Genomic DNA, 56,061 nt, shown 5'->3' with positions numbered 1-56,061 from the left:
AAAGCCTTCCTCTACCAGAGCGGGTTCGGCGTCCTGAAGAACAGACCGAACACCAAGGCGACGCTCGATTTCGTCAACTTCGCGATCAGCCCGGACATGAACTCGCTCTACGCCAAGGTGGCTGGCGAGGCGCCGTTGAACAGCAAGGCAGTCACGCCCGACAACCTCAAGCATCTCGCCTTCACGTCGGACGAGTTTTCGAGCTTCGTCTATGTGCCGGACTACAATGTCGTCCTCGAACAGCAGGATGCCTGGTCCAAGCGCTGGGAGCAAGATATCGCCCCGTTGCTCTAAGACACCTCGCGGCAGGTTGTTGTAGGCGCGGGCTTCGACAACCTCCCTTTCTCATGGCCGCAAGGGCGAGGAAAAGGCTGTTTCATCATGACCAAGGTAAGGCGGCAACCCGTTGCCATTTCAATTCCGGATCGCGGCGATGCGGCCCTGACGCTCGGGCCAGCCCTGCTGGTGTTCGCATTCGGTTTTCTGTCACCGCTCATCAATCTGGCAATCGAAAGCTTGAAGGAGTTTACGCCGGGGCGCGTCGGCTCCGTGGAAAATGCCGCGGCAACGGTTCAGAACTATTACGAGCTTGCAAACCAGGCGTTTGCAAGCGTTCTGCTGACGACCTTCTGGATCGGTGGAGTTGCCGCGATCATCGGCCAGCTTGTGGCATTCCCGCTGGCCTATTTCATCGTGCGGCGCATTTCGCCGCGGATGCGCACGCTCACCCTCGGCTTTTTGATTACGCTCGTTCTTTCCAGCGTCCTGATCAAGACGTACGCGATCGAACTGACCTTCGGGTCGGTCGGCATCCTCCGACCCTTCCTCTTGACACTGGGCCTTTCGCCCAACAGCCGCGAATATATCAATATCGTCGTTATTGCGGGTCTGGTTCACTCGATCATACCGGTCGCAACGCTGACGTTGATCGGCGCGATGCAATCGATCGATCCGCGTCTGCTCGATGCAGCCCAGTCGCTCGGCGCACCGGGATGGAAAGCCCATCTGTCGATCACGCTTCCCCTGAGCGTCCCGGCGCTGGTCTCGAGCACGCTTGTCTCGCTGACTTTCGCGATCAGCGCCTTCGTCATTCCCATGGTGCTCGGGAGGGGCCGGGTGCTTTTCATGTCGAACGTCATCTACACCCGGTTCAGCGATATCGCCAACTATCCGAGCGGCGCGGCGATCTCGCTCGTCATGCTTGCCGTGGCGTTGGCGGTCGTCGCTGTCATCACGTTTGCGCAGGCGCGGAGGGTTTCCCGATGAGCATGCAGTCTCTTGCAGCGAGAACCGGAGACCGGATCGCCGGTTCCCTTGCCTACGGTGTCATCGGCCTTGGATTGGCGTTCCTCGCCATCCCGTTGGTGATAACATGCGTCATGGCTTTCGACGCCAGGACCTATCTTGGCCCGATGCCGCCACCTGCCTTGTCGTTTCATTGGTTCGAACGGCTCGTCTCCCAGGCGGATATCCTTGCCAGCCTGCGCACCAGCTTCATCTTGGCGGTACTCACGACGGTTCTGTCCGTCACGATCGGAACTGCGGCGGCTGTCGGTCTTGCCCGGGGTAATTTTCCGGGAAAGGCAGCGCTGACTTCGGCCTTCCTCTCGCCACTCATCGTCCCGCCCGTCGTGATTGGATTCGGCCTGCTGCTTTTCCTTTCCAAGGCCGGTATCACAAATGGTATGGCGCGCCTGCTCCTCGGCCACGTGATCGTGACGTTGCCCTATTGCATAAGGACCAGTCTCGCCAGCCTTCTCGGCAGCGACCAACGATTGACGGAAGCCGCAATGGTTCTCGGCGCCACCGAGCGCCAGGCCTTCTGGACCATTACCCTGCCGCTGATGCGGACGGGGGTCGTCACCGGCGCGATCTTCGCCTTCGCAATTTCGATGGATGACGTATCGATCAGTCTCTTCCTGAGCGATCCGTCCGCAACGACCTTGCCTGTTACGCTGGTCAGCAACATGCGCGCGGCTTTCGATCTGACGATCGCTGCGGCGGCCGTGGTCCTGATTGCCGTCACCGCGTTGCTGATCGTTGTGCTGGACCGCGTCGTCGGCTTCGACACCGTCGTCGGTCAGGGTTTGTTTCGTTCATGAGGACAATAGGATGAATTCTGCCGTGGAATTTCAAGGGGTCAGCAAGCGCTTCGGCGGAACTGTCGCCCTTGGCAATATCTCCTTTTCGGTGAACCCAGGTGAAACAATCGCGCTGCTTGGGCCGAGCGGCTGCGGCAAGACCACTATTCTTCGGCTCATTGCCGGATTCGAGCGGCCCGACAAAGGCTCGATCTTGATCGACGGCGAGCCGATGGCCGGATTGAAACCCTATGAGCGCAATGTCGGGCTGCTGTTCCAGCACTACGCTCTTTTCCCGCATATGACCGTCGAACAGAACATCGGCTACGGACTTCGCCATCGCAACCATCCGCCGGGGCAAATACCACGCCGCATTGCCGAGATGCTTGAACTCGTCCGGCTCGTCGGTTTCGGACAGCGGCGGCCGCACCAGTTGAGCGGCGGTCAGCAGCAGCGTGTTGCGCTTGCGCGGGCGCTCGCCACTCATCCAAGCCTCGTTCTTCTGGATGAGCCGCTGTCGGCCCTCGACGCCAAACTTCGCCATGAGCTGCGCACTGAATTGAAGGATGTGCTTGCCGCGGTCGGCTCGACCGCCATCGTGGTAACCCACTACCAGGAGGAGGCGATGAGCCTGGGAGAGCGGATATTCGTGATGAACCGTGGCACAATCATGCAATCCGGCAAGCCGGATGACGTGTATTGGCGTCCAGACTCGCGTTTCGTCGCGGATTTCATGGGTCGGACGAATTGGATTCATGGCTCGATCTCTGCCACGGGCGGAACGGCCGGCAAATTTCGCTCCGAATCCGGCTGGGAGTTCCCGGTCGCGTCCACGGGAAGTCTTTCAGGTGCCGCCGAGATTTGCGTGAGGCCGGAAAGCATCGAGATATCGTCCGGTGTTCCGGCTGCCGGAGCCATGCCCGGGCGCGTTGCCGACGTCGTGACACTCGGTGCCTTCAGGCATGTCGTTCTGGACCTCGCCACTGGCGACCGCATAGTCTCGGCTTGCCCGAACCGTCCAGACATAGCCTTCGCTCGCGGACAGGAGATCAGCGTTTCCTTTCCCCCCGAGGCATGCGTTCTTTTTGCGCGATAAGCTGGCATTGATGGAGCGCAGCTTCGCACTGCGCCCGGGCTAAGGGTCGGCAGTTGCCGGAAGGACATGGTTCGTCCAATATCCACTTACGGGCAGAGAGGCCCTCGGCTCTCGAGCGCCACAAAGTATGGAATGCGGCTTCTGATGCTTGATCTTGATTCCTATCTGCTTCGTGCATTTCTGACCGTCGCGGAAATCGGAACCGTCAATGGAGCAGCCGTCAAGCTGAACAGAACGCAGGCGGCCGTGAGCATGCAGATCCGCAAGCTGGAGGAGCTTGTCGGCGTTACGCTGTTTTCGCGTTCGTCAAAGGGCCTCGAACTCACGAGCCATGGGCAGATCATGCTGGCCTATGCCCGCGAAATGGTCGCCCTCAGCGACGAGGTCGGGAAAAGACTGACAGGCAAGATGATCGAGGACCGCATTCGCCTCGGCGTCGTCGAGGACTTCGCAGCCGGCCACCTGATCGACATTCTTAGTGCCTTCAGAGCCCAGAACCCGAAGGTCGAGATCGACATCATCGTCGAGCCGAATCGTCGCCTCGCCAGCCTGTTTGAAGACAGGAAGCTCGATCTCGTGGTTTGCGACATCACCTGCCTCGCGCGAAAACCGACCCTGATCTGGACCGAATATCTGATGTGGACGGTCAGATCCGACTTTGTGGCGGATACGGAAAAGCCGCTTCCCATCATCATGTTCGAGGAGGAGTGTCCCTGGACGCTTCCGACGATTGCGGCCCTGTCCCAGCGGAACATCAAGTGGAAGACGGCGTGCGTTGCATCGACGCTGGTGGCCATGGCGACCGCGGTTCGCGTCGGTATCGGCATCGCGCCAATGATGCTCAACACGAAACCGGAGGGCTGCCGGACGCTTGACCGATCGGCGGACCTGCCCGGTCCGGTGCGCATCGAGATCGGTCTGTATGCTCAGTCCGAGACGGCCGAAGGCGCGCGCTATCTTGTGGACTTCATTTCGCGGCATACGGCCATATTGTCCAGCTAGAGCATGATGCCGAAAAGTGTGATCGGTTTTCGGACGATATCCTGCTCCAACTCCTTCTGGGAGCGTTCAGCTTCCATTATATCGGGTCAATTTAATTCCTCCTACCGGAACGGCGAGCGAAGCCCCACAGTGATCCATGAAGGGTCGACGGCCCAATCTCAAGCATACATGGAAGCCTGCGAATGATGGGGCAAGCCAAAGTTGACGAAACTCTCCTCGCAGATGCCGCCTATCTGCCCGGCCAGGTCGCAAACCTGACGAGGGGAGCAAGCGTCACAGCGCAGACCAACGAAATACTGGAGCGCATCGATGACATGCTGCTGCGCGAAGGCACCGACAAGTCAGAGATCATTCTCGTCAACATCTGGCTCAGGGACCTTGCCTCATTCGAGGAAATGAACAGAGCTTGGGATGCTTGGATGCCGGATAGCGGAACGCCACGGCGGGCGACGTTCGAGGACAAGAATCTGCCGCCGATGTGCGCCATCCGTATTGACGTAGCCGCGTCGCGAAAGAGTAGGGCCGGGCAAATTTGAGCCACCTGCGCTCGTCATCTTCATACTCTTGTCAGCGAAGCCGAGCGGAATCCCGCACTTTTGGCATCATGCGCTAAGGTCGGATGACACAGACATTGGCCTCGTAGGCGCAGGGATCGTCCTGCACCGCGATATCGATGACTTTCGCCTTCGGTGCCAGTTGCTCAGGCCGTGCTGTGGGATAGAAGCCATAGCCGTCGCCGCCGACATAGGTTCCGCCATCAACCTGATAGACGTAAGAAGAGCCGGCATAGGTGCCGCCGCCGTCACCCTGCGCCTGCGGCACGACGACGATCAGATTGCTGCGGGCGAAGCGATTGGTCGCCGGCGATGAAAACTGTTTCAGGAACGGCATCCGTTCTTTGCGGTTCCGATATCGATAGGCGTTATCGAAACGGATGCCGCGATCGCGCCAGCCGATACGTTCGCCGAGGAGTAATCCACCGTGGAAATCGTGACGGTGGCCGCGAAAGCGATGATCGTCGCGGCGGTCACCGGCTTCGGCGGGAAGTGCAGCAAGCGCGGACAGGGCAAGCAGGGCGACTGCGGACAGACTGCGAAACATGGGTGGCCGGCCTCCGGAATTCCGATCCCTAACAAATCGTTAACGCCAGATTGCGCCAAAAGCCGGAGCTTGTCCATTCAGGTCGGACAACCGGCACAAAATTTGAGCGGAAAAGACCAGTTTCTTTAGCCTGCAAACTTCCCGGTAACGCGAATCGATTAAATTAAAAGCAGACAGCGATTGTGCTTGTCGTCGGCGTTCCCGGTGATTAAACGTCGCAATTGATGCAACGCACACAGAGAATTTTGTCATTCGTGTGGTTGACTGAGCATGCTCCGAAATCCGGGAGCGCAGAGAAGCCGCCGCGAGGTTCTGATGGCGAATGTGACAAATAACCGGCCCCTATCGCCGCATCTGCAGATTTACAAACCTATCCCCACCATGGTCATGTCCATCGTTCACCGTATCACCGGTAGCGCGCTCTACGTCGGCACGCTGCTCGTCGCCTGGTGGCTGATAGCGGCGGCAAGCGGCCAGGGCTCCTACGACTGGGCCAACTGGGTGCTCGGCAGCCTTCTCGGCAAGCTCGTGCTTCTCGGCTACACCTGGGCGCTGCTGCACCACATGCTCGGCGGCTTCCGCCATCTCATGTGGGATCTCGGCTACGGCCTCGAGAAAGAATTCTCGACCAAGCTCGCCATCGCCAACATCATCGGGTCGCTCTGTCTGACCGTGCTGGTCTGGGTGATCGGCTTCCTCATTCGCTTCTGAAGGTCCTCTCATGGATATGCGCACCCCCCTCGGCAAGGTTCGCGGGCTCGGCTCCGCCAAGGACGGCACGGGCCATTTCTGGCGTCAGCGGCTGACCGCAGTCTCCAATATTCCGTTGATCCTCTTCTTCGTCATCTTCATGATCGCCTATGCCGGCGCGCCCTATGCGGATGTGGTTCGCGCGCTGTCGAACCCGTTTGTCGCGGTCGTCATGGGCCTGATGGTAATATCTGGCGTCATCCATATGAAGCTCGGCATGCAGGTCATCATCGAGGACTACGTGCATGGCGAGTTCGGCAAGATCGCTCTGCTGATGCTGAACACGTTCTTTGCGATCGTGATCGCCGGCCTCTGTCTCTTCGCCATTCTGAAAATCGCATTCGTAGGATAAGCTGACATGGCACCGACTTCACCCGCCCAGAACGGCAAGGCCTACAAGTATGTCGATCACTCCTACGACGTGATCGTCGTCGGCGCCGGCGGCGCCGGGCTGCGTGCCACGCTCGGCATGGCAGAGCAGGGTTTCCGCACGGCCTGCATCACCAAGGTATTCCCGACCCGCTCGCATACGGTCGCGGCCCAGGGCGGCATCGCCGCTTCGCTGCGCAACATGACGCCGGATAGCTGGCAGTGGCACCTCTACGATACAGTCAAGGGTTCCGATTGGCTCGGCGACGTCGACGCCATGCAGTATCTCACCATGGAAGCGCCGAAGGCGGTCTATGAGCTCGAGCATTACGGCGTGCCGTTCTCGCGCAACGAGGAAGGCAAGATCTATCAGCGCCCGTTCGGCGGCCATATGCAGAATTACGGCGAAGGCCCGCCGGTCCAGCGCACCTGCGCCGTTGCCGACCGCACCGGCCACGCCATCCTGCATACGCTCTACGGCCAGTCGCTGCGCAACAATGCCGAATTCTTCATCGAGTATTTCGCGCTAGACCTGATCATGTCGGAAGACGGCAGCCGCTGCACCGGCGTCGTCGCCTGGTGCCTCGACGACGGCACGATCCATCGCTTCGCCGCCAAGATGGTGGTGCTGGCGACCGGCGGCTACGGCCGCGCCTATTTCTCGGCAACATCGGCCCATACCTGCACCGGCGACGGCGGCGGCATGGTGGCGCGTGCCGGCCTGCCGCTGCAGGACATGGAATTCGTTCAGTTCCACCCGACCGGCATCTACGGTTCGGGCTGTCTGATCACCGAAGGCGCGCGCGGCGAAGGCGGTTACCTCGTCAACTCCGAGGGCGAGCGCTTCATGGAGCGGTACGCGCCTTCGGCCAAGGACCTTGCCTCGCGCGACGTCGTTTCGCGCTGCATGACGCTTGAGATCCGCGAGGGCCGCGGTGTCGGCAAGGCGAAGGACCACATCTTCCTGCATCTCGACCATCTCGATCCGGCCGTTCTTCATGAACGCCTGCCGGGGATTTCCGAGAGCGCCAAGATCTTCGCCGGCGTCGACGTCACGCACGAGCCGATCCCGGTTCTGCCGACCGTTCACTACAATATGGGCGGCATTCCCACGAATTATTGGGGCGAAGTGCTGAACGCCGACGGCGCCAATCCTGAACGGATCATCCCCGGCCTGATGGCTGTGGGTGAAGCCGGCTGCGCCTCGGTGCACGGCGCCAACCGCCTCGGCTCCAACTCGCTGATCGACCTGGTGGTCTTCGGCCGCGCCGCGGCGATCCGCGCCGGCGAGGTGATCGACCGCGCGGCGCCGATCCCGCATCTCAATGTCGCCGCCTGCGACAAGATCATGGACCGTTTCGACGGTCTGCGCCACGCCAGCGGCGGCACGCCGACGGCAGAACTGCGCGAGAAGATGCAGCGTGCCATGCAGGAAGACGCCGCCGTCTTCCGCACGCAGGAATCGCTGGAATCCGGTTGCCGGCGTATCTCGGCAATCTGGGGCGAGATGAAGGACATCAAGGTCACGGACCGCTCGATGATCTGGAACTCCGACCTCGTGGAGACGCTTGAGCTGCAGAACCTGATGGCCAACGCCATCACGACGATCTACGGCGCTGAGGCCCGCAAGGAGAGCCGCGGTTCGCATGCCCGCGAGGACTATGCCGAGGGTGCATTCGCCGGCCGCGACGACGTCAACTGGCGCAAACACACGCTCGCCTGGGTGAACGAGGCAGGCGACGTCAAACTCGATTACCGGCCGGTCCACACCGAGCTGATCGCGGAAGGCATCGATCCGCATAAGATCGAGCCGAAGGCTCGCGTGTACTGATCTCAAGAGGAACCGGACATGGTTGAACTCGCTCTCCCCAAGAATTCTCAGATGCGCGAAGGCAAGGTCTGGCCGAAGCCGGCGGGTGCCAAGAACACCCGCGAATTCCGCGTCTACCGCTGGAGCCCGGACGATGGTCAGAACCCGTCGATCGATACCTTCTACATCGATGTCGACGATTGCGGGCCGATGGTGCTCGACGGTCTGCTCTACATCAAGAACAAGATCGACCCGACGCTGACGCTGCGCCGCTCCTGTCGCGAGGGCATTTGCGGCTCCTGCGCGATGAATATCGATGGCACGAACACGCTCGCCTGCACCAAGGGCCTCGACGATATCAAGGGTGCGGTGAAGATCTATCCGCTGCCGCATCTGCCCGTCGTCAAGGATCTGGTTCCGGACCTCACCAACTTCTATGCCCAGCATCGTTCGATCGAGCCATGGCTGAAGACGGTGTCGCCGGCGCCGGCCAAGGAGTGGAAGCAGAGCCACGAGGACCGGCAGAAGCTCGACGGCCTTTATGAATGCATCCTCTGCGCCTGCTGCTCGACCTCCTGTCCGAGCTACTGGTGGAACGGCGACCGCTATCTCGGTCCGGCCGTTCTGCTGCAGGCCTATCGCTGGCTGATCGATTCCAGAGACGAGGCGACCGGCGAGCGCCTCGACAATCTGGAGGATCCGTTCCGTCTCTATCGCTGCCACACGATCATGAACTGTGCGCAGACTTGTCCAAAGGGTCTTAACCCGGCCAAGGCAATCGCCGAAATCAAGAAGATGATGGTCGAGCGCCGGGTTTGATCAGCATGCATACCGATGGCGGAATCGACGGCTTCGATCCCGAAGCCGTCACAGAGATCAGGTCGCGGCTTGCCTCGGTGCGCGAACAGGGCATCCGCATCGGTTTTGCGATCGAAAGTGGCAGCCGCGCCTGGGGCTTTCCATCTCCCGACAGCGATTATGATTGTCGCTTTGTCTACATCCGTCCCGTCGAACATCATCTTGCTCTTGTTTCGGCGCGCGATGTCATCGAGTTCCCGATCATTGGCGATATCGATACAGGCGGCTGGGATCTCAGAAAGGCGTTGCGGCTCGCGCTCAAGGGAAACGCCGTGGTGGTTGAATGGCTGAAATCGCCGATCGCCTACGAAGAGGAAGCTGGTTTTCGCTCCCGTCTCGGCGCGTTTCTTGATCACGTCATGGTGCCGGAGAAGGTCGCTGCGCATTATGTCGGACTTATGCGGCGGCATTTTCAAAGCCATGGCGAAGACGTGATCAAGCTGAAGACGCTGCTCTATGCCCTGCGTCCGGCTATCGCGCTCGAATGGATGCGGCAGCGTTCATATCGCGTGCTGCCGCCGATGAATATGCTGGAATGCCTTGAGACGATCTCCATCGCGCCGGAACTTCGGGCGGCGATACTCGATCTCGTGCATGTCAAGAAGCAGACGCGCGAAATGGGTGTGGGCCTGCCACCGGCACTGGTGCAAGTGTTCCTGCAGGGTGCACTGGAGCGCTATTCCGAGACATTGCGCGAGTTCGACAGGGATCCTGACAGAGATGAACGCGGGCAACACCTTGCTGACAAATTCTATGTGCAGGAAGTTTTGCAGCGGGACAGTTGAACTGTATCGTTTTTCGGTTAGGTGTTGTCGCGGGCAATTTATGCCGCCCGACTTGATTAACCAAAGCGAATTACGATAATCGGACTTGTCTCACGCCCGTTTCTCTGCGGCGATGGCCGAATTCAGGAGTATGATGATGCAGTTGCGATATGCGATGACAGGTCTGGTGGTGGCTCTCGCGCTAGCCGGTTGTGATCGGACGGCATATAATTACAACTCCAGCTCAAACTCGGTGCCGACGCCGTTGACGGCGCAACCGGTGCCCTCCGTACAGGGCGGGCAGCTTCCGCCGCCGACCGGCAGCTCGCAGTTTCCGGCCGCACCAGCGTCGGCGTCGCCGATGCCGGGCGCTCAGCCTGGCGCAATGGCGGCGAATGCGCTCGATATCACCAAGGAATCGATGGTTGGAAGCTGGCGTGTCAACGGCAGCTGCGACATGTTCCTGACGCTCACCAATCTCGGCAGCGGTTCGCGCGGCGGCACGCGTGGCTGCGTCGGCGAGCTGACGGCGATGGGCTCCTGGGAGGTCGCCGGCAAGCAGGTGCTGCTCAAGGACCGCTCGGGCAACCAGCTCGGCAGCGTCTACAAGACGGCCGACAACCGCTTCCAGGGACAGACGAGCACGGGCCAGTCGATCAGCCTCAGTCGGTAAACTAACTGGCGTGGTAAACGAACCGGCGGGTCAGCGCCATTGACTGACAGGCGGATATGCGCTCATGCAACCAATGCCGGATTATGCGCTCAGCGTCTGCGAACAGCTTAAAGCGCTGACCGCATCGGGCGCCCTCCAGGTCGATTCTGCCCAATTGGACGTGGCAAAGAGCCTCGACCGGGTGCTCGCCGGGCTGAAGCAGCGGCTGCCGGCGGCAAAATCGAGCGCGCTCGGCTGGCTGTTTGCCGCCAAGAAGAAATCCACAGACGGCATCAAGGGGCTTTATATCCACGGCAGCGTCGGGCGCGGCAAGACCATGCTGATGGACATGTTCTTCGCGATGGCGCCGTGCAGGAAGAAGCGCCGGGCGCATTTCCACGAATTCATGGCGGATGTGCACAACCGCATCGCGGCGCACCGGCTGAAGCTCAAGAACGGCGAGACGAGACAGGCCGACCCGATGCCGCCGGTCGCCGCAGCGCTCTACGACGAGGCAGAACTGCTCTGCTTCGACGAGTTCACGGTCACCGACATCGCCGATGCGATGATCCTGTCGCGGCTGTTCTCCGAGCTTTTCGCGCGCGGATGCGTGTTGGTCGCGACCTCGAACGTCGAACCCGACAATCTCTACACGGATGGTCTCAATCGCAGCCTGTTCCTGCCCTTCGTCGCCCTGCTCAAGCAGCATGTCGATGTCGTCACCCTGGATTCGCCGACCGACTACCGGATGGAGAAGCTGAGCAGCCAGCCGGTCTATCTGGTGCCGATCAACGACCATAACGACATGGCGATGGATGCGTCCTGGACGCAGGCGCTGCATGGGCGCAAGGCGCAGCCGCTGGATATTCCGATGAAGGGGCGCCACATCCATGTGCCGCTCGCCGTCGACCGCATGGCGCGGTTCTCTTTCGCCGATCTCTGCGACAAGCCGCTCGGGGCAGTCGACTTCCTGGCGATCGCCGAGCGTTTCGATACGGTCTTCGTCGATCACATTCCCTTGCTCGGGCCGGAAAAGCGGAACCAGATCAAGCGGTTCATCATTATGGTCGATACGTTCTACGATCATGCCGTGCGGCTTTACATTTCCGCGGCGGCCATGCCGGAGGAACTGCTGCTGCAACGGCGGGGCATCGAGGGTTTCGAATTCGACCGCACGGCTTCGCGCCTGTTCGAGATGCGCAGCGCGGAATATCTTGCGCTGCACCATGAGAGACGCGCCGCAGAATAACGGTTCGGTGACAGAAGATCTTACGTTTACGTAAGGATTTTTGTATCTAAACGATTGAAAACGCTGCATCAAAAATAATGAATTGCCATTTTTAGGCTTTGGGTCTATGCGATTGCGTCATTGGGCGGTGCCTTGGCGTCCGTTCGACGAATTTGATCGCAAAGGAAACAGCGAAATGGCGCGTAACAAGATCGCACTCATTGGTTCTGGCATGATTGGTGGCACGCTGGCACACCTCGCCGGACTGAAGGAACTGGGCGACATCGTTCTCTTCGACATCGCAGACGGCATTCCCCAGGGCAAAGGTCTCGATATTTCCCAGTCGTCGCCGGTCGAAGGCTTCGACGTCAATCTGACGGGTGCCAGCGACTATTCCGCGATCGAGGGCGCTGACGTCTGCATCGTCACGGCAGGTGTGGCCCGCAAGCCCGGCATGAGCCGCGACGATCTTCTCGGCATCAACCTCAAGGTCATGGAGCAGGTCGGCGCCGGCATCAAGAAATATGCCCCGAACGCTTTCGTGATCTGCATCACCAATCCGCTCGACGCCATGGTCTGGGCGCTGCAGAAGTTTTCCGGCCTTCCCGCCAACAAGGTCGTCGGCATGGCCGGCGTTCTCGACTCCTCGCGCTTCCGCCTCTTCCTCGCCAAGGAATTCAACGTATCCGTCCAGGACGTCACGGCTTTCGTTCTCGGCGGCCACGGCGACACGATGGTGCCGCTCGCCCGCTACTCGACGGTTGGCGGCATTCCGCTCACCGACCTCGTCACCATGGGCTGGGTCACCAAGGAACGTCTCGAAGAGATCATCCAGCGCACCCGTGACGGCGGCGCCGAAATCGTCGGCCTGCTGAAGACCGGCTCGGCCTATTATGCGCCGGCCGCCTCGGCGATCGAGATGGCTGAATCCTACCTCAAGGACAAGAAGCGCGTGCTGCCCTGCGCTGCCCACCTCTCCGGTCAGTACGGCGTCAAGGACATGTATGTCGGCGTCCCCACCGTCATCGGCGCCGGCGGCGTCGAGCGCATCATCGAGATCGATCTCAACAAGACCGAGAAGGAAGCCTTCGACAAGTCCGTCGGCGCCGTCGCCGGTCTCTGCGAAGCCTGCATCAACATCGCGCCTGCCCTGAAGTGATTGGCGCTGAAGTAATCGAAATAGGGATACACCCATGAACATTCATGAATATCAGGCCAAGGCTCTGCTGAAGGGCTATGGCGCCCCGGTTGCCGAGGGTGTGGCTATTCTCAAGGTTGAAGAAGCCGAAGCTGCCGCCAAGTCGCTTCCCGGTCCGCTTTACGTGGTCAAGAGCCAGATCCATGCCGGCGGCCGCGGCAAGGGCAAGTTCAAGGAGCTGTCGCCGGAAGCCAAGGGCGGCGTGCGTCTCGCCAAGTCGATCGACGAAGTCGTCGCCCATGCCAAGGAAATGCTGGGCAACACGCTGGTGACTGCCCAGACCGGCGAAGCCGGCAAGCAGGTCAACCGCCTTTACATCGAAGACGGCGCCGACATCGCTCGCGAGCTTTATTGCTCGCTGCTGGTCGACCGCTCGGTCGGTCGCGTGGCTTTCGTGGTCTCCACCGAAGGCGGCATGGATATCGAAGCCGTCGCCCACGATACGCCCGAAAAGATCCAGACGATCGCCATCGATCCGGAAGCCGGCGTGACGGCGGCCGACGTTGCTGCAATCTCCAAGGCTCTCCAGCTCGACGGCGCTGCCGCCGAAGACGCCAAGGCGCTTTTCCCGGCGCTCTACAAGGCCTTTGGCGAGAAGGACATGGCTCTGCTGGAGGTCAATCCGCTGATCGTCATGAAGGATGGCCATCTGCGCGTCCTCGATGCCAAAATGTCTTTCGACGGCAATGCGCTCTTCCGTCACGACGACGTCAAGGCGCTGCGCGACGAGACCGAAGAAGACGCCAAGGAAATCGAGGCCTCGAAGTGGGACCTCGCCTATGTCGCGCTCGACGGCAATATCGGCTGCATGGTCAACGGCGCAGGCCTTGCCATGGCAACGATGGACATCATCAAGCTCTACGGCAAGGAGCCGGCTAACTTCTGCGACGTCGGCGGCGGTGCCGGCAAGGAGAAGGTTGCTGCTGCTTTCAAAATCATTACCGCAGACCCCAAGGTCGAAGGCATTCTCGTCAACATCTTCGGCGGCATCATGAAGTGCGATGTCATTGCCGAGGGCGTGATTGCCGCGGTCAAGGAAGTCGGCCTCAAGGTTCCACTCGTCGTGCGCCTTGAAGGCACCAATGTCGAACTCGGCAAGAAGATCCTGAACGAGTCGGGTCTGGCGATCACGGCGGCTGACGACTTGGACGATGCAGCCAAGAAGATCGTCGCGGCGATCAACGGCTGATCATGACCTTCCAGTCCACGCCCTCCGCTGCTCATTTCCGCCTCAACGCCTTCGCCGGCGTATGGGAAGGGGACGAGCGTGTCGCGGCGTCGGCGTGGACGAGTGAAGGCAAGGCCAGTGCTGACTTTTCCGGTGAGGCGTTGTTCGGAGGGTTCTTTCTCGAGCAGCGCTACCGCCAGACGCGCGATGGTACTGTTTCGTTCGAGGCGCGAAATGTTTTCGGCTTCGATGCTTCGGACCAGACCTATAAACTCTATCAGTTCGACACCGCAGGTTTTGCGCCGCCCGTGCCGGCGTCCGGCGAGTGGAACGGCAATGAGCTTGTGCTGATGAAGACTTCGCCGCGCGGCAGCCAGCGCACCGTATTCACATTTGAAAATGAAGACTGCTACCGGATGGGCGTCAGCTTTTCGCCTGCAGGCAGCGATACTTGGCAGGAGGTCGTCAGCGGCGTCTATCGTCGCGCGTCCTCCACGTCTTCCAACCTCTCCTAAACAAAGGCCTCGCATGTCCATTCTCGTCAACAAAGACACCAAGGTTCTCGTTCAGGGCCTAACCGGCAAGACCGGCACGTTCCACACCGAACAGGCGCTCGCTTATTACGGCACCCAGATGGTCGGCGGTATCCACCCGAAGAAGGGCGGCGAAACCTGGACCGGCGCAAAGGGCGAAAACCTGCCGATCTTCGCAACCGTTGCCGAAGGCAAGGAAAAGACCGGCGCCAACGCGACCGTCATCTATGTTCCGCCGGCAGGAGCCGCCGACGCGATTATCGAGGCGATCGACGCCGAGATCCCGTTCATCACCTGCATCACCGAAGGTATTCCGGTCATGGACATGGTGCGGGTCAAGGCTCGCCTCGACCGCTCCAAGTCGCGCCTGCTCGGCCCCAACTGCCCGGGCATCCTGACGCCGGAAGAATGCAAGATCGGCATCATGCCGGGCTCGATCTTCCGCAAGGGTTCGGTCGGTATCGTTTCCCGCTCGGGCACGCTGACCTATGAAGCCGTGTTCCAGACCTCCAATGAAGGTCTCGGCCAGACGACGGCCGTCGGCATCGGCGGCGACCCGGTCAAGGGCACCGAGTTCATCGACGTCCTGGAAATGTTCCTGGCCGACGAAGCCACCCACTCGATCATCATGATCGGCGAAATCGGCGGTGCGGCTGAAGAAGACGCAGCGCAGTTCCTCAAGGACGAAGCCAAGAAGGGCCGCAAGAAGCCGATGGCTGGCTTTATTGCCGGGCGTACGGCCCCGAAGGGCCGCACCATGGGCCATGCCGGCGCTGTGGTTTCCGGCGGCAAGGGCGATGCGGAATCGAAGATCGCAGCGATGGAATCGGCAGGCATCAAGGTGTCGCCATCCCCGGCCCGCCTAGGCAAGACGCTGGTTGAAGTCCTCAAGGGCTAAGCCACCTATAGACCGGGCGGAGGAACGGCATCTGCGCCTTCCGCCCGGCCTCGACAATACGAAACCAGCAGATGCGCCGCGGACAGGCGGCAATGGAATGCGGCAGCCGGCCATCAAGCCGGCAAATTCATCAAAGTCAGGAGGCGGACGGAAGCGTCCGCATATCACCATGGCACGGCAAGAAGCCAACGAGCAGTTTCAGATCACCTCGTTTCTGGATGGCGCCAACGCTGCCTATATCGAGCAGCTTTATGCGCGATATGAAGAGGACCCGGCATCGGTCGACGATCAGTGGCGGTCCTTCTTCAAGGCGCTGGAGGAGGATCCCAGCGATGTGAAGAGGGCGGCCAAGGGCGCTTCCTGGCGCAAGAAGAACTGGCCGATTCCGGCCGGCGGCGATCTGGTATCGGCTCTCGATGGCGACTGGGGCATCGTCGAGAAGGTGATCGAGACCAAGGTCAAGGCCAAGGCCGAAGCTCAGGGCAAGCCTGCCGATAGCACCGAGGTGCTGCAGGCGACGCGCGATTCCGTGCGCGCGATCATGATGATCCGCGCTTACCGCATGCGTGGCCACCTGCATGCCAAGCTCGACCCGCTCGGCATCGCCGCTCCCGTTGATGACTATCACGAACTTTCGCCGGAGAATTACGGTTTCACGGCCGCCGATTACGATCGCAAGATCTTCATCGACAACGTGCTCGGCTTGGAATACGCGACCATCCGCGAGATGATCGAAATCCTCGAGCGCACCTATTGCTCGACGCTCGGCGTCGAATTCATGCATATCTCCAACCCGGAAGAAAAGGCCTGGATCCAGGAGCGCATCGAAGGACCGGACAAGGGTGTGGCCTTCACGCCGGAAGGCAAAAAGGCGATCCTTGCCAAGCTCGTGGAAGCCGAAGGCTACGAACAGTTCCTCGACGTCAAGTTCAAGGGCACGAAGCGTTTCGGTCTCGACGGCGGCGAATCGCTGATCCCGGCGCTGGAACAGATCCTCAAGCGTGGCGGCCATCTCGGCCTCAAGGAAGCCGTGTTCGGCATGGCCCATCGCGGCCGCCTGAACGTGCTCTCCCAGGTCATGGGCAAGCCGCACCGGGCGATCTTCCACGAGTTCAAGGGCGGCTCGGCCGCTCCCGACGAGGTCGAGGGCTCAGGCGACGTCAAGTACCATCTCGGCGCCTCCTCCGACCGCGAATTCGATGGCAACAAGATCCACGTTTCGCTGACGGCGAACCCGTCGCATCTCGAAATCGTCGATCCCGTCGTCATGGGCAAGGCCCGCGCCAAGCAGGATATGAACGCCACCGTCTGGGACGGCGACATCATCCCGCTTTCCGAGCGCGCCAAGGTGCTGCCGCTGCTGATCCATGGCGACGCGGCCTTTGCCGGCCAGGGTGTCATTGCCGAAATCCTCGGCCTTTCCGGTCTGCGCGGTCACCGCGTCGCCGGCACCATGCATGTGATCATCAATAACCAGATCGGCTTCACCACCAACCCGGCCTTCTCGCGCTCGTCGCCTTATCCGTCCGACGTCGCCAAGATGATCGAGGCGCCGATCCTGCACGTCAACGGCGACGATCCGGAAGCGGTGGTCTATGGGGCCAAGATCGCCACCGAATTCCGCATGAAGTTCCACAAGCCCGTTGTGCTCGACCTGTTCTGCTACCGCCGCTACGGCCACAATGAAGGCGACGAACCGTCCTTCACGCAGCCGAAGATGTACAAGGTGATCCGCGCCCATAAGACCGTGCTGCAGCTCTATGCGGCCCGCCTCGTCGCCGAGGGCCTGCTCACGGACGGCGAAGTCGAGAAGATGAAGGCCGATTGGCGCCTCCATCTCGAACAGGAATTCGAGGCCGGCCAGCAGTACAAGCCGAACAAGGCCGACTGGCTTGATGGTGAGTGGTCGGGCCTGCGCACGGCCGACAATGCCGACGAGCAGCGCCGCGGCAAGACCGCCGTGCCGATGAAGACGCTGAAGGAGATCGGCCGCAAGCTCTCGGAGATCCCGGCGGGCTTCAATGCGCACCGGACGATCCAGCGCTTCATGGAAAACCGCGCCAATATGATCGCCACCGGCGAGGGTATCGACTGGGCGATGGCTGAAGCGCTGTCCTTCGGTGCGCTCTGCGTCGAAGGCAGCAAGATCCGCCTCTCGGGTCAGGATTGTGAGCGCGGCACCTTCTCGCAGCGCCACTCCGTTCTCTACGACCAGGAAACCGAAGAGCGCTACATCCCGCTCGCCAATCTTTCGCCTACGCAGGGGCGCTACGAAGTCATCAATTCGATGCTTTCGGAGGAGGCCGTGCTTGGTTTCGAATACGGCTATTCGCTTGCCCGCCCGAATGCGCTGACGCTCTGGGAAGCGCAGTTCGGGGATTTCGCCAACGGCGCGCAGGTGGTCTTCGACCAGTTCATCTCGTCGGGCGAACGCAAATGGTTGCGCATGTCGGGCCTCGTCTGCCTGCTGCCGCACGGCTATGAGGGCCAGGGTCCTGAACACTCCTCGGCCCGCCTCGAGCGTTTCCTGCAGCTTTGCGCGGAAGACAACATGCAGGTCGCCAACGTCACGACGCCGGCGAACTACTTCCACATTCTGCGCCGGCAGCTGAAGCGCGACTTCCGCAAGCCGCTGATCCTGATGACGCCGAAGTCGCTGCTGCGCCACAAGCGGGCGGTCTCGACGCTTGCCGAAATGGCCGGCGAATCTGCCTTCCATCGCCTGCTCTGGGACGATGCCGAAGTGATCAAGGACGGCCCGATCAAGCTGCAGAAGGACAACAAGATCCGCCGCGTCGTCATGTGCTCCGGCAAGGTCTATTACGATCTTCTCGAAGAGCGTGAAAAGCGCGGCATCGACGACGTCTATCTCTTACGCGTCGAGCAGCTCTATCCGTTCCCAGCAAAGGCGCTGATCAACGAGCTGTCGCGCTTCCGCAATGCCGAGATGGTCTGGTGCCAGGAAGAGCCGAAGAACATGGGCGCATGGTCGTTCATCGACCCCTTCCTCGAATGGGTGCTCGCCCATATCGACGCGAAGTACCAGCGCGTCCGCTATACCGGCCGTCCGGCCGCCGCCTCGCCGGCGACGGGCCTGATGTCCAAGCATCTGTCGCAGCTCGCCGCATTCCTCGAGGATGCATTGGGCGGTTAAAACAAGGGGGGGCGCAATGGCTTATTTCTTTCTGAGATTACAGCCGCCGCGCCCCACTTTCCCGCATGACGGGACCGGGGAGGAAATGGCGGCGATGAAACGCCATGCCGAATACTGGCATCGGAACGCCCTTGCGGGATCGGCAATCGTCGTCGGCCCGGTCTTCGAGGGTGAAGGCGCCTGGGGCATGGCGATCGTCGAAGTCGAGGATCAAGCAGCGGCACAGCTTCTTGCCGACGGCGATCCTATCATCGCTTCCGGTTTCGGTTTCCGCTTCGATATCCTGCCGATGCCCTCGATCATCTCGCGGCCGCCCGCCGTCTGAAACGCATAAACGAAAACACACGAAATCAGGATCTGAACAATGGCCACAGAAATCCGCGTTCCAACTCTCGGTGAATCCGTCAGCGAGGCAACCGTCGGCACCTGGTTCAAGAAGGTCGGCGACGCCATCAAGGTCGACGAGCCGATTCTCGAGCTTGAAACCGACAAGGTGACCATCGAAGTTCCGGCACCGGCCTCCGGCACGCTTTCGGAAATCGTCGTTGCTGCCGGCGAGACCGTCGGCCTCGGCGCGCTGCTCGGCCAGATCGCCGAAGGTGCTGCCGCTGTGGCCGCGCCGGCTGCTGCCGCACCGGCCGCCGCGCCTGCCCGGCCAGCCCCGGCGGCGGCTGCCCAGCCAGCGCCAGTTGCCGCCGCTGCTGCGTCGTCGTCGAGCGCCTCCGTCTCCACCATGCCGCCGGCCCCGGCGGCTTCGAAGATGCTTGCCGAAAACAATCTTTCCGCTGATCAGATCGACGGTAGCGGCAAGCGCGGCCAGGTGCTGAAGGGCGACGTCATCGCCGCCGTCGCCAAGGGCATTTCCGCTCCGGCGGCCGCACCCGCGGCAACGCCTGCCGCCGCGCGCGGCCCGTCGACGGTCGAGGATGCCTCGCGCGAAGAGCGCGTGAAGATGACGCGCCTGCGGCAGACGATCGCCAAGCGCCTCAAGGACGCGCAGAACACCGCCGCCATGCTGACCACCTACAACGAGGTGGACATGAAGGCAGTCATGGATCTGCGCAACAAGTACAAGGACATTTTCGAGAAGAAGCATGGCGTCAAGCTCGGCTTCATGGGCTTCTTCACCAAGGCGGTGACGCATGCATTGAAGGAATTGCCGGCTGTCAACGCCGAAATCGACGGCACCGACGTCATCTACAAGAACTACTGCCATGTCGGCATGGCCGTCGGCACGGACAAAGGTCTCGTCGTTCCTGTCATCCGTGACGCCGACCAGATGTCGATCGCCGAAATCGAGAAGGAGCTCGGCCGTCTTGCCAAGGCGGCCCGTGATGGCTCGCTGTCCATGGCCGACATGCAGGGCGGCACCTTCACCATCACCAATGGCGGCGTCTACGGTTCGCTGATGTCTTCGCCGATCCTCAACGCGCCGCAGTCCGGCATTCTCGGCATGCACAAGATCCAGGAGCGGCCGGTTGCGATCGGCGGCCAGGTGGTCATTCGCCCGATGATGTATCTGGCGCTGTCCTACGATCACCGCATCGTCGACGGCAAGGAAGCGGTCACCTTCCTCGTGCGCGTCAAGGAAAGCCTGGAAGATCCGGAACGTCTGGTTCTCGATCTCTAGAGTATTTCCGTTTTTCTTCCAATCACGGAAATACTCTAACTATTTGTTTTCACGCAATTCCGAACGCAAAACCGCTGCACACTTTTGCTGGAATTGCTCAAGGGGAGCGCTTTCGATGCGGAACCGGATCATGCGAGCGGCGCGCCTTCTTCTTTGCGCTGCCGCCGCGCATGTCCCAGTCTCCGCATCGGCTGCCTTATGCGCTGCATCGGCCGGTCGCGGGCAAGAAAGGCAATGTCACGGCGTTCTGGAGCGGCTGGGGCGACGGTTTTTATCCGGTCTTCTGGGGACTAGACAAGGATGGCCACACGCTGGTGTTGCTGACGGATTTCAGCGTCGGGAATGCCGACGGGCGGAAGGAGCCGAAGCTGTAATGAGCGGAAGGATCGTGATCTCGACGAGACGGAGAGGCGTGGTTGCAATCGCAGCCGTTGCATTTTTCGGCGTTCCGGCGTCCACGTTCGGTGCGGCATGCAAGCAGGAACGGGCGGTCTACCTCGATCGTGACGGTGCCTATGAATTGCGCTTTGCGCCGCTGAATTCTCCATCGGCCGCCGCCAGCAACCAGTTCAAGGTCAGCGCGCTCAAGACATCCGTCGTGATGGACGGTTATGTCATGCCCTCGGAAGATCCGGTGCGCGCCATCGGCATCCTGATGTTCAACTGCCCCGAGGGGGATGCGACCGGCGCCGATCTCGATGCCTGCACGGTGTGGCAGGGCGCCGTCTATGGCATGGATGCCGATGGCGAGATGGACAATCTGCAACCGGATGGTGCTGAGGCAGCCGAGAAGCTCGTGCTTCCCGGCCTTGGTCCCGCCATCCGCGAATCCAGCGCTTGGGGCGAGGGCAAGGCCGTGGTGGCACCCTGGGACGTGCTGACATTTAAGGAGTGTGCGACATGAGCGATGCACCTGTGGTTCTGATTACCGGCGGAAGCCGGGGTATCGGCGCCGCGGCTTCACGGCTCGCCGCGCGCCAGGGCTGGCGTGTCGCGGTGAACTACGCCGCCAACCCTCAAGCCGCGGATGCCGTCGTGGCTGCGATTGTCGAGGATGGCGGCGAGGCCGTGGCGATCCAGGGCGATGTCGGCAAGGCTGCGGATATTGTCTCGATGTTTACGGCGGTCGACCAGCATTTCGGCCGGCTCGACGGGCTCGTCAACAATGCAGGCATCGTCGATTATCCCAAACGCGTCGACGAGATGTCGGTAGAGCGGATCGAGCGCATGCTGCGCGTCAATGTGACCGGGTCGATCCTCTGCGCCGCAGAGGCCATACGTCGCATGTCGAGCCGGCATGGCGGGAAGGGCGGGGCGATCGTCAACATCTCTTCGATGGCGGCGGTCCTCGGTTCGGCGACGCAGTATGTCGATTATGCCGCCTCGAAGGCGGCGATCGATACGTTCACCGTCGGGCTGGCCCGCGAGGTCGCAGCCGAGGGTATCCGGGTGAATGCGATAAGGCCCGGCGTCATCGAAACCGACCTTCATGCCTCCGGCGGCCTGCCGGATCGGCCGCGAGAGCTGGCGCCGTCAATCCCGATGCAGCGCGCGGGCACGCCCGAGGAGGTGGCCGATGCGATCCTCTATCTTCTGTCGCCTTCGGCCTCCTATATCACCGGCGCGATCCTCAATGTGAGCGGCGGCCGCTAGAACGACTGGGAAAACAGCTGCAATATATTCTCGAGTTCCTCGGCCTGATGTCGCACGCGGCCGATTAAACGAAATCCAAAGGGAAAGAAGCAATGTCCTACGATGTGATCATTATCGGAACCGGCCCGGGTGGCTATGTCTGTGCCGTCAAGGCGGCCCAGCTTGGCCTCAAGGTCGCCGTCGTTGAAAAGCGGGCGACCTATGGTGGCACCTGCCTGAACGTCGGCTGCATTCCGTCGAAGGCGCTGCTGCATGCCTCCGAAATGTTCCATCAGGCCGGCCACGGGATGAGCGCACTCGGTATCGACGTCCCGGCGCCGACGCTCAATCTCGGCAATATGATGGCCCACAAGGATGCGACGGTGAAGTCGAATGTCGACGGCGTCGCCTTCCTCTTCAAGAAGAACAAGATCGATGCCTTCCAAGGTGCCGGCAAGATCGTCTCGGCCGGCAAGGTCTCCGTCACCGCCGACGACGGCAAGGTGCAGGAGATCGAAAGCAAGAACATCGTCATCGCCACCGGCTCCGACGTCGCCGGCATTCCCGGCGTGCAGGTCGAGATCGACGAAAAGACCATCATCTCGTCCACCGGCGGCATCGCACTGGAGAAGGTGCCGGAAACGCTGATCGTCGTCGGCGGCGGCGTCATCGGCCTCGAGCTCGGTTCCGTCTGGTCGCGCCTCGGCGCCAAAGTCACCGTCGTCGAATATCTCGACACCATCCTTGGCGGCATGGACGGCGAGGTCTCCAAGCAATTCCAGCGCATGCTGGCCAAGCAGGGCATCGAATTCAATCTCAGCTCCAAGGTTACCGGCGTCGAAAAGGGCGACAAGGGCGCCAAGGTCACTTTCGAGCCCGTCAAGGGCGGCGACAAGGTGACGCTCGACGCCGAGGTCGTGCTGATCGCCACCGGCCGCAACCCCTATACGGCCGGTCTTGGCCTCGAAGAAGCCGGTGTGACGCTCGACAACCGCGGCCGTGTCGAGATCGACGGTCACTTCAAGACCAATGTCGCAGGCATCTATGCGATCGGCGATGTGGTCAAGGGTCCGATGCTGGCGCACAAGGCGGAAGACGAGGGCGTGGCGCTTGCCGAAATCCTCGCCGGACAGCATGGCCATGTGAACTACGAGGTCATTCCGAGCGTCGTCTACACCCAGCCGGAAATCGCTTCCGTCGGCAAGACCGAGGAAGAGCTGAAGGCGGCAGGCGTCGCCTACAAGGTCGGCAAGTTCCCTTTCACGGCGAACGGCCGGGCGCGCGCGATGCTGGCAACGGACGGCTTCGTCAAGATCCTTGCTGACAAGGAAACCGACCGGGTGCTCGGCGGCCATGTCGTCGGCTTCGGCGCCGGCGAGATGATCCACGAGATCGCCGTGCTGATGGAGTTCGGCGGTTCGTCGGAAGATCTGGGCCGTACCTGCCACGCGCATCCGACAATGTCGGAAGCGGTAAAAGAGGCTGCGCTCGCAACCTTCTTCAAGCCGATCCATATGTAATCTTACATATTCGTAACAAAGCATATGGCCGCTTGCCGGAAGGCAGGCGGCTGTTTTAGTTGTTGCGTATCGTTGAGTTCAGCATCCCTTGAAGGTCTAGAAATGCAGCAGCCGTCCATCATGAGTTACAGCCTGAGCCAGCGTTTTCTTCACTGGGCCATAGCGCTGCTGATCTTCTTCAACCTGCTGTTTCCCGATGGCATGAATATCTGGCATCGCCTCATGCGCAGGGGCCAGGTGCCGACGCCCGAGCAGATTTCATCGGCAAATATCCATGCCTATGTCGGCATCGCCGTTCTGGTGCTTGCTGCGCTCAGGCTCGGGTTGCGTTTTACCAAGGGCGTTCCGGATGAGATCGCGCAGGAGCCGGCGATCTTCCGTCTTGCAGCAAGGCTTGCCCATGCCGGCCTTTACATCCTGATCTTCGCGATGCCGCTTTCCGGCATCGCCGCCTACTATTTCGGTATCGATGCCGCCGGTTCGTTCCACGCGGATGTGCTGAAAATCATTCTCTGGGCGCTGATCGCGGCGCATGTCGCCGGCGCCCTCGTCCATCAGTTCTATTGGAAAAGCAATGTTCTGCGCCGCATGACGCTCGGCTGAGCGCCGACGGGCTCAGTTTACCGCGGTCACGGTGAAGCCCTGCTGGCGCAGCAGCTCGATAACGCCTTCCTTGCCGGGCAGGTGCAGGGCGCCGACGGCCATGAAGACGTTGCCGCCGTCGAGAATGGGCGCGGCGCGCTCGGCCATCACCTTGTTGCGGTCGAGGATGACGCGCTGTTCGAAGGCGGCATAATCGCTGTTTTCGCCTTCCTCCTCCGGTGTCACGGTTTTCAGCATCGGCATGGTCATGCCGATATCGCCGGAGAGGTAGAGGTCGGTCATCGTCTCGACGACATCGCTCATCTTGTCGCCGAGTTCCAGCGTCTCGATCAGCGATTTCAGATGGAATTCGACCGGCAGATCGGCCATGGCCTGGATCTGTTCGGCAAGCGTCTCCAGCCCCTTGACCTGCTTGCCCTGAGCAACGGCGTCGGTGGCGATCTTCTGGTCGAGGAACTGCCCGCCTTTCGCCTTACGGGCGATTTCGCAGGCCGGAAGCGCGACGGCGCTGGAAATCATCCAGGGCCGCATCCGGGAAACGGCGCTGATCGGGATGCCGCGCTGTTTGAGGCCGGTCTCGAGGCGCTTGTAGTCCTCGGGGGAGAGCAGCTTATCGATCGTCGTGCCGTCGATGAACATCGTCAGCTCTGGCTTTGCGAGCAGGGCGGCGGTCGCCTTCCGCTCATCGAGGATCTCGTCGGATTCGATGATGATGGTGTCGGCGGCGTCATGGGCTGCCTGGGCGCGCGGCGGCAGGGCAAGCACGCGCGGATCGGTGACATGCATGCTGCCGAGCAGCCACGAGGGTGCAAGTCCCGGCTTCTCGATCTTCCAGAAGATGCCCTTGCCGTTCGGCGTGGCTTCGGCTTCCTTCAGCGCCTCGGCATAGCGGGCAGGGTCGCTCTGCTGCAGTTCGACCATCAGGTTGCGGCCGGTGCAGGCGACATCTTCGGCCGCCGCCGGCCTTGCCGTCAGGAAGGCGGCAAACAGGGCGGCAAGAAGCAGCATGTGAAAGGCCGCAATCAGCCAGAGCAACAGATTGGCCGGCACTGCGAGGTAAGACGTCCGGCGGCCGATTGATGTCGTCATGATGGGTGTTCCGATCACATGCCTTGTGCGTTTCATGCTCTACGCCCGGCTTGCGCATATTCCTTTAAGAGAAGGCCTTAACGAAAGCTTAAAGCGCCTCACATTCAGTTGGATCGATGCCATGCGCTTTAACACTTTCAATCTACGCGTCCTGTTTCTCCGATGCGTTAGGCGCGCGGATGCGCCCGATCATACACCTCGAGCAGCCGCGATGCATCGACGCCGGTATAGACCTGTGTTGTGGAAAGGCTGGCATGGCCGAGCAATTCCTGGATGGTGCGCAGATCACCGCCGCCGGCCAGCAGATGGGTGGCGAAGGAGTGGCGCAATGCATGCGGTGTCGCCGTTTCCGGCAGGCCGAAGGCGCTGCGCATCTTCTGCATGGTCCGCTGGATGATTGCCGCTTGCAGCTTGCCGCCGCGAGCGCCGCGAAACAGCGGCTCGCCGCTTTCGAGATGATATGGGCAGAGCGTGCGGTATTTCTCGACGGCGTCGAAAACCACGGAGAGCAGCGGCACCAGCCGCGTCTTGTTGCCCTTGCCGGTGATGCGCAGGGTCGTCGCGCCCTTCTGCAGGTCGGCGGGCGTAAGATCCAGCGCCTCGGAGATGCGCAGGCCGCAGCCGTAGAGCAGCGTCATGACCGCCGCATCGCGGGCCGCAATCCAGGGTTCGTCATGGAGCTGGGCGTCGTCGCTGACGACGGTGATCGCCTGGGTGTCCGACAGCGGCTTGGGCAGCGATTTCGGTTGTTTCGGCGAGCGCACCGCGGCAGCACCGGCGGCGTTGACCAGGCCTCTCTTTTCGAGATGGCGCAGCAGTGAGCGAAGACCGGCGAGATTGCGGCCAAGCGATCGGGCGCCGGAGCCCTGCTTGCGCCGGGCCGCCAGGAAGGCGCGGAAATCGGCGGGGCGTAACTCCCTGATATCGCCGAGCGTCGCCGGGCCGGCGAGATGGCCGGTCAGAAAGGTCAGAAACTGGCGGGTATCGCGCTCGTAGGCGTCGAGAGTATGCTCGGAAAGACGGCGCTCCCTGGCGAGGTTTTCGAGCCACGCGGCCCGTTCCGCCATCAGGCGCTGATCGGCGATAACAAGCAGTTCGTTCACGTCGCGGGCCTTGATTTTGCCTTCAAGTCCGCCAATTTGGAGCAGGAACAGTTATGGAATTGCTAATGCCGGCCAAGCCTTTGTCATCCTTCGATCATATTGTACTGCGATAGCTTATACCCCATAAACAGGATCTTTCATGGCACGGCGCGATTCCATGACGGCTTTCGGACAGCTCGCGGAAGCGATCGCTCTCGTTTCACAGGGAAAGCCCGGTCATATCGTCGATACGCTGATTGCCGAACGCGGCCAGAGGATCGTGAAAAATCCGCTCTGGCCGGTCATGCGGCCGTTCCTCTACACGCTGCTGCGCTACAACAAGGCGCTCGAATTCGCCAATGCGGTCGCCAAAATGCCGGGCTTCCAGTCGTTTGAATATATGAGCGACATGCTGAAACTCGACATCGGCATCACCAACGGCGAACGCATTCCCGATACCGGCGGCTTCATCCTCGTCAGCAACCATCCGACCGGCATCGCCGACGGCGTTGCCGTGTTCGATCTGTTGAAAGCGCGCCGGCCGGACATGATGTTCTTTGCCAATCGCGATGCCATCCGCGTCAATCCGCGGTTTGCCGAGATGATCATTCCCGTCGAATGGCGGGAGGAGCATAAGAGCAAGCTGAAAGCGCGCGAAACGCTGCAGCTGACCAACCATGCGGTGAAGGAAGGCAAGGCGACAGTGCTCTTTCCCTCAGGACGCATCGCCTATTGGGCGAATGGCCGGCTGAATGAACGTCCGTGGAAGACCTCGGCCGTCGGGCTGGCGCGCAAATACAATCTGCCGATCCTTCCCGTCCATATGACGGCGCGCAATTCGGGGCTGTTCTACTGGCTGGCGAAGTGGTCGACGGAGCTTCGCGACATGACGGTCTTTCACGAACTGCTGAACAAATGCGGCGACCGCTTCGATTTCGTCATCGGCAATCTCATTCCGGCCGAACATCTGGACGGCGACCTCAACGAGGTGACGAAGGCGCTGGAGAAACATACGGTGCACGACATGGCTAGAGATGGTGACGCGAGTTTCGTGCCGGTCGGCCTGCCGGCTGCGGCGCCGCGCCACGAGATTCCGGTTCCTGCAATCTAACCACCGGCATTGCCATGACGATCGATATCCGCAGGCTCCGCGATCGGCTACCGCAGGAGATCGCAGATCTCGAAAGCGAGGCCCGGCGGGAAGGCTATCGCCATGTCGCCCGCCTTATCTACGAATGGTCGATCGGCGATATCAAGTTCGAACATCACGGCGAAAGGCTGCTTGGCGCTTATATCGATGAGGTGCTCGTCGGCATCGGCGGCATGACCGTCGAATCCGCCATGTCAGAGGCGCTGCGGATGCGGCGTTTCTACATTCGTCCTGCAATGCGCAGGCGCGGCATCGGCCGGATGCTTGCCCTAGCTCTGCTCGACCATGCGCGTTCCTGCTGCAGCATCGTCACCGTTCATGCGGGAAACGATGCTGCGGCGAGGTTCTGGGAGGCGCTCGGGTTTCAGCCCCACGGACGAGATGGACATAGCCATCTGCTCGCGCTGCAGCGCCATAGCGATGATCCAGCGGCTTCGAATTTGAGCCGGTGCTTCACGCCCCGATTTCCTTGAGGCGGATGGCCTGGCGCGCCAGCAAGCGCTCGACATCGGCAATATCGAGCGCCGAGAGCTTGGCGCCTGGCTTGCGCAGGGTGGCGGACTTGATCACGCCGCGCTTGGCAAGCACATATTTGCGCGAGGCGAGACCGATGCCCTGCTGCTGTTCGTAGCGGGCGAGCGGCAGATAGGCATCGAAGATCGCATGGGCGCGATCGGGATTTCCGGCGGCATAGGCCTCGACGACGCCAACCATCATCTCCGGATAACAAAAGCCGGTCATGGCGCCATCGGCGCCCCGGCCCATCTCTTCGGGCAGGAAAAGCCCGCCATTGCCGCAGAGGATCGAGATGCGTCGCATGGCGCCCCTGTCGCTGGCGGCGCGAAGTGCCGAGATCTTCGACAGACCCGGCCAATCCTCATGCTTAAGCATGACGCAATTGTGCACCTCGTTGACGATGCGCTCGATGACCTTGGGCGCGATCGTCACATTGGTGGTGAGCGGATAATCCTGCAGCACGAAGGGCGTATCGCCGAGGGCCTCGCCGACCGACTGGTAGAAGGCGAAAGCCTGATCGTCGGTCTTGACGGTCCAGGGCGGCGCGACCATAACGCCGGCCGCACCCTCACCCATGACGGCTTCGGCGAGTTCGCGCATCGGCGCAAGCCCTGGCGCCGAAACGCCGACGATGACGGGGAGGCGGCCGTCGAGTCGCTTCAGCACCCGTTCGACGACTATCCGCGATTCCTCGGCGGTCAGCTTCGGGGCTTCTCCGAGCTGGCCAAGCACCGTCAGGCCGGTGACGTCGGCGCCTTCGTAAAAATCGACCATGCTGTCGATACTGGCGAGATCGAGCGCGCCGTCATCGGTGAAGGGGGTTACGGCGATCACATAGACGCCCTTGGCATCTTCAGTCAGTCTGACCATTGGTGCTCTCCAATTCAGCGGCCGAAGAACAGCGCTTCGGCATTTCGAACAAAAATCTTTTCGGCGATCGTGCGATCGTCGATGGCGGCCAGCATGGTCTCGATCAACTCGGCGTCATCGGGCATGCCGTCCCCATGCGACCGCATAGTCCAATTGCAACCGCGGGGTGATCATGCACAAGGGCTTGACCTACAGAGCTGAGACAAATTCGCTGCATTATAGCCGGGCTCGGATCTTTAAATCGTCGCTATGACGCGGAACCCATCGCTTCGTCTTTACGGTTCCAATTCCATCGATTTGCGGGCATGGTCCCACGCGATGAGCACAGATTCGTCCGATCTCTTTGGCGCGCTTTTCGAGGCACCGCCCGCGAACCGAACGGTTCCGGTGCTGGTGCCGATGCCGGCGCCGAAACCCTATTCCTATTCGGTGCCGGATGGCATGGCGGTCGAGCCCGGCTCGGTCGTGCAGGTACCGCTCGGGCCGCGGCAGGTGATCGGCGTCGTCTGGGACGGCGGCGAGGACGGCGTCGATCCGAAGAAGCTTCGGCCGATCAGCCATGTCTTCGACTGCCCGCCGCTTGCCAGGGAGATGCGGGATTTCATCGATTGGGTGGCGACCTATACGCTCTCGCCGCCCGGCCTCGTCGCCCGCATGGCGCTGCGGGCACCGAACGCCTTCGAACCGGAACCGATGGTAGAAGGATTGAAGCTCGTCGGCGGCGAACCGGAGCGGATGACGCCGGCGCGGGCCCGGGTGCTCGATACGGCCTCCGACGGCTTTTCCTGGACACGCAGCGGCCTTGCCCATGCGGCGGGGGTCTCGACGAGCGTCGTCGACGGGCTGATCACGCTCGGCATCTTCGAGACGATCTTCCTGCCGCCGCCGCCGGTCGTTGCGATGCCGGATCCGGATTTTACCGCCGCACGTCTCGAAGGGCCGCAAAGGCAAGCGGCCGAGGAGATCGTCGCCGACGTCCAAAAGGGCGAATTTTCGGTGTCGCTGATCGACGGGGTGACCGGCTCCGGCAAGACCGAGGTTTATTTCGAGGCGATTGCCGAGACGCTGAAACGCGGCAAGCAGGTGCTGATCCTGCTGCCGGAGATCGCGCTGACGGCCAGTTTCATGGAGCGCTTCCAGAACCGCTTCGGGGCAAAGCCGGCCGAATGGCATTCCGATCTCGCGCCGCGCATGCGCGAGAAAGTCTGGCGCCAGGCGGTGACCGGCGAAGTGCGGGTGGTGGCGGGCGCGCGCTCGGCGCTCTTCCTGCCCTTCGAGGATCTCGGCCTGATCATCGTCGACGAGGAACACGATCCCGCTTACAAGCAGGAGGATCGCGTCTTCTACAATGCTCGCGATATGGCTGTCGTGCGCGGCCGCATCGGCGATTTTCCGGTCATTCTGGTGTCGGCGACGCCGTCGGTCGAAAGCCAGGTCAATGGCCAGAGCGGGCGCTACAGCACCGTCCACCTGCCGACGCGTTTCGGCGATGCGGCAATGCCGGACCTGCATCTCATCGATATGCGCAGACACACGCCGGAGCGGGGCGGCTTCCTGTCGCCAGTGCTGATCCGGGCGATCGGCAAGACGGTGGAAAAGCGCGAACAGGCGCTGCTCTTTCTCAACCGGCGCGGTTATGCGCCGCTGACGCTCTGCCGGGTCTGCGGCCATCGGTTCCAATGCCCGCAATGTTCGAGCTGGCTGGTGGAGCATCGTTTCCGCAAGCAGCTGCAATGCCATCAATGCGGCCATGCCGAGCGCACGCCGGAGGCCTGCCCGGAGTGCGGCACGCTCGACCATCTCGTCGCCTGCGGGCCAGGCGTCGAGCGCATCGCCGAGGAGGTGGAACGGCATTTCCCTGAGGCGCGGACGATCGTTCTCTCCTCCGATATCATGGGCGGGGTGAAGCGGCTGCGGCTGGAGCTGGAAGCGATCGCCAAGGGCGAAGCCGATATCGTCATCGGCACTCAGCTCGTGGCCAAGGGGCATAATTTTCCACTGATGACGCTGGTCGGCATCGTCGATGCCGATCTCGGCCTTGCCAATGGCGACCCGCGCGCGGCCGAACGCACCTTCCAGCTCTTGTCGCAGGTGACGGGCCGGGCCGGGCGCACCGGCCTCAAGAGCCATGGGCTGCTGCAGACCTACCAGCCGCAGCATCCTGTCATGCAGGCAATCGTCTCCGGCGATTCCGACGCCTTCTACGAGCGCGAGATCACCGAACGCGAACGTGCCCTGTTGCCGCCGTTCGGCAGGCTGGCGTCGATCATCGTTTCGGCCGAAACCCGCCACGACGCCGAAAACCATGCGCGTGGCATGCGCAACGCCGCCCCGCAGGTGTCGGGCATCTCGGTGCTCGGCCCGGCCGAAGCGCCGCTCGCGCTGGTGCGCGGCCGCCACCGTTTCCGCCTTCTGGTGCACGGCCGGCGAAACTCCGACATGCAGGGGTTCCTGCGGGCGATGCTGTCGCAATCGCCCAAGGAGCGCGGATCGGTGCAGGTGCAGCTGGATATCGATCCGCAGAGTTTTCTCTGAATCGAATCAGGCCGCCATTCCCTCCGTTTTCGGCGCATGTCATAAAACACCGATTCATCCGGGTGATTTGGGGCTGACGCATGGAGTTTTACTTTCCGACCGAGCTTGGCGAGCAGCTTGCCTTTTGCTCCGCCGCTTTCACGGCCCTCGCCGGCTTCATCATGATGTTCGCGCCGGGCCATACTTTCCGTCTTCTCGGTCTGCAGGCGCAGGAGGGGCGGCCGGAAGGCTTCGGCGAGGGGCGCTCGATGGGTGGTTTCTATCTCGGTTTCGGGCTGTCGGCGATCATGCTCGCCCAGGATTGGATCTACATGGCGCTCGGCGCCTCCTTCGCGATGGCGGCCTTTGCGCGTATCATCTCGATCCTGTCGGATAAGGGGAGTAATCTCGTCAACTATTTACTTCTGGTTGTACAGATCGCCTTGGCCGTGCTACCGCTGCTCTACGTCTTCGGCTTCACCCAGACATAAGTCTGGCTGCCGACAGACGGCTTCTTTTGCCTGCTTCCAGGCCATTGCGCAATTTTGCGGACAGAAATTCATATGAAAGGCGTATTCGGGCGTTACGCGTGTTGCGAGTCCGAACATCCTATGTTAGACGGACCCCGAATTTCGGAAGAAGCAAGAGGCTTCTCTTGTGATTTCTGGGGGAAATCAAAACGAATTCAAGATCATAGGTTCGGCGCCCGCCGAGAGCCGGATTTTGGGTTGAAATCAGGGAAATTTGTGCCAGTGGCAGACACGTCCCAGCTTACTTCTGGTGTTGCAGAACGCTATGCCTCTTCGCTTTTCGAACTGGCGCTCGAGCAGGGCGCCGTCGACAGCGTCACCGCCGATCTTGACCGTTTCCAGGCGATGCTGGATGAGAGCGCCGACCTGAAGCGCTTCGTCGCAAGCCCGGTTTTTTCAGCCGAAGATCAGCTGAAGGCGATCGTCGCCATCAGCGAGAAGGCCGGCATCAGCGGTTTCTTCGCCAATTTCCTGAAGGTCGTGGCGCGCAACCGCCGCCTGTTCGCCCTGCCGGGCATGATCAAGGCCTTCCGCATCATCGCCGCGAACCATCGCGGTGAAATCTCCGCCGAGGTCACCTCGGCACATGCGCTTTCGCAAGCGCAAGAAACCGAATTGAAGGTGGCACTCAAGAGCGTTACCGGCAAAGACGTGACGATTGCCGTCACGGTTGATCCGTCAATTCTTGGTGGTCTGATCGTGAAGGTCGGGTCCCGTCAGATTGATACGTCTCTTCGTACCAAACTCTCTACCCTTAAGCTCGCATTGAAAGAGGTTGGCTGATGGATATCCGCGCCGCGGAAATTTCCGCAATTCTCAAAGACCAGATTAAAAATTTCGGCAAAGAGGCAGAAGTCTCGGAAGTCGGCCAGGTTCTCTCCGTCGGTGACGGTATCGCTCGTGTCTATGGTCTGGACAATGTCCAGGCCGGTGAAATGGTCGAGTTCCCAGGCGGCATCCGCGGCATGGCGCTGAACCTTGAAGCCGACAATGTCGGCGTCGTCATCTTCGGTGCCGACCGCGACATCAAGGAAGGCGACACCGTCAAGCGGACCGGCGCCATCGTCGACGTTCCGGTCGGCCCAGAGCTGCTCGGCCGCGTCGTCGACGCGCTCGGCAATCCGATCGACGGCAAGGGCCCGATCAACGCGACGCGCCGTTCGCGCGTCGACATCAAGGCTCCCGGCATCATTCCGCGCAAATCGGTTCATGAGCCGATGTCGACCGGCCTCAAGGCCATCGATGCGCTGATTCCGATCGGCCGCGGCCAACGCGAGCTGGTTATCGGCGACCGCCAGACCGGCAAGACCGCGATCCTTCTCGATGCCTTCCTCAATCAGAAGGCCATTCACGACAACGGTCCGGAAGGTGAAAAGCTTTACTGCGTCTACGTCGCCGTCGGCCAGAAGCGCTCGACCGTCGCTCAGTTCGTCAAGGTGCTCGAAGAGCGCGGCGCACTGAAATATTCGATCATCGTCGCCGCCACTGCTTCCGATCCGGCGCCGTTGCAGTATCTGGCTCCGTTTGCCGGCTGCGCCATGGGCGAATATTTCCGCGATAACGGAATGCATGCGCTCATCGGTTACGACGACCTGTCCAAGCAGGCGGTGTCCTACCGCCAGATGTCGTTGTTGCTGCGCCGCCCGCCGGGCCGCGAAGCCTATCCGGGCGATGTTTTCTACCTGCACTCGCGCCTGCTCGAGCGTGCTGCGAAGATGAACGACGACCAGGGCGCCGGTTCGCTGACCGCTCTGCCGGTCATCGAAACGCAGGGCAACGACGTGTCGGCCTTCATTCCGACCAATGTGATCTCGATCACTGACGGCCAGATCTTCCTTGAAACCGACCTGTTCTACCAGGGTGTCCGTCCGGCCGTGAACGTCGGCCTGTCGGTTTCCCGCGTCGGCTCGGCGGCGCAGATCAAGGCGATGAAGCAGGTCGCCGGCTCGATCAAGGGCGAACTTGCCCAGTATCGCGAAATGGCCGCCTTCGCCCAGTTCGGTTCGGACCTCGACGCTGCGACGCAGCGCCTGCTGAACCGCGGCGCACGCCTGACCGAACTCCTGAAGCAGCCGCAGTTCTCGCCGCTGAAGACGGAAGAACAGGTCGCCGTGATCTTTGCAGGCGTCAACGGCTATCTCGACAAGCTGCCGGTCGCTTCGGTTGGCAAGTTCGAGCAGGGCTTCCTCTCGTACCTGCGTTCGGAAGGCTCTGCCATCCTCGACGCGATCCGCACGGAAAAGGTAGTCAGCGATGATACCAGGGGCAAGCTCACCGCTGCTCTCGATAGCTTCGCAAAGTCTTTCTCGTAATCGGGCCCTAAGTTAGGACAGATAACGGATGCCTTCACTTAAGGATCTGAAAAACCGGATTGCCTCCGTCAAGGCGACGCAGAAGATCACCAAGGCGATGAAAATGGTCGCCGCGGCGAAGCTTCGGCGTGCGCAGGAGGCGGCTGAGGCCGCCCGGCCCTATTCGGAGCGCATGGGTGCGGTTCTGGCGAACATTGCCAAGGCCGTCACCGATGCCGATGGCGCACCGGCGCTGATGACAGGCACCGGCCAGGACCAGGTTCATCTGCTGGTGGTGTGCACGGCAGAACGTGGTCTCTGCGGCGGCTTCAACTCGCAGATTGCGCGCTTCGCGCGCGAACATGTGCGCAGGCTGGTTGCCGAGGGCAAGACGGTGAAAATCTTCACTGTCGGCAAGAAGGGTTACGACATCCTTCGCCGCGAATACGCGTCGCTGATCATCGAGCGCAAGGAGTTGCGCGAGGTCAAGCGCATCGGCTTCGAGAATGCCGATCAGATCGGCAAACGCATCATCGAGATGTATGCTGCCGGCGAGTTCGACGTCTGCACGCTGTTTTATTCCGAGTTCAAGTCGGTGATCAGCCAGATTCCGACGACGCAGCAGCTCATCCCTGCTTCGACGGGGGCTGTGCAGACCGAGGATGCCGCCCATGCGGGCGCCGTCTATGAATATGAGCCGGATCCGGCTTCGATCCTCGAAGATCTGATCCCGCGCAACATCTCCGTCCAGGTCTTCCGCGCGCTCCTCGAGAACGTCGCAGGCGAGATGGGCGCCAAGATGAGCGCTATGGACAACGCAACGCGTAATGCCGGTGAGATGATCAACAAGTTGACGCTGAGCTACAACCGCCAGCGTCAGGCGCAGATCACCAAGGAACTCATTGAAATCATTTCGGGCGCGGAAGCGCTCTGAGGCTAGGAAAAGAGGGTCAGAAAATGGCTGAGGCAGCTACCCCCAAGATCGGCTCTGTCGGCAGAGTCACCCAGGTTATCGGCGCCGTCGTCGACGTTGCTTTCGAAGGCGAACTGCCGAAGATCCTGAACGCGCTGGAAACCACCAACAACGGCATCCGCCTGGTTCTCGAAGTTGCGCAGCACCTTGGCGAAAACATCGTCCGTACTATCGCGATGGACTCGACAGACGGTCTCGTGCGCGGCCAGGAAGTCGGCGACACCGGCGCTCCGATCATGGTTCCGGTCGGTAACGAGACGCTTGGCCGCATCATGAACGTCATCGGCGAGCCGGTCGACGAAGCAGGTCCGCTGGTCACTGCCCACAAGCGCGCCATCCACCAGGATGCGCCAACCTATGTCGAGCAGTCGACGGAGGGGCAGATCCTCGTCACCGGCATCAAGGTCGTCGATCTTCTCGCTCCTTATGCACGTGGTGGCAAGATCGGCCTCTTTGGCGGCGCCGGCGTCGGCAAGACCGTTCTGATCATGGAACTGATCAACAACGTCGCCAAGGCGCATGGTGGTTATTCGGTTTTTGCGGGCGTCGGTGAACGCACCCGCGAAGGCAACGACCTCTACTATGAAATGATCGAATCGAACGTCAACAAGCATGGCGGCGGCGAAGGCTCGAAGGCGGCACTTGTTTACGGTCAGATGAACGAACCGCCGGGCGCCCGCGCCCGCGTCGCCCTGACCGGCCTGACGGTCGCCGAGCACTTCCGCGACCAGGGCCAGGACGTTCTGTTCTTCGTCGACAACATCTTCCGCTTCACGCAGGCAGGTTCCGAAGTGTCGGCTTTGCTGGGCCGCATCCCGTCGGCCGTCGGTTATCAGCCGACGCTGGCAACTGACATGGGCCAGATGCAGGAGCGCATCACCACGACGACGACTGGCTCGATCACCTCGGTCCAGGCCATTTACGTTCCGGCCGACGACTTGACCGACCCGGCGCCGGCAACTTCGTTCGCCCACCTTGACGCAACGACGGTTCTGTCGCGCTCGATCGCTGAAAAGGGTATCTACCCGGCCGTCGATCCGCTCGACTCCACGTCGCGCATGCTCGATCCGCTGGTCGTCGGTGAAGAACATTACGACGTCGCCCGCAAGGTCCAGTCGACGCTGCAGCGCTACAAGGCCCTGCAGGACATCATCGCCATCCTTGGCATGGACGAACTGTCCGAAGAGGACAAGATTGCTGTCGCCCGCGCCCGCAAGATCGAGCGTTTCCTGTCGCAGCCGTTCTTCGTCGCCGAAGTCTTCACAGGTTCGCCGGGTAAGCTGGTTGCTCTGGAAGACACGATCAAGGGCTTCAAGGGCCTCGTCAACGGCGAATACGATCACCTGCCGGAAGCTGCCTTCTACATGGTCGGCTCGATGGAAGAAGCGGTCGAAAAGGCCAAGAAGCTCGCAGCTGCTTAATGAGCGACGCGCTGGGCGAGATATTCTGCTGCGACTCCCTGAAGGGGGTCGTGGCGGATCTTCCGGAACCAGCCGCGCCGACCGTCTATCGCGCCGATAACGGCGTGCTGATGATGGTGGTGGGTCTGGTTCGAAGCGAGGAAGGGCTCGGTTATCTCGACCAAGCGATAATGCACTGCCCGTTCTGCGGGACTAAATTGCAAGATGCGAAAGCCATAGCCGAGAAGGTAAGTCACTGATGGCTGACAATTTCAACTTTGAGCTCGTTTCGCCGGAGCGCCTGCTGCTGTCGGAGATGGTAACCGAGGTCGTTATCCCTGCGACTGAAGGCGAGATGACGGTCATGGCAAACCATGCACCGACGATGACGACGATCAAGCCGGGCGTCGTGAGCGTACGTTCGGCCTCCGGCAAGAAGCAGAATTACGTCGTGTTCGGCGGTTTTGCCGATATCCTGCCGACTGGCTGTACATTGCTTGCCGAATCCGCGGTTCCGGTCGAGGAACTCCAGAAGGACGAGCTGACGCGCCGCATCGAGGCTGCCCGCGAGGAACTCGAACATGCCGAACTGCATGAGCACAAGTCGAAGCTCGAGCACTTCATCATGGAAATGACGCATCTGCGCGGCGTCGTTGAACAGGATTGACTACAATCGGTAAGATCCATGAAAAGCGGCCGCGACGGCCGCTTTTTTGTTTCTGCCGTCATCTGTCGGTGTGCGGAAAAACCGGGCTGTCGGCCGAGCTGAAATGAAGACGCGCAGCGCTGTAGGACCGCCTACTGCTGGCGGTGATGCCGGAACATTCTCAGAAGCCCGTGCCGCCGCGCAGCTCGATGGCGACTGTCCGGAGCAGTATCTTCAGGTCGAGCAGCAGGCTGAAATTCCTGACATAATAGATATCGCAGGCAATGCGGGCGCGGGCTTCCAGCGGTCGCGTCGTCGGGCCCCGCCAACCGCGTGTCTGCGCAAGACCGGTGATGCCGGGGCGCATGATGTGGCGCTGATGGTAGTCCGGCACCAGTTCCTCGTAGAGCTTGCCGGCTGCCCGCATGTTGATGGCGTGGCAGCGCGGGCCGACCAGCGACATCTCACCCCTGAGGACGTTGAAAAGCTGCGGCAGCTCGTCGATATTGGTCTTGCGGAGCACCGCGCCGATGCCGGTCACCCGGCTGTCGCCCTTGACCGTCTGTTGAACCCCGCTCGGATCACAAGCTTCGGCGCGCATCGACCGGAACTTGAAGACCGTGATCTTGCGGCCGTTCATCCCCCAGCGGATCTGGCGAAAAAACACCGGACCGCCATCGTCGAATTTGATGAAAAGCGCGATTGCCAGAAAAAGCGGCGCCAGCACCATGAGGGCGCTGACGGAGGCGACGATGTCGATCAACCGCTTCACACCCAGCCGCACCGCCATTTTTCTTTCGACAGGGGAAAAGCTATCCGGCTGGCGAATGTTGGAGTTCGCTATAACCAGGATCTTGGTTTTGTCCTGACGCTGAGACGGATCGAAGCGTGAATTCGTCTTCGAAGTAAAAGCATTCATTACGCAAGGTCCAGAAGTTTAGATGCGGTACTGAACAACAGTGAGACAGATACAGGGTCACGTATCGTTTGTCATCGGTATAAATAAAAATTTGATAACCCTAAAGACGCCAAAAATGGGAGTATTTCGCGTTAACCTTAATGCCTGTAGTTGCGCTTGCGGGAAATTTATACTTTGAAAGGAGTAGCCCGAATGGGTTGATGCGACGTCAGCCGGTTTCCGAAATCGATCGCCGGCTTTTCCAGCAGGAAGTAGCTGAGGCTCGCGACCAGAAGGATGAGCGCCGCCGCCAGCCCGCAAGATTGCAGCCAGCCGATAACGACATTCTCCGAGGAGACGCCAAATGAGCCTGAGTCGAGCCTCTGAATCAATATCAGGATGATCTCCTGCCAGATATAGATGCCGAATGAGATCTTTGCGATGTAGCGGACTGGAGCGTTGTCGAGCAGCCTGCCCAGGTGTTGCGAATGGCTGAGCGAAACGAGCGCCGTTGCAACCGCCAGTGGAAAGACCGGAAAACCATAGGGGATTTCGAGCCAACCGTAAGCTTCGGCGGAGCCGCCGGGCGATATCACGAGGCGGTAGCCGGCAACGGCGAGGGCCAGGGCCGTTGCGGCATCGAACCAGGAGGAGCGTCTTGTTGGCAGCATGACCTCGACGCCCGCGGCAAGCGCACCGAGCGCGAAGACGGCAAAGAAGCCGATTGGATTATATCTCGGCATCCACTCCTTCGCCCCGCCCTGCAGGCCGTACTGCCAGCCGCGTCCGATGTCGTCGAGCGGAAGCAAGCTCAGGATCAGCACATGGGCGAGAAGTACGGTTGCGATGACGCAAAGCCAGGCGAAGCGGGCAAGCAACGGGCGCTGCCTCAGGACGGGCAGACGGAACAGCAGGAGAAAGCAGATCGGCAGGAGCACATAGCTGGTGACCTCGAAGGGGATAGACCAGAGCGGCCCGTCGGCTTCGACAGGAAACAAGGTGCGCCAATGCCACTGGCTCATGAACAGCAGCCCCGAGACGTAGCGAAGTGCAAGCTCCGGCGTCAGCGGCAGGGCAAGCAGCGTCAGGCTGAGGGCGAAGCCGATGGTGGCGGCGAACCAGAAGCCCGGAGAGATGCGCGCCGCCCTGCGGATCGCGTAATGCCGGAGGCTCGGCATGGCGCTGCCGGCGTCGAGCGCGCGCCAGAAGGGATGGGCAAGAAGAAAGCCGCTGAGCACGAAGAAGATGGCGACGCCGAAATTGCCGAAGCGGAGGATGTGTGCAGTCGGTCCGAGTTCATCGGGGATTCTGCGCATATCCAGCCGCAGCGCGAGGTGGTGGGCGAGCACCAGCAGACAGGCCGTCGCGCGCAGAAAGTCCGCTCCGGCGAGTCTCTCCTGTTGTCGCATTTTGTCCCCCGTCCTGCCAAGAGCATGATGCCGAAAAGTGTGAGCGGTTTTCGGACGACATCATGCTCCGGGTCTCGGACTTTGCAGCGGAAAGCCGCGACGGGCAAGGCAGGGGCGGGCTCAGGCGAGGAGTTCGTTGGTATAATAGGTGGAAAAATCCGGCTTCTCTTTGAGTGCGGCGCCATTGGCATCGACCAGAATGCCGTTTTCGACCAGGAAGCCGCCGATGGCGTCGGCCTTTGCCGGGTCGATCGTACCGATCACACCGGCCTCGGATTTTAGGAAGTGCCCCTCGATCAATGCCTTCTGAGAAGCCTTTACCAGTTCCGTATTCATCAGTGCGCCGTTGCTTCCAGCGATCAGCAGGTCGCAGGCTTCGTCGGGATGGTCGACGGAATAGGCATAACCCTTTCGTGTCGCCTGGATGAAGGCGCGGGCGTGCTCCCGACTTGCGGAGAGATAGGCGTCGCTGGAGACGATGACCGTCGTCTGCTCGTCGGGAATGCCATAATCGGAATAGTGGAAGCGGCCGATCTTCCGATTTTCCAGCTCGGCGGCGATGCCTTCCCAGGTGTAGATCTCCAGCGTGAAATCGATCGAGCCATTGTCCAGCGCCTCGTAAGCGGAGGTGCCGAGGGTGACGGTCTTGACGTCGCCTTTGCCGCCGTCATTGCGGATCATCGCGGAGATCAGCGCGCTCTCCCAGGTGCCGCCAAAGCCACCATAGGTCTTGCCGTCGAGGTCTTTGGGGCTCTTGATGTCGTCGCGTCCGCCCTTGAAGATCAGGCGTGCGGTTTCCGTCTGGACGACACCGTAGACCATCTTCACGTCACCGCCGCCAGCGCGTTGCGTGAGGGTTTCGATCTCGCTGCTGATGCCGAAATCGGCAACACCGTTGGACACCAGCGTCCCGGCGCTGGTATCGGTGAAGGGAAGAATTTCGACATCGAGGCCGGCATCGGCATAGAAGCCCTTCGCCTTGGCGACATAGATGCCGATATGGTTGGTGTTGGGTGTCCAGTCGAGCGCCATGCGGACCTTTGCGGGCGCCGATTGGGCGAAGGCGGTGCGGCCGGCGAGGCTTGCCGCGATGGCGGCGAAGATCGTCTGGCGACGGGTGAGAAGCAGCATGGTGACCTCCTCAGGTCTCTAAGCATGATGCCGAAAAGTGTGAGCGGTTTTCGGACGACATCATGCTCTAACTCTTTAAATTAGAACAGGATTCAGATTTTAGGCCGACCGGCCCAAAATCATCCTGTTCCAGCGGATGAAGCAGGGTTTGCAGGATTTCGGTTTCGATCGCCTGGGCCGCCGGAGAGCCGAGATCGGCAATGCTTCTCGGACGGGGCAGGGGAACGCGGAATTCGCGGATGATACGCGCCGGACGGGCCGAAAGTACGTAGATCCGGTCGGAGAGGAACACGGCCTCGCGAACGTCGTGGGTGATCAGCAGCGCCGTCCAGCGATGTTCGGTCCACATGCCCTGCAGCCATTCCTGCATCTGCATGCGTGTCAGCGCGTCCAGCGCGCCGAAAGGCTCGTCGAGCAGCAGCATGTCCTGGGTCTGGACGACGGTGCGCAGCAGCGCGGCGCGCTGGCGCATGCCGCCGGACAGTTCGGAGGGGTAGCGATGCTCGAAGCCGGCGAGGCCGAAGCGCTCGAACAGAGGTGCGATGGCGGTGCGGGCCGCGCGGCGGCTCATACCGTGCACCTCAAGGCCGAGTGCCGCATTGTCGATGATCCGGCGCCAAGGCATCAGCGCATCGCGCTGCGGCATGAAGGCAAAGGAATGCGGCGCCTGTTCCAGCGGCGTGCCGTTGAAAAGCATAGTGCCGGAATCGGGCCGAAGCGCCTGGGTCATCAATCGAAGTACGGTCGATTTTCCGGAGCCGGATGGGCCGACGATCGAAACGAACTCGCCGCTTTCGACAGCGAGCGAAATATCGTCCAGCACCTTCATGCCGTCGAAGGACTTCGAGATATTGCTGAGTTCAACCATTCTATCGCTCATCGCCGCCGCTCCCCGGATGGTTGCCAGGGCATGACGAGGCGCTGAATGATCAGCGTCGCTGCGAAGAGGCAGAGTGTCAGCACGGCGCTGACGATAACGGCGGCGAGCACGAGATCGGGACGAAAATTGTTCTTGGCATTGAGGATATAGATGCCGAGGCCGCGGGCGGCGCCGGCATATTCGGCAAAGATCGCGCCGACGACGGCATAAGTGATCGAGATCCGCAGACCGGCGAAGAAATAGGGCAGCGAGGAGGGGAGCCGTGCCAGGCAGAAAACGCGCCAGCGGCTCGCCTTCATCGAATTCAGCAATTCGGCGATGTCGCGGTCGGTCGATTCATAGCCCTGCAGCAAGGCGACGAGCAGTGGGAAGAAGGTGACGAGCGCCACCAGCAGGATCTTCGGCAACAGGCCGAAGCCGAACCAGAGGACGACGAGGGGCGCGATCGCCACCAGCGGCAGGGTCTGGCTGGTGATGAAGATCGGCAGCAATGCCCGGCGCATGAAGGGTACGAAATCCATGAGGATCGAGGCAGCGAAGGCGAAAGCAAGCGACAGGGCGAAACCTCCGAGTGTCGCGCCGAGCGTCGGCCAGGTATTGGCGATCAGTGCCTCGCGGTTCAGCCAGCCCTGGATGACGATGCGCGAAGGCGCCGGCAGGATGGATGGTTTGATGCCGGAAAGATCGACATAGAGTTCCCACGCCGCCAAAAAAACGCAACCGGCAAGCAAGGCGGGTATGCCCCGGTAGAGAGCGGCGCTGAGCGCGGCAAGGCGCGAATCCGATGGTTTTGACAGTGTCATCAGCGTTCGATTTCAAGCTTTCGTCGGGAGCAAATTTAAGGTGCTATAGCGTCCTTGGCGCGTCTGAAAAGACGCGCGGCGCTGTATTGGCCGACACCGTGACGTCGAGGGTCACATGCCCTTCGGGGTCGCCGAAGCGAAAGAAGGCCTCACGAATGGTGGCGAAGACCGCGCCGGCATCGCCAGAAAGCCTAGTGCAGAAATTCTTGGCGCGGTCGAAAGTGCCGGAGCGCTTCAGGAAGTCGATGCAGCCATAGATCTCGTCCATATGGGTACCGGTGCCCATGACGTAGAGCGAGAATTGCGCAGCGGTCGGCAGTCCGCTCTCGATGGTGATGTCAACGGCGGCATGTGCGGCTCTTATGCGCTCGGCAAGCGGCTCCGCCTGACCGAGGGAAGGGTTGACGCCGCAGATGGCGTCGTCGGGCTCGCCGGGGCAGCCGCGTGAAACGGCGGCGGACAGCACGCAATGTTCGCCGGTCCTTGCGGCGGCGACGAAAAGATCGTGCATGGCGGCGAAGAGGATGTCAGGCGGGCCGACCAGCAGTGTGGAGATGTCATCGGTCTCGATGCGCAGCCGGTCGCGATAGGGATCGAGCGCCTTGACGGCATCGAAAATGATGCCGACGAAATTGCCGGACATCGGATAGAGTGACACTTGTGCGCCTGAGAACATCTGAACCTCGCTCCGCTGGCATTACCCAGATCAGCTTTGAAGGGTCCAGAGGCTTGCGCCTCACATCTCAGCCCCGGCGATACGGAGCTCCCCTGTTATTTGCGCGGAAACTATCACCGGGGTTTTCTCCCCGCAACAGCAAAATTGCGAACCCGTCCGCGCGGTCGGAACGAAGCCGAGGTGACGGAAAACACCCGGACGGAGGTCCTGCCCGGGTGTTCCCAATGGTTCCGTACCTGCCGGGAACGGAACCGGAGCTTCCTGCCTCAGGCGGCTGGCGCATAACCCCGAAAATCGGAATCGATTTTCGGAAAGGATCATGCGCAGATTCAAAGTGATAGAGCGCCCTTAGCGTGTCTGAAAAGACACGCGGCGCTCTATTCCGGCATAAGGACGATCGCTACGGGCAGTGACGAGTGCCCGCGTCCACCATTCCAGCCTCGCCATCATCCGATCGAGCAAACGCAGTGCATCGGCGGGATTGTCGAGCCGCCCGTCCGTGTCGAAGCGGTTCCAAGGTGCGGCAAAGCTCACCGAATCGCGCATCGTGACGGCGTGGAGTTCGGCAAAGACGAGCCGCAGCTGTTCGACGGCGCGCAGGCCGCCGGATATGCCGCCATAGGAAACGAAGGCAACCGGCTTGCCCTGCCAGGGCTCGAAGAAGAAATCGATGATCGACTTCAACGAGGCGGTGAAGCTGTGGTTGTATTCCGGCGTGACGATGATGAAGGCGTCGGCCATGCCAAGTCGCCTGGCGAGCCTGTCGATTTCGGGGTGCGTCATGTCACGGTTGGCCGGCAGCGCGAAATCCAATGGGTCGATGATGTCGATATAAAATTGCGGGAAGCGGAGGAGTTCCTGCGTCAGCCATTTGACCACCCGGTCGCAGATGCGGCCCTCTCTCGTGCTCCCATAGATGACAGCCAGCCTGGTGGGTGTTTGCATGCGTTGCTCCTTGTTGCGATTGGACTTTACGATTGCGGGAGCAAGGGTTATAAAACCTCAACTAATATTGAGGTCAAGAGGCGATGGACACAATTCCTGCAGCGCCGCTCGGCAAGCTCCTGACGGTCGGCGAAGTGGCAGAGCGCAGCGGCCTGGCCGTCTCGGCGCTGCATTTTTACGAGACCAAGGGGCTGATCTCGAGCATCCGCTCCCGCGGCAATCAGCGGCGCTATGGGCGCGACGTGCTTCGCCGGCTCGGCATCATCAAGGTGGCGCAGCGTGTCGGCATTCCGCTTTCGGAAATCCAGGCGGCGTTCACGTCCCTGCCGCAGGGGCGCACGCCGACCGTCGCCGACTGGCAGACGCTGTCGGCGCGTTGGAAGGATGATCTCGACGCGCGAATCAGGCGGCTTAGTCTGCTGCGCGACCGTCTGACCGGCTGCATCGGCTGCGGCTGCCTGTCGATCGAAAGCTGTCCGTTGCGCAATCCCTGCGACCGGCTGGGCAAGGAAGGGCCAGGCGCGCGGCTTCTGGAGGCCGAAAGCTAATCTTCCGCCGGAAGCCTTGCCGGAAAGATGGATGCGCGCCTTTCTTTCGGTCGGCGCGCTCATATGTTAAGGGCGAATGACGCAACCGGCGGCACTGTCCGCGAGGAGGACGGCTTCGTGTTCCATCCCAGACTATTCGAAAATCGCAATGTGGTCGTTACCGGCGCCGGTCGCGGCATCGGCCTTGAGGTGGCCCGGCAGTTCCTGGACTGCGGTGCGAGGGTGATCGTCCATACCGGGCGAAAGCCGGGACGCGACCTGCCGGATTTCCTGCTGACGGCTGAATCGGAAAGACGGGCGCTGCTGCTGCACGCCGATTTCTCCGCGGCCGGCGGGGCAGCGCAATTTGCTGAAGATGCTCTCGCCTTCTTCGACAAGGTCGATGTGCTCGTCAACAATGCCGGCACCATGCTTGGCCGTTTTCCCGCTGCCACACTCACCGACGCAGAATATGAGGCGGTCGTGCGGCTCAACCAAACATCGGTGGTGGCGCTGACGCGGGCGCTGCTGCCGGCATTGAAGGCGGCTGAAGCCGCTGCCATCGTCAACACGGTTTCGATTTCGGCGCTGACCGGCGGCAGCCCCGGTTCTTCGATCTATTCGGCCTCGAAAGCCTTCGTTGCGACTTATTCCAAGGCGCTTGCCCGTGAGCTCGCACCGGACGGAATCCGCGTCAATTGCGTGTCGCCAGGAACGATCGAGACGGATTTCCATGAACGCTATTCCTCCCGCGAAAAGCTTGAGCAGACGAGAAATTCCATCCCCCTGCAGCGGCTCGGCACGCCGGAGGACTGCGCTCCCGCCTATCTGTTCCTCGCGGCTCCCTCGCTCTCGGGCTACATCACCGGACAGGTGATCGAAATCAACGGCGGTCAGCTTATCTGCTGATTTGCTTGGACCTTTTTTGGCATTTCATCACTTTTGACCAATTCGCATTTGCGAATATGCTATTTGTGCTGATCTACCTCATCGCCTCTCTTCCGAGATCCAGAATGCCGTTGCCCAAACCCGAGCCGGGGATCACCGGCCAGGAATTGCACAAACTCGCTGGAAAAGCCGACGAGGCGAGCGATCTGCTGAAAGCGCTAGCGCACCAGACGCGACTTCTGATCCTCTGCATACTGGCGAACGAGGAGCGGACGGTGAGTGAAATCGAAAATATCCTCGGCATACAGCAGGCAATGGTCTCGCAGCAACTGGCGCGGTTAAGGCTCGAAGGCCTGGTCCACACGCGCCGTCAGGGCCGGCTGGTCTATTACAGCATCGGCAATGTCAACGTGCTTGGCTTCCTCGAATCGCTGTTCGATCTTTTTCCGGCTGCAGAAACAGTTAGAGCCTGACGCCGAAAACTGTGCGCGGTTTTCGGACGACATCATGCTCTATTTGTTTGAATTAGATCAGGATTCAGATTTTTAAGCCGATCGGCCTAAAATCACCCTGATCTAGAGACCGGCCTTGCGGAGCACCGCTGCTGTGTCAAAGATGAACTGACCCGGATGATGTCATGCCGGATCGGGAGACCGGATGATCGACAAGCTGGAATTCTTCATCGCCCTTGCCAATGAAAAGCATTTTGGCCGCGCCGCGGAGGAGTGCGGGATCTCGCAGCCGACGCTTTCGGCTGCCATCCGGCAGCTCGAGGATCAGCTTGGCGTCATGCTGGTGCAGCGCGGTTCGCGGTTCCAGGGGCTGACGCCTGAGGGGCAGCGCGTGCTCGAATGGGCCCGACGCATCGTCGGCGATGCCCGCACCATGCGCGAGGAGATGCGCGCTGCGCGCCGCGGTCTTTCCGGCCACATCCGCCTCGCCGCCATTCCGACCGCGCTTGCCATGCTGTCGCGCATCACCACGCCATTTCAGGAGCGGCATCCCGGCGTGACCTTCTCGATCGTCTCGCGGAATTCGCTGCAGGTGCTGAGCATGCTCGAAAACCTCGAAATCGATGCCGGCATCACCTATCTCGAAAACGAGCCGCTCGGCCGCGTCACGACCGTTCCCCTCTATGCCGAGCGCTATAATCTGATCACGGCTGCAGGTAGCCCGCTGTCTGATCGCGACAGCGTGACCTGGCGGGAGATCGGCGATCTTCGGCTTTGCCTATTGACTGCCGACATGCAAAACCGCCGGATCATCAACCGCCACTTGACGGAAGCGGGCGCCACAGCGCATCCGACGCTCGAATCCAACTCGATGATCGTGTTGTTCTCGCATGTCAGGACTGGACGCTGGGCGAGCATCATGCCGCGCAATGTTGCAAAATCCTTCGGATTTCCAGTGGAAATCCGCATGATCCCGATTGTCGAGCCGGAAGCGCATCATCTGGTCGGCCTTGTTGCGCCTTATCGCGAGCCCTTCACGCCGCTTGTCTCGGCCTTGCTGTACGAGGCGAGGGTGCTCGTGCGAGATGAAGAACTTTGATAGAAAAAAACTATCAAGCAACGAGATAGCTTTATTGATCGCCGGCTGCTTCCCTGAGATGGTGGTTGCGGAATAGCACTCGGCCGGGGGAGGCCCGCTATTTCGCAACGAGCAAGCCGCTGGGAGGGCTGCCTTATGACCATTCATATCGCCGAGGGCGATATTGCAGCGCGCACCCGAGCCATTGTCGCCGATCTTCGCTTTCTCGAAGGGCCGCTGCTTCCCATTCTGCATGAGGTTCAGCAAGAATTCGGTTATGTGCCGCAGGAAGCCCTGCCCGTGATCGCGGAGGAACTGAACCTCTCGCGCGCCGAGGTGCATGGCGTGGTGACCTTCTATCACGATTATCGCGACCATCCCGCCGGCCGGCACGTGCTGAAGCTCTGTCGCGCCGAAGCCTGTCAGTCGATGGGCGGCGATGCGCTGGCCGAGCGCGTCAAGACACTGCTCGGCATCGATTTTCATCAGACGACGCTCGACGGCGCATTGACGCTGGAGCCGGTCTACTGTCTCGGGCTCTGCGCCTGCGGGCCGTCGGCGATGCTCGACGGCGAGGTTTATGGCCGGCTCGATGATCAGATGGCGGCGGAACTCGTTGCGGAGGCACGTCGATGACAGTCAGGATATATGTTCCGCGCGATGCCGCTGCGCTGGCGCTCGGGGCCGAAAAGGTGGCAAAGGCGATTGCCCAGGAGATCGCCGCCCGCGGCTTCGATGCCGAGATCGTGCGCAACGGCTCGCGCGGAATGTTCTGGCTGGAGCCGCTGGTCGAAGTCGAGGTTGCCGGCAAGCGCATCGGCTATGGACCGGTGAAGTCGAAGGATGTGCCCGATCTGTTCGATGCCGCGATGATTGATGGAGGCGAGCATCGGCTCTGTCTCGGGGAGGTTGAAGACCTCCCATTCCTCAAGGAACAAACCCGCCTGACCTTCGCCCGGTGTGGCGTCATCGATCCGCTTTCGCTTGGCGATTACGAGGCGCATGGCGGTCTTGCCGGCCTTCGCCGCGCCGTTTCGATGATACCAGTCGATATCGTCAAGGAGGTCACTGGTTCCGGCCTGCGCGGACGCGGCGGCGCCGGCTTTCCCACCGGCATCAAGTGGGAGACCGTTCTCGATGCCGCCGGCGAACGCAAATATATCGTCTGCAATGCCGATGAGGGCGACAGCGGCACGTTCGCCGACCGGATGATCATGGAGGGCGATCCCTTCGTGCTGATCGAAGGCATGGTGATCGCGGGGCTCGCCACCGGCGCCACGAAGGGCTTCATCTATACGCGTTCGGAATATCCTCACGCAATTGCGGCGATGAGCGAGGCCATCGGCATCGCGCGACAGGCAGGCATACTCGGCCTGTCGGTGCTCGGCTCGGGGCGCGCCTTCGATATCGAGGTGCGCACCGGCGCCGGCGCCTACGTTTGCGGCGAGGAGACCGCCTTGCTCAACAGCCTCGAAGGCAAGCGCGGCGTGGTGCGCGCCAAGCCGCCGCTGCCGGCGCATAAGGGACTGTTCGACTGTCCGACCGTCATCAACAACGTGATCTCGCTCGCCTCCGTGCCCGTGATCATGGATAAGGGCGCCGCCTTCTATCGGGATTTCGGCATGGGCCGCTCCCGCGGCACCATCCCGCTGCAGATCGCCGGCAATGTCCGATATGGCGGCCTCTTTGAGACCGCCTTCGGTCTCTCGCTCGGTGATATCGTCGACGGGATCGGCGGCGGCACAGCGACCGGGCGACCGGTCAAGGCGGTTCAGGTCGGCGGGCCACTCGGGGCCTATTTCCCGCGGGCGCTGTTCGACACGCCGTTCGATTACGAAGCCTTCGCCGCCAAGGACGGGCTGATCGGCCATGCCGGCATCGTCGTCTTCGACGACACGGCCGATATGCTGAAACAGGCGCGTTTCGCGATGGAATTCTGCGCCGTCGAAAGCTGCGGCAAGTGCACGCCCTGCCGCATCGGCTCGACGCGCGGCGTGGAGACGGCCGACAAGATCGCGCACGGCATCGAGCCGGAGAAGAACCGGGCGCTGCTTGCCGATCTCTGTAACACGATGAAGTTCGGCTCGCTCTGCGCGCTCGGTGGGTTCACGCCCTATCCCGTGATGAGCGCCATGACGCATTTCCCGGAGGATTTTTCGCCGGCATCTCTGGTGGAGGCGGCGGAATGACGGGGTTTTTTAAAACTTTGCCCCTCACCCTAACCCTCTCCCCGCTTGCGGGGAGAGGGGACGTGCCATACGAGACGTGGCGGGGAACGGAGAGGTTGCGGCGTGTTCCCTTCTCCCCGTTTGCGGGGAGAAGGTGCCGGCAGGCGGATGAGGGGCACGCCCCGAGGCGGCCGACAAGGAAATCTATCGGAGGAGCAATCCATGTCTCTCATCCATGAAATCGACTACGGCACTCCCGCTTCGAAATCCGAAACTATGGTGACGCTCACCATCGACGGACAGCAGATCAGCGTGCCGGAGGGCACCTCCATCATGCGCGCCTCGATGGAGGCCGGTATCGAGGTGCCGAAGCTCTGCGCCACCGACATGGTCGACGCTTTCGGCTCCTGCCGGCTCTGTCTCGTCGAAATCGAGGGCCGGGCCGGAACGCCTGCCTCGTGCACGACGCCGGTGGCGGCGAACATGGTGGTGCACACGCAGACGGGGCGGTTGAAGGATATCCGCCGCGGCGTGATGGAACTCTATATTTCCGACCATCCGCTCGACTGTCTCACCTGCGCTGCCAATGGCGATTGCCAATTGCAGGACATGGCGGGCGCCGTCGGCCTGCGCGACGTACGCTACGGCTATGAGGGCGACAATCACGTCAAGGCGCGCAGCAATGGCGATATCAATCTGAAATGGATGCCGAAGGACGAATCCAATCCCTATTTCACCTATGATCCCTCCAAGTGCATCGTCTGTTCGCTCTGCGTGCGCGCCTGCGAGGAAGTCCAGGGCACCTTTGCGCTGACGATAGAGGGACGCGGCTTCGGCTCGCGCGTCTCGCCCGGCGTGCACGAGCATTTCATCGATTCCGAATGCGTCTCCTGCGGCGCCTGCGTTCAGGCCTGCCCGACGGCGACGCTGACGGAGAAGTCGGTGATAGAGATCGGCCAGCCGGAGCATTCGGCCGTCACCACCTGCGCCTATTGCGGCGTCGGCTGCTCCTTCAAGGCGGAGATGCGCGGCGAGGAAGTGGTGCGCATGGTGCCGTGGAAGGAGGGCCAGGCCAATCGCGGCCATTCCTGCGTCAAGGGTCGCTTTGCCTACGGCTATTCCACCCACAAGGATCGCATCCTCAACCCGATGATCCGTGAAAAGGTCAGCGATCCCTGGCGGGAGGTGAGCTGGGACGAGGCCTTCGCGCATGTCGCGTCGGAGTTCCGCCGCATCCAGTATCAATATGGCCGCGACGCGATCGGCGGCATCACCTCCTCACGCTGTACCAATGAGGAAACCTACCTGGTGCAGAAGCTGGTCCGCGCCGGCTTCGGCAACAACAACGTCGACACATGCGCCCGCGTCTGCCATTCGCCGACCGGCTACGGTCTCGGCCAGACGTTCGGCACGTCGGCGGGCACGCAGAATTTCGACAGCATCGAACATTCGGATGTCGTCGTCATCATCGGCGCCAATCCGACGGATGGCCATCCGGTCTTCGCCTCGCGGCTGAAAAAGCGGCTGCGCCAAGGGGCCAAGCTCATCGTCATCGACCCGCGCCGCACCGACATCGTCCGGTCGCCGCATATCGAGGCTTCCTACCACCTGCCGCTGAAGCCGGGCACCAATGTCGCGGTCATGACGGCGCTGGCGCATGTGATCGTCACCGAAGGGCTCTATGACGAGAGGTTCATCCGCGAGCGCTGCGACTGGTCGGAATTCGAGGACTGGGCCGCCTTCGTCGCCGAACCGCAGCACAGTCCCGAAGAGACGGAAATCTTCACCGGCGTGCCGGCGGCGGATCTGCGCGGTGCGGCAAGGCTCTATGCCAAGGGCGGCAATGGCGCACTCTACTACGGCCTCGGCGTCACCGAACACAGCCAGGGCTCGACCACGGTCATGGCGATCGCCAACCTGGCGATGGCGACCGGCAATATCGGCCGTCCTGGCGTCGGCGTGAATCCGCTGCGTGGCCAGAACAACGTCCAGGGTTCTTGCGACATGGGTTCCTTCCCGCACGAACTGCCGGGCTACCGGCACATTTCCGACGATGCGACGCGCGATATCTTCGAAAAGCTCTGGGGCGTGAAGCTCAACAATGAACCGGGCTTGCGCATTCCGAACATGCTGGATGCGGCGGTCGACGGCTCGTTCAAGGGGCTTTACGTTCAGGGCGAGGACATTCTGCAGTCCGATCCCGATACCAAACATGTCGCGGCCGGGCTGGCGGCGATGGAATGCGTCGTCGTGCAGGACCTCTTCCTCAATGAGACCGCCAATTACGCCCATGTCTTCCTGCCGGGCTCGACCTTCCTCGAGAAGGACGGAACCTTCACCAATGCCGAGCGCCGCATCAATCGCGTGCGCAAGGTGATGTCGCCGCGCAACGGCTATGGCGACTGGGAAGTGACGCAGAAGCTTGCTCAGGCGATGGGGCTCGACTGGAATTACACCCATCCGTCGGAGATCATGGACGAGATCGCCGCGACGACGCCGAGTTTTGCGATGGTCTCCTACGACTATCTCGACAAAATGGGCTCGGTGCAGTGGCCCTGCAACGAGAAGAACCCGCTCGGCTCGCCGATCATGCATGTCAATGGCTTCGTGCGCGGCAAGGGCAAGTTCATCCGCACCGAATATGTGGCGACCGACGAGCGCACCGGTCCGCGCTTCCCGCTGCTGCTGACAACCGGCCGCATCCTCAGCCAGTACAATGTCGGGGCGCAGACGCGGCGGACCGAGAATGTCGTCTGGCATGCGGAAGACCGGCTGGAAATCCATCCGCACGATGCCGAGCAGCGCGGCGTTCGCGACGGCGACTGGGTGAAGCTCGGCAGCCGCTCCGGCGACACGACGCTCAGGGCGCTGATCACCGATCGCGTCGCGCCGGGTGTCGTCTATACGACCTTCCATCATCCCAATACGCAGGCGAACGTCATCACCACCGATTTCTCCGACTGGGCGACGAACTGCCCGGAATACAAGGTGACGGCGGTGCAGGTCTCGCCCTCCAACGGGCCGAGCGAATGGCAGCTGGAATATGACGAGCAGGCGCGGCAATCGCGCCGCATCGCCGGCAAGCTCGAGGCAGCGGAGTGACGATGCGGGGACGGGGCGGCATTGTCGGTGAGCCTCCCCCTTCTCCCCAGCGGGGAGAAGGTGCCCGAAGGGCGGATGAGGGGAGCGGCGCGGCAAATGGTGTTGCCCCTCGCTTGCGCTCGCTCCTGTCGTCGCTCGCCCCCCTCATCGCCTCGCTTTGCTCGGCACTTCTCCCCGCTGGGGAGAAGGGGGGGCAAGCGATTGACGTTGTCTTCCCAAGAGGCCGAGTTGTGGAGGAGGGTGTCTTTCATCCTGTCGCTGCATGGTAAAATTCACCGTCACTGCCCATGCCCCCGAAATCACCCGCCGCAACGGCATCCTGCAGACCGGTTCGCGAATCGTGCCGGAAGAGGTGCCGATCGCCTTTTCCTACGGCGGCAGTTCGCATGCGGTGATGATGGCAACGCCTGATGATCTCGAGGATTTTGCCGTCGGATTCAGCCTGACCGAAGGGATCATTGCCGGGCCGGCGGAGATATCGGGCATCGAGGTCGTCGAGGGTGAGCAGGGGATCGATGTTCAGGTGAGCCTGGTCGACGATGTCGCCGATCGGCTGCGGGCCCGGCGCCGCAGCATGGCGGGGCCGGTCGGCTGCGGGCTCTGCGGCATCGAATCGATCGAACAGGCGGTGCGGCCGGTGGCTGACGTTTCGACATCGCCGCTGGCGCTGTCGCATGCGGATATCGTCCGCGCCGTTTCGCTTCTGAACGAGGCACAGCCGCTGCATCGCGAGACGCGGGCGGTGCATGGCGCCGGGTTCTATCGTCCCGGCAGCGGGCTGATTGCCGTGCGTGAAGACGTCGGCCGGCACAATGCGCTGGACAAGCTCTGCGGCGCCATCATCCGCGCCAGTGAAAGAGGCGCGGACGGCGCCGTCGTCGTCACCAGCCGGCTTTCCGTCGAGATGGTGCAGAAGGCGGCGATCCTCGGCAGCCCGGTGCTCATCGCCATATCGGCGCCGACGGCTCTCGCAATCCGCACGGCCGAAGAAGCCGGCACGACGCTCGTCGCGCTGGTGCGCGGCGAGGATTTCGAGATCTTCACTCACCCGCACCGCATCTCGCCTGAAAGCATTGCCGATGTCGCATGATACCAAGACCAAGCTCGTCTATATGGCAAACCAGATCGCCACCTTCTTCAAGAGCCAGCCGCAAAGCGAGGCCGCGCAGGGGGTCGCCACCCATATCAACAAATTCTGGGACCCGCGCATGCGGCGGCAATTGTTCGAAATTCTGGAGAATGAGGAGAACGGGCTGGATGCGCTCGTGCTTCAGGCCGTTCCTCTGATTAGAAAACCGGAGCCGGTGACACACTAGAGCATTTCCGTTTTTCTCCGAATCACGGAAATGCTCTATCTCTTTGTTTCCACGCAATTCCGGAGAAGGCATCGCTAACCTTCGGCTATCAGAGCCCGGAAAATGATAGTCGCTGCTGAAGTCTGCCTGTGGTGCCGCAATAAAAAACCGCCTCAAGCGGGCGGTTTTCTAATATTCGATCGTATGGTCCGAATCAGGCCGCCAGTTCATCCGTCTCGTTTTCCTTGAACATCTTGGCGAGGTTCAGGAAGCAGATCATGCCATTTTCCGAGGCAATGATGCCTTCGCAATAAGCGCGGTCGAAGGAGGCGGTCACTTCAGGCACCGGCTGGACCTGGCTGGATGAGATGGTGAGAATATCCGAGACGCGGTCGACCAGCATGCCGATGACCATGCTGTGAACTTCGGCGACGACGATGGCGCTGCGCTCATTGGCGACCGTGCTCTTCATGCCGAGCTTGAAAGCAAGATCGATGATCGGGATCACCGAACCGCGCAAGTTCATGACACCGATGACATCGGCCGGTGCATGTGGGATCGGCGTCGACGGCGCCCAGCCGCGGATTTCGCGAATGGTCGTGGTCTTGACGCAGAATTCCTGATCATGCAGGCGGAAGGCAATAATTTCGAGCGTATCGCCGCTGAAGTTAGTCGAATTGATCGTGGCCATTAGAATTCTTCCCAACTGTCGTAAGCCAGGGCAGAAGCGGATGCGCCACCATTGGCGCGGACAAGCTTTGCCTTCATACCACGCGATGGCTTTGCGCTCGGCGAAGCATCGTTACGGCTATCGACGACATTAGCGAAAGAGTGTTGCCCAAATCTAAATTGGGCGACGAGATTGCGAAGGTTTTTATCTCGGATGAAAACCAGGTGGTTTTGCTGTCGATCTCTTCCAGCCGATCTTTGGCATTCAGGATCTTCCAGGGTTCTTCGGGATGGCAAGGAGAATTGCGCCGATTTACTCAGCCTATCGTCTTTTCAATCTGCGAGACGGCCCAATCCACCTGCTCTTTGGTGATGACCAGCGGCGGAGCGAGACGAATCGTATGGTCGTGGGTGTCCTTGGCGAGAAGGCCGCGCTCTTTCAGCGCATGGCAATATTGCCGTGCGCCGCCGGCTTCGGGTTCCAGCTCGATGGCCATCATGAGGCCGCGGCCGCGCACGTCCCTGACGATGTTCGAGCGGATCGACCTGAGGCCTTCGATAAAGTAGTCGCCCATGATAGCGGCGTTCTCGATCATGCCCTCTTCCGTCAGCACCTTGAGTGCGGTACGCGCCACCGCGCAGGCGAGCGGATTGCCGCCGAAGGTCGAGCCGTGCTGGCCGGGTTTTAGCACGCCCAAGACTTCGGAATTCGAAAGCACGGCCGACACGGGATAGAAGCCGCCGGACAGCGCCTTGCCGATCAGCGTCACGTCGGCCTCGATGCCTTCGTGCTCCTCGGCCAGCAGCTTGCCGGTACGGCCGAGGCCGGTCTGAATCTCGTCGAGGATGAGGGTGACGTTATTTGCCGTGCAGAGCTCGCGGATGCGGGTGAAATAACCCGCCGGCGGAATGATGACGCCAGCTTCGCCCTGGATCGGCTCGATCAGGGCGGCCACCGTATTTTCGTTGATCGCTGCCTCGAAAGCCTCGGCATCGCCGAAGGGAATGGTGCGGAAACCTGGCGTATAGGGGCCGAAGCCCGTGCGGGCCTCGGGATCTGTGGAGAAACTGATGATGCTCAGCGTCCGGCCATGGAAATTATCGGCGCAGACGATGATCTCCGCCTTGCCTTCCGGCACGCCCTTGACCTCGTATCCCCATTTGCGCACCGCCTTGATGGCGGTTTCCACCGCTTCGGCGCCGGAATTCATCGGCAGGATCTTGTGCGAGCCGGTGAGAGCTGCAAGTTCTTCGTAGAGATAGGCGAGCTGATCATTGCGGAAGGCGCGAGAGGTGAGCGTCAGCCTGCCCGCCTGCTCGACCATGGCGGCGAGGATCTTCGGGTGACAATGGCCTTGGTTGACGGCGGAATAGGCCGAGAGGCAATCGAGATAACGGTTGCCGTCGGTATCCCAGACATAAACACCTTCGCCGCGCGTCAGCACCACGTCCAGCGGCTTATAGTTATGGGCGCCGAGCCGTTGTTCCGTGGCGATCAGTTTTTCCGAAGTATTCATGGCCGTTCTCCCTCCAGAGCATGATGCCGAAAAGTGTAAGCGGTTTTCGGGCAACATCATGCTCCAACTATTTAATTTAGGCCGTCCCGGCCTAAAATCATCCTGTTTTATGCGGCGCCTGCCCTATGCGGCGCGTGTCGGACGATCGAAGATGCGGCGGCCAAACAGGCTTGCCGTCAGCTCGACCAGGATGCGGGCGCTCTTGCCGCGATCGTCGAGAAACGGATTGAGCTCGACGAGATCGAGCGACGAGACGAGGCCGCTGTCCGAAAGCATTTCCATCACCAGATGCGCCTCGCGAAAGGTCGCGCCGCCCGGCACCGTTGTGCCGACGCCGGGGGCAATCTCGGGATCGAGGAAATCGAGGTCGAGGCTGACATGCAGCAGGCCGTTCGCCTTGGTGACGACATCGAGGATCTCGCGCATGATGGCGCCGATGCCCTGCTCGTCGATTGCGCGCATGTCGAAGACATTGACGCCGTGTTCGTGGATTTCCTCGCGTTCGCGCGCATCAA

At 61.3% G+C, this 56,061-nt stretch carries 57 protein-coding genes, 1 pseudogene and 1 riboswitch (2 of these 59 only partly in view); of the genes and pseudogenes, 44 read left to right on the top strand and 14 right to left on the bottom strand.

The window, feature by feature from the left end; translation table 11 throughout:
* From N2600_RS21115 to N2600_RS21090, 6 genes are all read left to right on the top strand, one after another.
* Positions 1-294 carry the final stretch of an extracellular solute-binding protein gene (locus N2600_RS21115; protein WP_260297311.1) on the top strand. The gene continues 783 nt to the left of window position 1, outside the view, so only the last 294 of its 1,077 coding nucleotides appear in the window; the start codon falls outside the window, past its left edge; it ends in the stop codon at positions 292-294.
* Positions 295-381: 87 nt separating this feature from the next.
* A complete protein-coding gene (locus N2600_RS21110) occupies positions 382-1,266 on the top strand; it encodes an ABC transporter permease (protein WP_170281869.1) in 885 nt (294 codons plus the stop codon).
* On the top strand, positions 1,263-2,102 hold the full coding sequence (locus tag N2600_RS21105) for an ABC transporter permease (protein ID WP_170281868.1): 840 nt from the start codon (positions 1,263-1,265) through the stop codon (positions 2,100-2,102). Before N2600_RS21110 ends, N2600_RS21105 begins: the two co-directional genes overlap by 4 nt.
* Before the next feature lie 10 nt (positions 2,103-2,112).
* Complete coding sequence (locus tag N2600_RS21100; protein ID WP_222384444.1) at positions 2,113-3,177, top strand: ABC transporter ATP-binding protein; 1,065 nt, start codon at positions 2,113-2,115, stop codon at positions 3,175-3,177.
* Positions 3,178-3,309: 132 nt separating this feature from the next.
* On the top strand, positions 3,310-4,179 hold the full coding sequence (locus N2600_RS21095) for a LysR family transcriptional regulator (protein ID WP_017966244.1): 870 nt from the start codon (positions 3,310-3,312) through the stop codon (positions 4,177-4,179).
* A gap of 182 nt (positions 4,180-4,361) precedes the next feature.
* Positions 4,362-4,715: a RidA family protein gene (locus N2600_RS21090; RefSeq protein ID WP_017966245.1), complete on the top strand. Its 354-nt coding sequence runs from the start codon at positions 4,362-4,364 to the stop codon at positions 4,713-4,715.
* A 73-nt stretch (positions 4,716-4,788) separates the two neighbouring features.
* Here the strand turns inward: N2600_RS21090 and N2600_RS21085 are convergent, their stop codons facing one another.
* Positions 4,789-5,280 (bottom strand): hypothetical protein, encoded by a 492-nt coding sequence (locus N2600_RS21085; RefSeq protein WP_222384446.1) that lies wholly within the window; start codon positions 5,278-5,280, stop codon positions 4,789-4,791.
* A gap of 315 nt (positions 5,281-5,595) precedes the next feature.
* Here N2600_RS21085 and sdhC point away from each other — a divergent pair, with 315 nt between their 5' ends.
* The 19 genes and pseudogenes from sdhC to N2600_RS20990 all read left to right on the top strand — a co-directional run bounded on the left by sdhC (position 5,596) and on the right by N2600_RS20990 (position 24,047).
* A complete protein-coding gene (gene sdhC / locus N2600_RS21080; protein ID WP_017966247.1) occupies positions 5,596-5,991 on the top strand; it encodes a succinate dehydrogenase, cytochrome b556 subunit in 396 nt (131 codons plus the stop codon).
* A gap of 10 nt (positions 5,992-6,001) precedes the next feature.
* On the top strand, positions 6,002-6,382 hold the full coding sequence (gene sdhD / locus N2600_RS21075) for a succinate dehydrogenase, hydrophobic membrane anchor protein (RefSeq protein WP_260109623.1): 381 nt from the start codon (positions 6,002-6,004) through the stop codon (positions 6,380-6,382).
* Positions 6,383-6,388: 6 nt separating this feature from the next.
* Positions 6,389-8,230, top strand: a complete 1,842-nt coding sequence (gene sdhA / locus N2600_RS21070; protein ID WP_260297308.1) for a succinate dehydrogenase flavoprotein subunit — start codon at positions 6,389-6,391, stop codon at positions 8,228-8,230.
* Between the two features lie 18 nt (positions 8,231-8,248).
* Positions 8,249-9,028, top strand: a complete 780-nt coding sequence (locus N2600_RS21065; RefSeq protein WP_003567268.1) for a succinate dehydrogenase iron-sulfur subunit — start codon at positions 8,249-8,251, stop codon at positions 9,026-9,028.
* A gap of 5 nt (positions 9,029-9,033) precedes the next feature.
* The gene (locus N2600_RS21060; protein ID WP_162116927.1) at positions 9,034-9,852 is read left to right on the top strand and encodes a nucleotidyltransferase domain-containing protein; all 819 of its coding nucleotides are present in this window, start codon (positions 9,034-9,036) and stop codon (positions 9,850-9,852) included.
* 136 nt (positions 9,853-9,988) lie between these two features.
* Positions 9,989-10,504: a protease inhibitor Inh/omp19 family protein gene (locus N2600_RS21055; RefSeq protein ID WP_026154363.1), complete on the top strand. Its 516-nt coding sequence runs from the start codon at positions 9,989-9,991 to the stop codon at positions 10,502-10,504.
* A gap of 64 nt (positions 10,505-10,568) precedes the next feature.
* A complete protein-coding gene (zapE, locus tag N2600_RS21050; RefSeq protein ID WP_260297306.1) occupies positions 10,569-11,732 on the top strand; it encodes a cell division protein ZapE in 1,164 nt (387 codons plus the stop codon).
* A gap of 175 nt (positions 11,733-11,907) precedes the next feature.
* Positions 11,908-12,870, top strand: coding sequence for a malate dehydrogenase (mdh, locus tag N2600_RS21045; RefSeq protein WP_003543522.1), 963 nt, complete (start codon positions 11,908-11,910; stop codon positions 12,868-12,870).
* Between the two features lie 34 nt (positions 12,871-12,904).
* The gene (gene sucC, locus N2600_RS21040) at positions 12,905-14,098 is read left to right on the top strand and encodes an ADP-forming succinate--CoA ligase subunit beta (protein WP_017966254.1); all 1,194 of its coding nucleotides are present in this window, start codon (positions 12,905-12,907) and stop codon (positions 14,096-14,098) included.
* 2 nt (positions 14,099-14,100) lie between these two features.
* Positions 14,101-14,592, top strand: a complete 492-nt coding sequence (locus N2600_RS21035; protein ID WP_260109620.1) for a DUF1579 domain-containing protein — start codon at positions 14,101-14,103, stop codon at positions 14,590-14,592.
* A gap of 13 nt (positions 14,593-14,605) precedes the next feature.
* Entirely contained in the window at positions 14,606-15,508 is a 903-nt protein-coding gene (sucD, locus tag N2600_RS21030; protein ID WP_260109619.1) for a succinate--CoA ligase subunit alpha, read from the top strand.
* A gap of 169 nt (positions 15,509-15,677) precedes the next feature.
* Positions 15,678-18,662, top strand: a complete 2,985-nt coding sequence (locus N2600_RS21025; RefSeq protein ID WP_026154364.1) for a 2-oxoglutarate dehydrogenase E1 component — start codon at positions 15,678-15,680, stop codon at positions 18,660-18,662.
* A gap of 16 nt (positions 18,663-18,678) precedes the next feature.
* Positions 18,679-18,987: a YciI family protein gene (locus tag N2600_RS21020; protein ID WP_017966258.1), complete on the top strand. Its 309-nt coding sequence runs from the start codon at positions 18,679-18,681 to the stop codon at positions 18,985-18,987.
* A 39-nt stretch (positions 18,988-19,026) separates the two neighbouring features.
* Positions 19,027-20,292 (top strand): 2-oxoglutarate dehydrogenase complex dihydrolipoyllysine-residue succinyltransferase, encoded by a 1,266-nt coding sequence (gene odhB, locus N2600_RS21015; protein WP_260297305.1) that lies wholly within the window; start codon positions 19,027-19,029, stop codon positions 20,290-20,292.
* Between the two features lie 197 nt (positions 20,293-20,489).
* Positions 20,490-20,666, top strand: a pseudogene (locus tag N2600_RS21010) (DUF4241 domain-containing protein); the annotation flags it as partial.
* Positions 20,666-21,196, top strand: coding sequence for a hypothetical protein (locus N2600_RS21005; protein WP_260297303.1), 531 nt, complete (start codon positions 20,666-20,668; stop codon positions 21,194-21,196). The pseudogene N2600_RS21010 and the gene N2600_RS21005, both read left to right, overlap by 1 nt.
* The gene (locus N2600_RS21000; RefSeq protein WP_260109615.1) at positions 21,193-21,945 is read left to right on the top strand and encodes an SDR family oxidoreductase; all 753 of its coding nucleotides are present in this window, start codon (positions 21,193-21,195) and stop codon (positions 21,943-21,945) included. The genes N2600_RS21005 and N2600_RS21000 overlap by 4 nt, the downstream gene beginning before the upstream one ends.
* Before the next feature lie 92 nt (positions 21,946-22,037).
* Positions 22,038-23,444, top strand: a complete 1,407-nt coding sequence (gene lpdA / locus N2600_RS20995) for a dihydrolipoyl dehydrogenase (RefSeq protein WP_260297302.1) — start codon at positions 22,038-22,040, stop codon at positions 23,442-23,444.
* A 102-nt stretch (positions 23,445-23,546) separates the two neighbouring features.
* Positions 23,547-24,047, top strand: a complete 501-nt coding sequence (locus N2600_RS20990) for a cytochrome b (protein ID WP_260297301.1) — start codon at positions 23,547-23,549, stop codon at positions 24,045-24,047.
* Positions 24,048-24,059: 12 nt separating this feature from the next.
* On the opposite strand, the gene N2600_RS20985 is transcribed toward N2600_RS20990, so the two are convergent.
* Complete coding sequence (locus N2600_RS20985; RefSeq protein ID WP_222384482.1) at positions 24,060-25,136, bottom strand: TraB/GumN family protein; 1,077 nt, start codon at positions 25,134-25,136, stop codon at positions 24,060-24,062.
* A gap of 167 nt (positions 25,137-25,303) precedes the next feature.
* Entirely contained in the window at positions 25,304-26,239 is a 936-nt protein-coding gene (locus N2600_RS20980; RefSeq protein ID WP_222384458.1) for a tyrosine recombinase XerC, read from the bottom strand.
* Between the two features lie 139 nt (positions 26,240-26,378).
* On the opposite strand from N2600_RS20980, the gene N2600_RS20975 reads away from it, so the two are divergent.
* Positions 26,379-27,329, top strand: coding sequence for a GNAT family N-acetyltransferase (locus tag N2600_RS20975; protein WP_222384459.1), 951 nt, complete (start codon positions 26,379-26,381; stop codon positions 27,327-27,329).
* A 14-nt stretch (positions 27,330-27,343) separates the two neighbouring features.
* Positions 27,344-27,841, top strand: a complete 498-nt coding sequence (locus N2600_RS20970) for a GNAT family N-acetyltransferase (protein ID WP_260109611.1) — start codon at positions 27,344-27,346, stop codon at positions 27,839-27,841.
* Here the strand turns inward: N2600_RS20970 and N2600_RS20965 are convergent.
* Entirely contained in the window at positions 27,822-28,754 is a 933-nt protein-coding gene (locus N2600_RS20965) for a dihydrodipicolinate synthase family protein (protein ID WP_260297299.1), read from the bottom strand. The two genes, N2600_RS20970 and N2600_RS20965, sit on opposite strands and share 20 nt — an antisense overlap.
* Before the next feature lie 318 nt (positions 28,755-29,072).
* Between N2600_RS20965 and N2600_RS20960 the strand changes: the two genes are divergently transcribed.
* From N2600_RS20960 to N2600_RS20925, 8 genes are all read left to right on the top strand, one after another.
* Entirely contained in the window at positions 29,073-31,289 is a 2,217-nt protein-coding gene (locus tag N2600_RS20960; protein ID WP_260297298.1) for a primosomal protein N', read from the top strand.
* 80 nt (positions 31,290-31,369) lie between these two features.
* Entirely contained in the window at positions 31,370-31,759 is a 390-nt protein-coding gene (locus N2600_RS20955) for an AGROH133_08824 family phage infection protein (RefSeq protein WP_222384461.1), read from the top strand.
* Positions 31,760-32,014: 255 nt separating this feature from the next.
* Positions 32,015-32,581 (top strand): F0F1 ATP synthase subunit delta, encoded by a 567-nt coding sequence (locus N2600_RS20950; protein ID WP_017966273.1) that lies wholly within the window; start codon positions 32,015-32,017, stop codon positions 32,579-32,581.
* The gene (atpA, locus tag N2600_RS20945) at positions 32,581-34,110 is read left to right on the top strand and encodes a F0F1 ATP synthase subunit alpha (RefSeq protein ID WP_018482655.1); all 1,530 of its coding nucleotides are present in this window, start codon (positions 32,581-32,583) and stop codon (positions 34,108-34,110) included. Before N2600_RS20950 ends, atpA begins: the two co-directional genes overlap by 1 nt.
* A 28-nt stretch (positions 34,111-34,138) precedes the next feature.
* Positions 34,139-35,023 (top strand): F0F1 ATP synthase subunit gamma, encoded by an 885-nt coding sequence (locus N2600_RS20940; RefSeq protein WP_222384462.1) that lies wholly within the window; start codon positions 34,139-34,141, stop codon positions 35,021-35,023.
* Between the two features lie 23 nt (positions 35,024-35,046).
* The gene (atpD, locus tag N2600_RS20935) at positions 35,047-36,483 is read left to right on the top strand and encodes a F0F1 ATP synthase subunit beta (RefSeq protein WP_222384463.1); all 1,437 of its coding nucleotides are present in this window, start codon (positions 35,047-35,049) and stop codon (positions 36,481-36,483) included.
* Positions 36,483-36,722 carry a hypothetical protein gene (locus N2600_RS20930; RefSeq protein WP_222384464.1) on the top strand — a complete coding sequence of 80 codons (240 nt, stop codon included), beginning with the start codon at positions 36,483-36,485 and terminating at the stop codon, positions 36,720-36,722. The genes atpD and N2600_RS20930 overlap by 1 nt, the downstream gene beginning before the upstream one ends.
* Positions 36,722-37,129, top strand: a complete 408-nt coding sequence (locus N2600_RS20925; protein WP_168347700.1) for a F0F1 ATP synthase subunit epsilon — start codon at positions 36,722-36,724, stop codon at positions 37,127-37,129. Before N2600_RS20930 ends, N2600_RS20925 begins: the two co-directional genes overlap by 1 nt.
* Positions 37,130-37,289: 160 nt before the next feature.
* Here N2600_RS20925 and N2600_RS20920 read toward each other — a convergent pair whose 3' ends face one another.
* The 7 genes from N2600_RS20920 to N2600_RS20890 all read right to left on the bottom strand — a co-directional run bounded on the left by N2600_RS20920 (position 37,290) and on the right by N2600_RS20890 (position 43,850).
* On the bottom strand, positions 37,290-38,027 hold the full coding sequence (locus N2600_RS20920; RefSeq protein ID WP_222384465.1) for a sugar transferase: 738 nt from the start codon (positions 38,025-38,027) through the stop codon (positions 37,290-37,292).
* A 167-nt stretch (positions 38,028-38,194) separates the two neighbouring features.
* Positions 38,195-39,415 carry an acyltransferase family protein gene (locus N2600_RS20915; protein ID WP_162116847.1) on the bottom strand — a complete coding sequence of 407 codons (1,221 nt, stop codon included), beginning with the start codon at positions 39,413-39,415 and terminating at the stop codon, positions 38,195-38,197.
* A 120-nt stretch (positions 39,416-39,535) separates the two neighbouring features.
* Positions 39,536-40,546, bottom strand: coding sequence for an ABC transporter substrate-binding protein (locus tag N2600_RS20910; protein WP_222292952.1), 1,011 nt, complete (start codon positions 40,544-40,546; stop codon positions 39,536-39,538).
* Positions 40,547-40,613: 67 nt separating this feature from the next.
* Positions 40,614-41,426, bottom strand: a complete 813-nt coding sequence (locus N2600_RS20905; protein WP_260297297.1) for an ABC transporter ATP-binding protein — start codon at positions 41,424-41,426, stop codon at positions 40,614-40,616.
* On the bottom strand, positions 41,423-42,229 hold the full coding sequence (locus tag N2600_RS20900) for an ABC transporter permease (protein WP_260297296.1): 807 nt from the start codon (positions 42,227-42,229) through the stop codon (positions 41,423-41,425). The genes N2600_RS20905 and N2600_RS20900 overlap by 4 nt, the downstream gene beginning before the upstream one ends.
* A gap of 43 nt (positions 42,230-42,272) precedes the next feature.
* Positions 42,273-42,905 carry a Ykof family thiamine-binding protein gene (locus N2600_RS20895; RefSeq protein ID WP_260297294.1) on the bottom strand — a complete coding sequence of 211 codons (633 nt, stop codon included), beginning with the start codon at positions 42,903-42,905 and terminating at the stop codon, positions 42,273-42,275.
* Positions 42,896-43,009, bottom strand: a riboswitch (TPP riboswitch). It overlaps the preceding gene by 10 nt.
* A gap of 244 nt (positions 43,010-43,253) precedes the next feature.
* A complete protein-coding gene (locus tag N2600_RS20890) occupies positions 43,254-43,850 on the bottom strand; it encodes an NADPH-dependent FMN reductase (protein ID WP_260297293.1) in 597 nt (198 codons plus the stop codon).
* A gap of 83 nt (positions 43,851-43,933) precedes the next feature.
* Between N2600_RS20890 and soxR the strand changes: the two genes are divergently transcribed.
* The 9 genes from soxR to N2600_RS20845 all read left to right on the top strand — a co-directional run bounded on the left by soxR (position 43,934) and on the right by N2600_RS20845 (position 53,381).
* A complete protein-coding gene (gene soxR / locus N2600_RS20885; RefSeq protein WP_017966285.1) occupies positions 43,934-44,398 on the top strand; it encodes a redox-sensitive transcriptional activator SoxR in 465 nt (154 codons plus the stop codon).
* Positions 44,399-44,515: 117 nt separating this feature from the next.
* On the top strand, positions 44,516-45,286 hold the full coding sequence (locus N2600_RS20880; RefSeq protein WP_260298855.1) for an SDR family NAD(P)-dependent oxidoreductase: 771 nt from the start codon (positions 44,516-44,518) through the stop codon (positions 45,284-45,286).
* Between the two features lie 104 nt (positions 45,287-45,390).
* Entirely contained in the window at positions 45,391-45,738 is a 348-nt protein-coding gene (locus tag N2600_RS20875; protein WP_260109601.1) for an ArsR/SmtB family transcription factor, read from the top strand.
* A 184-nt stretch (positions 45,739-45,922) separates the two neighbouring features.
* Complete coding sequence (locus tag N2600_RS20870; protein ID WP_222292977.1) at positions 45,923-46,816, top strand: LysR family transcriptional regulator; 894 nt, start codon at positions 45,923-45,925, stop codon at positions 46,814-46,816.
* Between the two features lie 135 nt (positions 46,817-46,951).
* Complete coding sequence (locus N2600_RS20865) at positions 46,952-47,431, top strand: formate dehydrogenase subunit gamma (protein WP_260297291.1); 480 nt, start codon at positions 46,952-46,954, stop codon at positions 47,429-47,431.
* Positions 47,428-48,984: a formate dehydrogenase beta subunit gene (locus tag N2600_RS20860; protein ID WP_260297290.1), complete on the top strand. Its 1,557-nt coding sequence runs from the start codon at positions 47,428-47,430 to the stop codon at positions 48,982-48,984. The genes N2600_RS20865 and N2600_RS20860 overlap by 4 nt, the downstream gene beginning before the upstream one ends.
* 201 nt (positions 48,985-49,185) lie before the next feature.
* Positions 49,186-52,065, top strand: coding sequence for a formate dehydrogenase subunit alpha (gene fdhF, locus N2600_RS20855; protein ID WP_162116836.1), 2,880 nt, complete (start codon positions 49,186-49,188; stop codon positions 52,063-52,065).
* 262 nt (positions 52,066-52,327) lie between these two features.
* A complete protein-coding gene (gene fdhD, locus N2600_RS20850; RefSeq protein ID WP_260297289.1) occupies positions 52,328-53,155 on the top strand; it encodes a formate dehydrogenase accessory sulfurtransferase FdhD in 828 nt (275 codons plus the stop codon).
* A complete protein-coding gene (locus N2600_RS20845; protein ID WP_170260957.1) occupies positions 53,145-53,381 on the top strand; it encodes a formate dehydrogenase subunit delta in 237 nt (78 codons plus the stop codon). Before fdhD ends, N2600_RS20845 begins: the two co-directional genes overlap by 11 nt.
* Positions 53,382-53,574: 193 nt before the next feature.
* Here the strand turns inward: N2600_RS20845 and N2600_RS20840 are convergent, their stop codons facing one another.
* The 3 genes from N2600_RS20840 to rocF form a co-directional block, all read right to left on the bottom strand.
* A complete protein-coding gene (locus N2600_RS20840) occupies positions 53,575-54,051 on the bottom strand; it encodes a chemotaxis protein CheW (RefSeq protein WP_003543427.1) in 477 nt (158 codons plus the stop codon).
* A gap of 295 nt (positions 54,052-54,346) precedes the next feature.
* Positions 54,347-55,546 carry an ornithine--oxo-acid transaminase gene (gene rocD, locus N2600_RS20835; RefSeq protein ID WP_260297288.1) on the bottom strand — a complete coding sequence of 400 codons (1,200 nt, stop codon included), beginning with the start codon at positions 55,544-55,546 and terminating at the stop codon, positions 54,347-54,349.
* A gap of 123 nt (positions 55,547-55,669) precedes the next feature.
* On the bottom strand, positions 55,670-56,061 hold the 3' end of the coding sequence (gene rocF, locus N2600_RS20830) for an arginase (RefSeq protein WP_170257092.1). The gene runs 544 nt beyond the window's last position; 392 of the gene's 936 nt are visible here — the last part of the coding sequence; its start codon lies beyond the right edge, outside the window; its stop codon occupies positions 55,670-55,672.

This window comes from Rhizobium sp. WSM1274, assembly GCF_025200775.1.
Taxonomy (GTDB): Bacteria; Pseudomonadota; Alphaproteobacteria; order Rhizobiales; family Rhizobiaceae; genus Rhizobium; species Rhizobium leguminosarum_I.
Note: the sequence above shows the minus strand (reverse complement) of the source record. Positions and strands in the feature narration are given on the sequence as shown.

What these genes read in the sequence shown, in the direction of transcription:
- N2600_RS21110 (WP_170281869.1), top strand. Translation starts at nt 382, where the DNA reads ATGACCAAGGTAAGGCGGCAACCCGTTGCCATTTCAATTCCGGATCGC.
- N2600_RS21105 (WP_170281868.1), top strand. Translation starts at nt 1,263, where the DNA reads ATGAGCATGCAGTCTCTTGCAGCGAGAACCGGAGACCGGATCGCCGGT.
- N2600_RS21100 (WP_222384444.1), top strand. Translation starts at nt 2,113, where the DNA reads ATGAATTCTGCCGTGGAATTTCAAGGGGTCAGCAAGCGCTTCGGCGGA.
- N2600_RS21095 (WP_017966244.1), top strand. Translation starts at nt 3,310, where the DNA reads ATGCGGCTTCTGATGCTTGATCTTGATTCCTATCTGCTTCGTGCATTT.
- N2600_RS21090 (WP_017966245.1), top strand. Translation starts at nt 4,362, where the DNA reads ATGATGGGGCAAGCCAAAGTTGACGAAACTCTCCTCGCAGATGCCGCC.
- N2600_RS21085 (WP_222384446.1), bottom strand. Translation starts at nt 5,280, where the DNA reads ATGTTTCGCAGTCTGTCCGCAGTCGCCCTGCTTGCCCTGTCCGCGCTT.
- sdhC (WP_017966247.1), top strand. Translation starts at nt 5,596, where the DNA reads ATGGCGAATGTGACAAATAACCGGCCCCTATCGCCGCATCTGCAGATT.
- sdhD (WP_260109623.1), top strand. Translation starts at nt 6,002, where the DNA reads ATGGATATGCGCACCCCCCTCGGCAAGGTTCGCGGGCTCGGCTCCGCC.
- sdhA (WP_260297308.1), top strand. Translation starts at nt 6,389, where the DNA reads ATGGCACCGACTTCACCCGCCCAGAACGGCAAGGCCTACAAGTATGTC.
- N2600_RS21065 (WP_003567268.1), top strand. Translation starts at nt 8,249, where the DNA reads ATGGTTGAACTCGCTCTCCCCAAGAATTCTCAGATGCGCGAAGGCAAG.
- N2600_RS21060 (WP_162116927.1), top strand. Translation starts at nt 9,034, where the DNA reads ATGCATACCGATGGCGGAATCGACGGCTTCGATCCCGAAGCCGTCACA.
- N2600_RS21055 (WP_026154363.1), top strand. Translation starts at nt 9,989, where the DNA reads ATGCAGTTGCGATATGCGATGACAGGTCTGGTGGTGGCTCTCGCGCTA.
- zapE (WP_260297306.1), top strand. Translation starts at nt 10,569, where the DNA reads ATGCAACCAATGCCGGATTATGCGCTCAGCGTCTGCGAACAGCTTAAA.
- mdh (WP_003543522.1), top strand. Translation starts at nt 11,908, where the DNA reads ATGGCGCGTAACAAGATCGCACTCATTGGTTCTGGCATGATTGGTGGC.
- sucC (WP_017966254.1), top strand. Translation starts at nt 12,905, where the DNA reads ATGAACATTCATGAATATCAGGCCAAGGCTCTGCTGAAGGGCTATGGC.
- N2600_RS21035 (WP_260109620.1), top strand. Translation starts at nt 14,101, where the DNA reads ATGACCTTCCAGTCCACGCCCTCCGCTGCTCATTTCCGCCTCAACGCC.
- sucD (WP_260109619.1), top strand. Translation starts at nt 14,606, where the DNA reads ATGTCCATTCTCGTCAACAAAGACACCAAGGTTCTCGTTCAGGGCCTA.
- N2600_RS21025 (WP_026154364.1), top strand. Translation starts at nt 15,678, where the DNA reads ATGGCACGGCAAGAAGCCAACGAGCAGTTTCAGATCACCTCGTTTCTG.
- N2600_RS21020 (WP_017966258.1), top strand. Translation starts at nt 18,679, where the DNA reads ATGGCTTATTTCTTTCTGAGATTACAGCCGCCGCGCCCCACTTTCCCG.
- odhB (WP_260297305.1), top strand. Translation starts at nt 19,027, where the DNA reads ATGGCCACAGAAATCCGCGTTCCAACTCTCGGTGAATCCGTCAGCGAG.
- N2600_RS21005 (WP_260297303.1), top strand. Translation starts at nt 20,666, where the DNA reads ATGAGCGGAAGGATCGTGATCTCGACGAGACGGAGAGGCGTGGTTGCA.
- N2600_RS21000 (WP_260109615.1), top strand. Translation starts at nt 21,193, where the DNA reads ATGAGCGATGCACCTGTGGTTCTGATTACCGGCGGAAGCCGGGGTATC.
- lpdA (WP_260297302.1), top strand. Translation starts at nt 22,038, where the DNA reads ATGTCCTACGATGTGATCATTATCGGAACCGGCCCGGGTGGCTATGTC.
- N2600_RS20990 (WP_260297301.1), top strand. Translation starts at nt 23,547, where the DNA reads ATGCAGCAGCCGTCCATCATGAGTTACAGCCTGAGCCAGCGTTTTCTT.
- N2600_RS20985 (WP_222384482.1), bottom strand. Translation starts at nt 25,136, where the DNA reads ATGACGACATCAATCGGCCGCCGGACGTCTTACCTCGCAGTGCCGGCC.
- N2600_RS20975 (WP_222384459.1), top strand. Translation starts at nt 26,379, where the DNA reads ATGGCACGGCGCGATTCCATGACGGCTTTCGGACAGCTCGCGGAAGCG.
- N2600_RS20970 (WP_260109611.1), top strand. Translation starts at nt 27,344, where the DNA reads ATGACGATCGATATCCGCAGGCTCCGCGATCGGCTACCGCAGGAGATC.
- N2600_RS20965 (WP_260297299.1), bottom strand. Translation starts at nt 28,754, where the DNA reads ATGGTCAGACTGACTGAAGATGCCAAGGGCGTCTATGTGATCGCCGTA.
- N2600_RS20960 (WP_260297298.1), top strand. Translation starts at nt 29,073, where the DNA reads ATGAGCACAGATTCGTCCGATCTCTTTGGCGCGCTTTTCGAGGCACCG.
- N2600_RS20955 (WP_222384461.1), top strand. Translation starts at nt 31,370, where the DNA reads ATGGAGTTTTACTTTCCGACCGAGCTTGGCGAGCAGCTTGCCTTTTGC.
- atpA (WP_018482655.1), top strand. Translation starts at nt 32,581, where the DNA reads ATGGATATCCGCGCCGCGGAAATTTCCGCAATTCTCAAAGACCAGATT.
- N2600_RS20940 (WP_222384462.1), top strand. Translation starts at nt 34,139, where the DNA reads ATGCCTTCACTTAAGGATCTGAAAAACCGGATTGCCTCCGTCAAGGCG.
- atpD (WP_222384463.1), top strand. Translation starts at nt 35,047, where the DNA reads ATGGCTGAGGCAGCTACCCCCAAGATCGGCTCTGTCGGCAGAGTCACC.
- N2600_RS20930 (WP_222384464.1), top strand. Translation starts at nt 36,483, where the DNA reads ATGAGCGACGCGCTGGGCGAGATATTCTGCTGCGACTCCCTGAAGGGG.
- N2600_RS20925 (WP_168347700.1), top strand. Translation starts at nt 36,722, where the DNA reads ATGGCTGACAATTTCAACTTTGAGCTCGTTTCGCCGGAGCGCCTGCTG.
- N2600_RS20920 (WP_222384465.1), bottom strand. Translation starts at nt 38,027, where the DNA reads ATGAATGCTTTTACTTCGAAGACGAATTCACGCTTCGATCCGTCTCAG.
- N2600_RS20915 (WP_162116847.1), bottom strand. Translation starts at nt 39,415, where the DNA reads ATGCGACAACAGGAGAGACTCGCCGGAGCGGACTTTCTGCGCGCGACG.
- N2600_RS20910 (WP_222292952.1), bottom strand. Translation starts at nt 40,546, where the DNA reads ATGCTGCTTCTCACCCGTCGCCAGACGATCTTCGCCGCCATCGCGGCA.
- N2600_RS20905 (WP_260297297.1), bottom strand. Translation starts at nt 41,426, where the DNA reads ATGAGCGATAGAATGGTTGAACTCAGCAATATCTCGAAGTCCTTCGAC.
- N2600_RS20900 (WP_260297296.1), bottom strand. Translation starts at nt 42,229, where the DNA reads ATGACACTGTCAAAACCATCGGATTCGCGCCTTGCCGCGCTCAGCGCC.
- N2600_RS20895 (WP_260297294.1), bottom strand. Translation starts at nt 42,905, where the DNA reads ATGTTCTCAGGCGCACAAGTGTCACTCTATCCGATGTCCGGCAATTTC.
- N2600_RS20890 (WP_260297293.1), bottom strand. Translation starts at nt 43,850, where the DNA reads ATGCAAACACCCACCAGGCTGGCTGTCATCTATGGGAGCACGAGAGAG.
- soxR (WP_017966285.1), top strand. Translation starts at nt 43,934, where the DNA reads ATGGACACAATTCCTGCAGCGCCGCTCGGCAAGCTCCTGACGGTCGGC.
- N2600_RS20875 (WP_260109601.1), top strand. Translation starts at nt 45,391, where the DNA reads ATGCCGTTGCCCAAACCCGAGCCGGGGATCACCGGCCAGGAATTGCAC.
- N2600_RS20870 (WP_222292977.1), top strand. Translation starts at nt 45,923, where the DNA reads ATGATCGACAAGCTGGAATTCTTCATCGCCCTTGCCAATGAAAAGCAT.
- N2600_RS20865 (WP_260297291.1), top strand. Translation starts at nt 46,952, where the DNA reads ATGACCATTCATATCGCCGAGGGCGATATTGCAGCGCGCACCCGAGCC.
- N2600_RS20860 (WP_260297290.1), top strand. Translation starts at nt 47,428, where the DNA reads ATGACAGTCAGGATATATGTTCCGCGCGATGCCGCTGCGCTGGCGCTC.
- fdhF (WP_162116836.1), top strand. Translation starts at nt 49,186, where the DNA reads ATGTCTCTCATCCATGAAATCGACTACGGCACTCCCGCTTCGAAATCC.
- fdhD (WP_260297289.1), top strand. Translation starts at nt 52,328, where the DNA reads ATGGTAAAATTCACCGTCACTGCCCATGCCCCCGAAATCACCCGCCGC.
- N2600_RS20845 (WP_170260957.1), top strand. Translation starts at nt 53,145, where the DNA reads ATGTCGCATGATACCAAGACCAAGCTCGTCTATATGGCAAACCAGATC.
- N2600_RS20840 (WP_003543427.1), bottom strand. Translation starts at nt 54,051, where the DNA reads ATGGCCACGATCAATTCGACTAACTTCAGCGGCGATACGCTCGAAATT.
- rocD (WP_260297288.1), bottom strand. Translation starts at nt 55,546, where the DNA reads ATGAATACTTCGGAAAAACTGATCGCCACGGAACAACGGCTCGGCGCC.